Origin of the sequence: Fluviicola sp. (assembly GCF_029266855.1) — a bacterium.
In the GTDB taxonomy this organism is placed as follows: Bacteria; Bacteroidota; Bacteroidia; order Flavobacteriales_D; family Crocinitomicaceae; genus Fluviicola.
In genome coordinates this window covers 115,344-173,014 of record NZ_JAQSWB010000004.1, presented here as the reverse complement: position 1 = coordinate 173,014, position 57,671 = coordinate 115,344, and the positions used below count along the sequence as shown (strand labels likewise).

At 40.5% G+C, this 57,671-nt stretch carries 57 protein-coding genes (2 of these 57 cut by a window edge); 38 read left to right on the top strand and 19 right to left on the bottom strand.

Translation table 11 applies throughout. The features are described 5' to 3' along the window. From K0S23_RS11050 to K0S23_RS11040, 3 genes are all read left to right on the top strand, one after another. Positions 1 to 1,024, top strand: partial view of a rod shape-determining protein gene (locus K0S23_RS11050; RefSeq protein WP_300357169.1) — the 3' portion only. 2 nt of this gene lie to the left of the window's left edge; the window shows 1,024 of its 1,026 coding nt (coding positions 3–1,026); only part of the start codon is in view: it crosses the left edge, with 1 base visible at position 1; its stop codon occupies positions 1,022 to 1,024. Positions 1,025 to 1,222: 198 nt separating this feature from the next. Continuing rightward, positions 1,223 to 1,618, top strand: a complete 396-nt coding sequence (locus tag K0S23_RS11045) for a hypothetical protein (protein WP_300357167.1) — start codon at positions 1,223 to 1,225, stop codon at positions 1,616 to 1,618. Beyond that, the gene (locus tag K0S23_RS11040; protein WP_300357165.1) at positions 1,615 to 2,409 is read left to right on the top strand and encodes a sensor histidine kinase; all 795 of its coding nucleotides are present in this window, start codon (positions 1,615 to 1,617) and stop codon (positions 2,407 to 2,409) included. Before K0S23_RS11045 ends, K0S23_RS11040 begins: the two co-directional genes overlap by 4 nt. A 280-nt stretch (positions 2,410 to 2,689) precedes the next feature. On the opposite strand, the gene K0S23_RS11035 is transcribed toward K0S23_RS11040, so the two are convergent. Together K0S23_RS11035 and K0S23_RS11030 are read right to left on the bottom strand one after the other, a co-directional pair. Next, entirely contained in the window at positions 2,690 to 3,328 is a 639-nt protein-coding gene (locus K0S23_RS11035) for a MarC family protein (RefSeq protein ID WP_300357163.1), read from the bottom strand. A gap of 4 nt (positions 3,329 to 3,332) precedes the next feature. Then, on the bottom strand, positions 3,333 to 3,908 hold the full coding sequence (locus tag K0S23_RS11030) for a phosphoribosylglycinamide formyltransferase (RefSeq protein WP_300357161.1): 576 nt from the start codon (positions 3,906 to 3,908) through the stop codon (positions 3,333 to 3,335). Positions 3,909 to 4,068: 160 nt separating this feature from the next. On the opposite strand from K0S23_RS11030, the gene K0S23_RS11025 reads away from it, so the two are divergent. The 5 genes from K0S23_RS11025 (at position 4,069) to pyk (ending at position 8,287) form a co-directional block, all read left to right on the top strand. Continuing rightward, entirely contained in the window at positions 4,069 to 4,305 is a 237-nt protein-coding gene (locus K0S23_RS11025) for an acyl carrier protein (RefSeq protein WP_300357157.1), read from the top strand. Between the two features lie 42 nt (positions 4,306 to 4,347). Continuing rightward, positions 4,348 to 5,601 carry a beta-ketoacyl-ACP synthase II gene (fabF, locus tag K0S23_RS11020; protein WP_300357154.1) on the top strand — a complete coding sequence of 418 codons (1,254 nt, stop codon included), beginning with the start codon at positions 4,348 to 4,350 and terminating at the stop codon, positions 5,599 to 5,601. Positions 5,602 to 5,608: 7 nt separating this feature from the next. Continuing rightward, positions 5,609 to 6,331, top strand: a complete 723-nt coding sequence (gene rnc, locus K0S23_RS11015) for a ribonuclease III (protein ID WP_300357151.1) — start codon at positions 5,609 to 5,611, stop codon at positions 6,329 to 6,331. Positions 6,332 to 6,440: 109 nt separating this feature from the next. Next, positions 6,441 to 6,872 carry an IPExxxVDY family protein gene (locus K0S23_RS11010; protein WP_300357149.1) on the top strand — a complete coding sequence of 144 codons (432 nt, stop codon included), beginning with the start codon at positions 6,441 to 6,443 and terminating at the stop codon, positions 6,870 to 6,872. Next, positions 6,869 to 8,287: a pyruvate kinase gene (pyk, locus tag K0S23_RS11005; RefSeq protein WP_300357146.1), complete on the top strand. Its 1,419-nt coding sequence runs from the start codon at positions 6,869 to 6,871 to the stop codon at positions 8,285 to 8,287. The genes K0S23_RS11010 and pyk overlap by 4 nt, the downstream gene beginning before the upstream one ends. Positions 8,288 to 8,366: 79 nt before the next feature. Here pyk and K0S23_RS11000 read toward each other — a convergent pair whose 3' ends face one another. Both K0S23_RS11000 and K0S23_RS10995 read right to left on the bottom strand, forming a co-directional pair. Then, positions 8,367 to 10,928, bottom strand: coding sequence for a lamin tail domain-containing protein (locus tag K0S23_RS11000; protein ID WP_300357144.1), 2,562 nt, complete (start codon positions 10,926 to 10,928; stop codon positions 8,367 to 8,369). Positions 10,929 to 11,074: 146 nt separating this feature from the next. After that, positions 11,075 to 12,196, bottom strand: a complete 1,122-nt coding sequence (locus K0S23_RS10995) for a DEAD/DEAH box helicase (RefSeq protein WP_300357142.1) — start codon at positions 12,194 to 12,196, stop codon at positions 11,075 to 11,077. A gap of 252 nt (positions 12,197 to 12,448) precedes the next feature. Between K0S23_RS10995 and K0S23_RS10990 the strand changes: the two genes are divergently transcribed. Then, a complete protein-coding gene (locus tag K0S23_RS10990) occupies positions 12,449 to 13,462 on the top strand; it encodes an aspartate-semialdehyde dehydrogenase (protein WP_300357140.1) in 1,014 nt (337 codons plus the stop codon). 25 nt (positions 13,463 to 13,487) lie between these two features. Then, on the top strand, positions 13,488 to 14,318 hold the full coding sequence (locus K0S23_RS10985; RefSeq protein WP_300357137.1) for a DUF6089 family protein: 831 nt from the start codon (positions 13,488 to 13,490) through the stop codon (positions 14,316 to 14,318). A gap of 531 nt (positions 14,319 to 14,849) precedes the next feature. Here the strand turns inward: K0S23_RS10985 and K0S23_RS10980 are convergent. The 7 genes from K0S23_RS10980 to cyoE are packed head-to-tail and all read right to left on the bottom strand — an operon-like array spanning position 14,850 to position 20,213. Then, positions 14,850 to 15,425, bottom strand: a complete 576-nt coding sequence (locus K0S23_RS10980) for a DUF420 domain-containing protein (protein WP_300357134.1) — start codon at positions 15,423 to 15,425, stop codon at positions 14,850 to 14,852. Further along, the gene (locus K0S23_RS10975; protein ID WP_300357131.1) at positions 15,403 to 16,068 is read right to left on the bottom strand and encodes an SCO family protein; all 666 of its coding nucleotides are present in this window, start codon (positions 16,066 to 16,068) and stop codon (positions 15,403 to 15,405) included. The genes K0S23_RS10980 and K0S23_RS10975 overlap by 23 nt, the downstream gene beginning before the upstream one ends. After that, complete coding sequence (locus K0S23_RS10970) at positions 16,065 to 16,757, bottom strand: SCO family protein (protein WP_300357129.1); 693 nt, start codon at positions 16,755 to 16,757, stop codon at positions 16,065 to 16,067. Before K0S23_RS10970 ends, K0S23_RS10975 begins: the two co-directional genes overlap by 4 nt. Before the next feature lie 25 nt (positions 16,758 to 16,782). Then, positions 16,783 to 17,151 (bottom strand): cytochrome C oxidase subunit IV family protein, encoded by a 369-nt coding sequence (locus K0S23_RS10965; protein ID WP_300357127.1) that lies wholly within the window; start codon positions 17,149 to 17,151, stop codon positions 16,783 to 16,785. Positions 17,152 to 17,170: 19 nt separating this feature from the next. After that, positions 17,171 to 18,223 carry a cytochrome c oxidase subunit 3 gene (locus K0S23_RS10960; RefSeq protein ID WP_300357125.1) on the bottom strand — a complete coding sequence of 351 codons (1,053 nt, stop codon included), beginning with the start codon at positions 18,221 to 18,223 and terminating at the stop codon, positions 17,171 to 17,173. 21 nt (positions 18,224 to 18,244) lie between these two features. Then, positions 18,245 to 19,300 carry a hypothetical protein gene (locus tag K0S23_RS10955; protein ID WP_300357123.1) on the bottom strand — a complete coding sequence of 352 codons (1,056 nt, stop codon included), beginning with the start codon at positions 19,298 to 19,300 and terminating at the stop codon, positions 18,245 to 18,247. A gap of 1 nt (position 19,301) precedes the next feature. Continuing rightward, the gene (cyoE, locus tag K0S23_RS10950) at positions 19,302 to 20,213 is read right to left on the bottom strand and encodes a heme o synthase (RefSeq protein WP_300357121.1); all 912 of its coding nucleotides are present in this window, start codon (positions 20,211 to 20,213) and stop codon (positions 19,302 to 19,304) included. A 495-nt stretch (positions 20,214 to 20,708) separates the two neighbouring features. On the opposite strand from cyoE, the gene K0S23_RS10945 reads away from it, so the two are divergent. Next, positions 20,709 to 21,488 (top strand): DUF4382 domain-containing protein, encoded by a 780-nt coding sequence (locus K0S23_RS10945; RefSeq protein ID WP_300357119.1) that lies wholly within the window; start codon positions 20,709 to 20,711, stop codon positions 21,486 to 21,488. Between the two features lie 59 nt (positions 21,489 to 21,547). Here the strand turns inward: K0S23_RS10945 and K0S23_RS10940 are convergent, their stop codons facing one another. The 3 genes from K0S23_RS10940 to K0S23_RS10930 are packed head-to-tail and all read right to left on the bottom strand — an operon-like array spanning position 21,548 to position 25,397. Then, positions 21,548 to 23,041, bottom strand: coding sequence for a hypothetical protein (locus K0S23_RS10940; RefSeq protein ID WP_300357116.1), 1,494 nt, complete (start codon positions 23,039 to 23,041; stop codon positions 21,548 to 21,550). Continuing rightward, complete coding sequence (locus K0S23_RS10935) at positions 23,041 to 24,582, bottom strand: hypothetical protein (protein WP_300357114.1); 1,542 nt, start codon at positions 24,580 to 24,582, stop codon at positions 23,041 to 23,043. The genes K0S23_RS10940 and K0S23_RS10935 overlap by 1 nt, the downstream gene beginning before the upstream one ends. Next, positions 24,579 to 25,397 carry a 3'(2'),5'-bisphosphate nucleotidase CysQ gene (locus tag K0S23_RS10930; RefSeq protein ID WP_300357112.1) on the bottom strand — a complete coding sequence of 273 codons (819 nt, stop codon included), beginning with the start codon at positions 25,395 to 25,397 and terminating at the stop codon, positions 24,579 to 24,581. Before K0S23_RS10930 ends, K0S23_RS10935 begins: the two co-directional genes overlap by 4 nt. Before the next feature lie 349 nt (positions 25,398 to 25,746). Between K0S23_RS10930 and deoC the strand changes: the two genes are divergently transcribed. The 7 genes from deoC (at position 25,747) to K0S23_RS10895 (ending at position 33,054) form a co-directional block, all read left to right on the top strand. After that, positions 25,747 to 26,667, top strand: coding sequence for a deoxyribose-phosphate aldolase (gene deoC / locus K0S23_RS10925; protein ID WP_300357110.1), 921 nt, complete (start codon positions 25,747 to 25,749; stop codon positions 26,665 to 26,667). A gap of 38 nt (positions 26,668 to 26,705) precedes the next feature. Then, complete coding sequence (locus K0S23_RS10920; protein WP_300357108.1) at positions 26,706 to 28,190, top strand: aldehyde dehydrogenase family protein; 1,485 nt, start codon at positions 26,706 to 26,708, stop codon at positions 28,188 to 28,190. Positions 28,191 to 28,309: 119 nt separating this feature from the next. Further along, entirely contained in the window at positions 28,310 to 29,191 is an 882-nt protein-coding gene (locus tag K0S23_RS10915) for an aldehyde dehydrogenase family protein (RefSeq protein WP_300357106.1), read from the top strand. Between the two features lie 12 nt (positions 29,192 to 29,203). Beyond that, complete coding sequence (locus tag K0S23_RS10910) at positions 29,204 to 29,638, top strand: hypothetical protein (protein WP_300357103.1); 435 nt, start codon at positions 29,204 to 29,206, stop codon at positions 29,636 to 29,638. A 156-nt stretch (positions 29,639 to 29,794) separates the two neighbouring features. After that, positions 29,795 to 31,405, top strand: coding sequence for a hypothetical protein (locus K0S23_RS10905; RefSeq protein WP_300357101.1), 1,611 nt, complete (start codon positions 29,795 to 29,797; stop codon positions 31,403 to 31,405). 84 nt (positions 31,406 to 31,489) lie between these two features. Further along, the gene (locus tag K0S23_RS10900; RefSeq protein WP_300357098.1) at positions 31,490 to 32,239 is read left to right on the top strand and encodes a class I SAM-dependent methyltransferase; all 750 of its coding nucleotides are present in this window, start codon (positions 31,490 to 31,492) and stop codon (positions 32,237 to 32,239) included. A gap of 233 nt (positions 32,240 to 32,472) precedes the next feature. Then, positions 32,473 to 33,054, top strand: coding sequence for a hypothetical protein (locus tag K0S23_RS10895; protein WP_300357096.1), 582 nt, complete (start codon positions 32,473 to 32,475; stop codon positions 33,052 to 33,054). Between the two features lie 99 nt (positions 33,055 to 33,153). On the opposite strand, the gene K0S23_RS10890 is transcribed toward K0S23_RS10895, so the two are convergent. The 3 genes from K0S23_RS10890 to gcvH form a co-directional block, all read right to left on the bottom strand. After that, positions 33,154 to 33,840: an energy transducer TonB gene (locus K0S23_RS10890; RefSeq protein ID WP_300357095.1), complete on the bottom strand. Its 687-nt coding sequence runs from the start codon at positions 33,838 to 33,840 to the stop codon at positions 33,154 to 33,156. Next, the gene (locus K0S23_RS10885; protein WP_300357094.1) at positions 33,837 to 34,397 is read right to left on the bottom strand and encodes a hypothetical protein; all 561 of its coding nucleotides are present in this window, start codon (positions 34,395 to 34,397) and stop codon (positions 33,837 to 33,839) included. Before K0S23_RS10885 ends, K0S23_RS10890 begins: the two co-directional genes overlap by 4 nt. A 272-nt stretch (positions 34,398 to 34,669) precedes the next feature. Next, the gene (gene gcvH, locus K0S23_RS10880) at positions 34,670 to 35,047 is read right to left on the bottom strand and encodes a glycine cleavage system protein GcvH (protein WP_300357092.1); all 378 of its coding nucleotides are present in this window, start codon (positions 35,045 to 35,047) and stop codon (positions 34,670 to 34,672) included. Positions 35,048 to 35,295: 248 nt separating this feature from the next. Here gcvH and prfB point away from each other — a divergent pair, with 248 nt between their 5' ends. Beyond that, positions 35,296 to 36,378, top strand: coding sequence for a peptide chain release factor 2 (gene prfB / locus K0S23_RS10875; RefSeq protein ID WP_300357090.1), 1,083 nt, complete (start codon positions 35,296 to 35,298; stop codon positions 36,376 to 36,378). Between the two features lie 103 nt (positions 36,379 to 36,481). Beyond that, positions 36,482 to 36,829, top strand: a complete 348-nt coding sequence (locus K0S23_RS10870) for an ArsC/Spx/MgsR family protein (protein ID WP_300357088.1) — start codon at positions 36,482 to 36,484, stop codon at positions 36,827 to 36,829. 2 nt (positions 36,830 to 36,831) lie between these two features. On the opposite strand, the gene K0S23_RS10865 is transcribed toward K0S23_RS10870, so the two are convergent. Further along, entirely contained in the window at positions 36,832 to 37,707 is an 876-nt protein-coding gene (locus tag K0S23_RS10865; RefSeq protein ID WP_300357086.1) for a T9SS type A sorting domain-containing protein, read from the bottom strand. Positions 37,708 to 37,854: 147 nt separating this feature from the next. Here K0S23_RS10865 and K0S23_RS10860 point away from each other — a divergent pair, with 147 nt between their 5' ends. The 3 genes from K0S23_RS10860 (at position 37,855) to K0S23_RS10850 (ending at position 40,467) form a co-directional block, all read left to right on the top strand. Further along, on the top strand, positions 37,855 to 38,175 hold the full coding sequence (locus tag K0S23_RS10860) for a phosphoribosylpyrophosphate synthetase (protein ID WP_300357084.1): 321 nt from the start codon (positions 37,855 to 37,857) through the stop codon (positions 38,173 to 38,175). A 272-nt stretch (positions 38,176 to 38,447) separates the two neighbouring features. Continuing rightward, the gene (locus K0S23_RS10855; RefSeq protein WP_300357081.1) at positions 38,448 to 39,848 is read left to right on the top strand and encodes an arginine decarboxylase; all 1,401 of its coding nucleotides are present in this window, start codon (positions 38,448 to 38,450) and stop codon (positions 39,846 to 39,848) included. 241 nt (positions 39,849 to 40,089) lie between these two features. Then, entirely contained in the window at positions 40,090 to 40,467 is a 378-nt protein-coding gene (locus tag K0S23_RS10850) for a hypothetical protein (RefSeq protein ID WP_300357079.1), read from the top strand. Between the two features lie 68 nt (positions 40,468 to 40,535). On the opposite strand, the gene K0S23_RS10845 is transcribed toward K0S23_RS10850, so the two are convergent. Beyond that, positions 40,536 to 40,898, bottom strand: a complete 363-nt coding sequence (locus K0S23_RS10845; protein ID WP_300357077.1) for a hypothetical protein — start codon at positions 40,896 to 40,898, stop codon at positions 40,536 to 40,538. 125 nt (positions 40,899 to 41,023) lie between these two features. Here K0S23_RS10845 and K0S23_RS10840 point away from each other — a divergent pair, with 125 nt between their 5' ends. From K0S23_RS10840 to K0S23_RS10770, 15 genes are all read left to right on the top strand, one after another. Continuing rightward, on the top strand, positions 41,024 to 43,132 hold the full coding sequence (locus K0S23_RS10840; RefSeq protein ID WP_300357075.1) for an Ig-like domain-containing protein: 2,109 nt from the start codon (positions 41,024 to 41,026) through the stop codon (positions 43,130 to 43,132). After that, positions 43,122 to 43,688 (top strand): ankyrin repeat domain-containing protein, encoded by a 567-nt coding sequence (locus tag K0S23_RS10835; protein ID WP_300357073.1) that lies wholly within the window; start codon positions 43,122 to 43,124, stop codon positions 43,686 to 43,688. The genes K0S23_RS10840 and K0S23_RS10835 overlap by 11 nt, the downstream gene beginning before the upstream one ends. Positions 43,689 to 43,747: 59 nt before the next feature. Continuing rightward, on the top strand, positions 43,748 to 44,764 hold the full coding sequence (locus tag K0S23_RS10830; protein WP_300357070.1) for an AAA family ATPase: 1,017 nt from the start codon (positions 43,748 to 43,750) through the stop codon (positions 44,762 to 44,764). Between the two features lie 6 nt (positions 44,765 to 44,770). Continuing rightward, on the top strand, positions 44,771 to 45,640 hold the full coding sequence (locus tag K0S23_RS10825; protein WP_300357068.1) for a DUF58 domain-containing protein: 870 nt from the start codon (positions 44,771 to 44,773) through the stop codon (positions 45,638 to 45,640). Continuing rightward, on the top strand, positions 45,637 to 46,551 hold the full coding sequence (locus K0S23_RS10820) for a hypothetical protein (protein ID WP_300357066.1): 915 nt from the start codon (positions 45,637 to 45,639) through the stop codon (positions 46,549 to 46,551). Before K0S23_RS10825 ends, K0S23_RS10820 begins: the two co-directional genes overlap by 4 nt. Beyond that, positions 46,548 to 47,573 (top strand): VWA domain-containing protein, encoded by a 1,026-nt coding sequence (locus K0S23_RS10815; protein ID WP_300357064.1) that lies wholly within the window; start codon positions 46,548 to 46,550, stop codon positions 47,571 to 47,573. Before K0S23_RS10820 ends, K0S23_RS10815 begins: the two co-directional genes overlap by 4 nt. After that, complete coding sequence (locus K0S23_RS10810) at positions 47,566 to 48,693, top strand: VWA domain-containing protein (RefSeq protein WP_300357062.1); 1,128 nt, start codon at positions 47,566 to 47,568, stop codon at positions 48,691 to 48,693. The genes K0S23_RS10815 and K0S23_RS10810 overlap by 8 nt, the downstream gene beginning before the upstream one ends. After that, positions 48,690 to 49,421, top strand: a complete 732-nt coding sequence (locus K0S23_RS10805; protein ID WP_300357060.1) for a tetratricopeptide repeat protein — start codon at positions 48,690 to 48,692, stop codon at positions 49,419 to 49,421. The genes K0S23_RS10810 and K0S23_RS10805 overlap by 4 nt, the downstream gene beginning before the upstream one ends. Continuing rightward, on the top strand, positions 49,372 to 51,144 hold the full coding sequence (locus K0S23_RS10800) for a BatD family protein (RefSeq protein ID WP_300357058.1): 1,773 nt from the start codon (positions 49,372 to 49,374) through the stop codon (positions 51,142 to 51,144). The genes K0S23_RS10805 and K0S23_RS10800 overlap by 50 nt, the downstream gene beginning before the upstream one ends. Before the next feature lie 88 nt (positions 51,145 to 51,232). Further along, positions 51,233 to 51,400 (top strand): hypothetical protein, encoded by a 168-nt coding sequence (locus tag K0S23_RS10795; protein ID WP_300357056.1) that lies wholly within the window; start codon positions 51,233 to 51,235, stop codon positions 51,398 to 51,400. 230 nt (positions 51,401 to 51,630) lie between these two features. Then, on the top strand, positions 51,631 to 53,706 hold the full coding sequence (locus K0S23_RS10790; protein WP_300357054.1) for a M43 family zinc metalloprotease: 2,076 nt from the start codon (positions 51,631 to 51,633) through the stop codon (positions 53,704 to 53,706). A gap of 170 nt (positions 53,707 to 53,876) precedes the next feature. Beyond that, positions 53,877 to 54,188, top strand: a complete 312-nt coding sequence (rplU, locus tag K0S23_RS10785) for a 50S ribosomal protein L21 (protein WP_300357052.1) — start codon at positions 53,877 to 53,879, stop codon at positions 54,186 to 54,188. 35 nt (positions 54,189 to 54,223) lie between these two features. Further along, a complete protein-coding gene (gene rpmA, locus K0S23_RS10780; protein WP_300357050.1) occupies positions 54,224 to 54,493 on the top strand; it encodes a 50S ribosomal protein L27 in 270 nt (89 codons plus the stop codon). Positions 54,494 to 54,609: 116 nt separating this feature from the next. After that, complete coding sequence (gene serS, locus K0S23_RS10775; protein ID WP_300357048.1) at positions 54,610 to 55,881, top strand: serine--tRNA ligase; 1,272 nt, start codon at positions 54,610 to 54,612, stop codon at positions 55,879 to 55,881. Positions 55,882 to 56,202: 321 nt separating this feature from the next. Continuing rightward, a protein-coding gene (locus tag K0S23_RS10770; RefSeq protein ID WP_300357046.1) for a PKD domain-containing protein crosses the window boundary here: on the top strand, positions 56,203 to 57,671 show its beginning. It continues 1,675 nt past the right edge of the window; the window shows 1,469 of its 3,144 coding nt (coding positions 1–1,469); its start codon is at positions 56,203 to 56,205; the stop codon falls past the right edge of the window.

Sequence of the window (57,671 nt, the reverse complement as noted above, 5' to 3'; positions counted from 1 at the left end):
GGGATTGTTTAATTTTCTTACACAAGAAATTGCTATTGACTTAGGTACTGCAAACACACTGATCATTATGAATGACAAAGTGGTAGTTGATGAGCCGTCAATTGTAGCAAAAGATATTCAAACGGGTAAAGTTGTTGCCATCGGGAAGAAGGCACAACAAATGCACGGAAAAACACACAAATTAATTGAAACAGTCAGACCCTTGAAAGATGGTGTGATTGCAGACTTTCAAAGTGCTGAACAAATGATTCGCGGATTTATCAAAATGATTAATCCTGGGAAACGCTTATTTAATCCGACGCTTCGTATGGTTATCTGTATTCCTTCGGGAATTACAGAGGTAGAGAAACGTGCTGTGCGTGACTCTGCAGAACACGCAGGAGCGAAAGAAGTATATTTAATTCATGAGCCAATGGCTGCAGCAATCGGAATCGGGATTGATGTGGAAGAGCCAATGGGTAACATGATTATTGATATAGGTGGTGGTACCTCAGAGATTGCAGTTATTGCTTTGGGAGGTATTGTTTGTGACAAATCCATTCGTATTGCAGGTGATGATTTCACTTCCGATATCGAAGAATACATGCGTCGCCAACACAATATCCTGGTTGGAGAACGTACAGCTGAACAAATTAAAATCGAGGTTGGTGCAGCTTTGCCTGAATTGGAAAACCCACCGGCTGATTACGCTGTGCGTGGTCGTGATTTAATGACTGGTATTCCAAAAGAAATTATCATTACCTATTCTGAGGTTGCTCATGCTTTGGATAAAACGATTTCTAAAATCGAAGAAGCGATTTTAAGTGCCCTTGAGCAGACTCCGCCGGAACTTTCTGCGGATATCTACAAGACAGGGATTTATCTTGCTGGAGGTGGTTCTATGTTGCGTGGTTTGGATCGTAGGATCAATGAGAAAACAAAATTACCTGTTCACATTGCAGAAGATCCCTTGAGAGCTGTGGCACGTGGAACAAGTATCGCGTTGAAGAACCTGGATCGATTCCAGTTCCTGATCAAAGACTAAGACAATAAAATAATATAAAGAGAACCCTGACTCCATTTATCGGACGTCAGGGTTTTTTGTTATATTTCCTTGGTGAACCCCGGACTTCGGTATATTTTAGATTCGCTTTTTATCAATATACTTTCTTTACCATTTCCTGATATTCAAGAGATAGAAATCGCAAGCGTAATTATTTTAAATTTGTGTTAAATCAGACGAATGAACATTCCGGACACTGCTCATAATCTTACGTGTTATTTTACCTGGATGGGTGAAGATGGAATTGCCCGAACAAAAGTGAAAAAAGGTTCAGAGGTAAAATTGGAACACGCACAAGAAAATTCGGTAGTTGTGAATGGTTTTTATGTAGATACGAAGTTTCCATTGTTGATTGACGCAAGAGGGATCAAATCGATGGAACGGGAAGCACGCGCTTTTTTTACAGCTAATGGACGAAAAACAAATACGCTTGCATTTGCAATTATTATCGACTCTTCCGTGAGTAAAGCAGTTGGGAATTTTTTCCTGGGAATCAACAAACCTGCAGTACCCACAAAATTATTTTTGAATGAGTCCAGCGCACTTGAGTGGCTCGGTAAATTTAATGCAAAATGAATCCCAAAGAAGTCAAATACATCCAGGAACGCGCCAATGCGATAATGGATGTAATTGTGGCTTATGCACGTTTGGATTTCACCCAGAAAACTGAGATTACGGATCAAAATGATGTTTTTGATGCCATTGCTTCCGGGGTGAATATGCTTGGAGAAGAACTGGAAAACTCTGTAATTACTCTTCAGGAACGCGAAGCCCTCCTGCAGGAAGTTCATCACCGGGTAAAAAACAACCTTCAAATCATTTCCAGCCTGATGAATCTGCAGGCTTCATATACAAAGGATGAAAAATTCCTGGCCTTGATCAGGGAGTGCAGAAACCGGATCATTTCCATGTCGATGATCCATGAAATGCTTTACAGGACCAGGGATTTGAGCCGGATTCAGGTTTCAGACTATATTAAAACACTTACTCTGAGTATTAACAGTTCGTTTGCGGGAAGCAATTCGGATGTGGTTTTTGAATACGAGGTAGATAACGGAATTTGCCTGGAAGCCGAGCGGATGATTCCAATCGGATTAATTGTAAACGAAGCGGTAAGCAATAGTTTCAAGTATGCATTTCCGGAGGGGAAGGGAATAATCAGGATTGGTTTTTCGGCAGACGGAACTTATTTCTGCTTGAGAATTACGGATAATGGGATCGGTTTGCCGGCAGAAATTCATACAGAGGCATTTGAAAGTCTGGGAATTCAACTGATCAGTGCTCTTTCCGACCAGCTCTCCGCTGAATTGAAGATCCTGAGAGAAAATGGATTGGGATATGAACTCATTTTTAGAATTGAAAATTGATAATTTGAAATTGTAAAAAGATCAGCAATCTTTCATCCCGATACCCGGGATTTTCAATTAGAGATTCTTGTATAATAAAGTATGGATAGAGCTACTATATTCCGTAGTTAAAGCATAGGTAAAGCATGGATACCCCACCTTGAGACGTAGCGACTGTAAAGTCTGCTACTGTCTCCTTTTAACCTGCGAAGTCGACGACGAAGTAGGTTTCGCATTCGTAGCGACTGTAAAGTCTGCTACCGTCACCTTTAGTTTGAAAATTAAAATGCTACCTGACCGCTTATCGGGGATTCTCTATCTTTTGAACATGCTTTTCTGCTTCAACATTTAAGATGATCTTGGCAATATTCGTTGTAAACAGTTTTACGGCAATGGCCAGGAGAATAATTCCAAAAACTTTCTTCATAATAGCAATTCCTCCCGGGCCCAGTAAATTTTCGATCCGTTTTGTCAGGCGCAAAACAATGTAAACGATCAACACATTGATTAAGATAGCCACCACAATATTAATATTCTGGAATTCTGCCCGCAATGAAACCAAAGTGGTCATAGTACCTGCCCCGGCAATAATCGGGAAGGCCAGCGGAACCACACTTGCGGTTTTTCCGGAAACGGAATCGCGGAATAAACGCACTCCAAGGATCATCTCCAGGCTCATAGCGAATAAGATTAAAGAACCGGCAACGGCAAAAGATCCCACATCGACTCCAAATAGTTTCAGGATAGACTCCCCTAAGATCAGGAAACCGATCATAATCCCCAAAGAAACAAAACTCGTTCTTGCCGGGTGAATATCACCACTCTGCTCTTTAATTTTGATAATCAGCGGAACCGAACCGATCACATCAATCACAGCAAACAATACCATGGAGGCCTTAAAAAGCTCGCCCCAATTAAAAGCCCAGAAATAGTTTAGCATATCGTTAGTGATTTAAAACCGTTTGTTCTACAATGATAGGAAAATGTTTGTGTTCCAGGGCATGGATTTTTTCAGTAAGCGAATCACAGGTGTCGTTGCTTGTTAATTGTGTTTCAAACTGGGCAAGGATTTCTCCTTCGTCAAATTCTTCGTTTACCAGGTGGATCGAAATCCCGCTTTTCAATTCTTTTGCTTCAATGACCGCACTGTGCACGAATTTGCCGTACATTCCTTTCCCTCCGTATTTGGGAAGAAGGGAAGGGTGAATATTAATAATGCGGTTTTGATATCCGCGAATAATATTTACCGGGATTTTGCGTAAAAATCCTGCCAGTACGATCCAGTCGATTGCACGATAATCAAGTTCCTGTAAGACCGTAAGACCGCTTTCAAACTCCTCGTTGCTAAAGACCAAAACTTCCACACCCAGGGATTCGGCTTTTGCCACAACAGGTGCATCAGCTTTGTTACAGATCAAAGTTTTCACCTCAATTTTTGGGTGATTCTGAAAAAAATGAATCAAATTCACGGCATTTGAGCCATTACCCGATGCGAATAACGCTATGGATTTCTTATTCATGGCACAAAGTTACATAATCCAAATGACACAGCACAGGCGGATTTCAAGCTGAAAACAAGATTTTCCAAAGACTTAAAATGTAATTAAGTCACTTTATATTTTGTTTTTATCGCATTTCCTATTTTCTTTGCAAGCTGAAAAACCTTATAAAAGAATTGAGATGTCTGATATCAAATCAAGAGTAATATCTATTATCGTAGATAAGTTAGGAGTTGAAGAAAGCGAAGTAACAAACGAAGCAAGCTTCACAAATGATCTAGGTGCTGATTCACTAGATACTGTAGAATTGATCATGGAATTCGAGAAAGAATTCAACATCGCTATTCCGGATGATCAAGCTGAGAACATTCAAACAGTTGGTGACGCAGTTTCTTACATCGAGAAAAACGCTAACTAGGAGATCTTAGTTTTCCAAGCATTCAAAACGAATTAATTATTTATGGAGCTGAAGAGGGTTGTTGTAACTGGGTTGGGTGCTATTACACCTATTGGTAATACTGTTGCAGAATATTGGAATGCATTACTGGAAGGAAAAAGTGGTGCTGCTCCTATCAAACAATTCGACGCTTCGTTGTTTAAGACGCAGTTTGCTTGTGAGATTAAAAATTTTAACGTCGAAGATCATATCGACAAAAAAGAAGCACGGAAATTAGATCAATTTTCACAATACGCCATGGTCTCTGCTACAGAGGCCATGGTTGATTCTGAATTGATGGAGTCGAACCCGAATGTAGACCGCATTGGTGTTATTTGGGGATCCGGGATCGGTGGATTGAAAACCTTCCAGGATGAGTCTCAAAATTTCTTTGCAGGAGATGGAACTCCCAAGTTCAATCCCTTCTTTATCCCAAAAATGATTTCAGATATTGCTGCCGGTCATATTTCAATTAAATATGGTTTGAGAGGCCCGAATTACGTAACTGTTTCGGCTTGTGCTTCGGCAACAAATGCAATTATCGACGCCTTCAATTTAATTCGTTTAGGTAAAGCCGATGCTATCGTAACCGGTGGTTCTGAAGCTGCAGTAAATGAAATGGGAATGGGTGGATTTAATGCTTTAAGAGCTTTGTCTACCCGCAATGATTCTCCTGAAACCGCTTCCAGACCTTTTGATGCAGACCGTGATGGTTTTGTTCTGGGCGAAGGTGGCGGTGCACTTATTTTGGAAGAATACGAGCATGCAAAAAAGCGTGGAGCTAAAATTTATGCTGAAGTTCTTGGAGGTGGAATGTCGGGTGATGCATATCACATGACTGCCCCTCATCCGGATGGAATAGGTGCAAGAAACGTAATGATTGCAGCATTGGAAGATGCTGAATTGGACGCAACTGCGATTGATTACGTAAATGTTCATGGTACATCAACTCCCCTTGGAGATATTGCTGAAACAAAAGCAATCTTACAGGTTTTCGGAGAACATGCTTACAAGTTGAACATCAGCTCCACAAAATCAATGACAGGTCACTTATTAGGAGCTGCAGGAGCTATTGAAGCAATTGCATGTATCCTGGCAGTTAAAAATGATGTTGTTCCCCCAACAATTAATCATTTCACTGATGATCCTGAAATTGATAATCGATTGAACTTCACATTTAATAAAGCTCAGCACCGTACCGTGGATGTTGCCTTATCAAACACCTTCGGTTTCGGTGGTCACAACACTTCTGTGATCGTGCGAAAGTATAAAGGTTAATAGTTAGGTGAGGTTTAGACTACCATTCTTAAAGCAAACACGGTCTCAGGAAGACGTTGCATTCATTCGATTTTTTGTTAATCGTTTTGGATACAGACCAAAGAATATCGAACTGTTTTACCAGGCGGTAACCCATCGGTCCATTGCATACCACGGTCAGAAAGACTTTTCAAATGAACGCCTGGAGTTTTTAGGCGACGCAATCCTGGATTCCATTATCGCAGAGTTTTTATTCCAGCGCTTTCCCGAGGAAGACGAAGGGTATTTGACCAAAGTAAAATCAAAGGTTGTTTCCAGGAAAACACTTTCGGAAATCGGTGAAGAGCTCGAATTACGATCTATTCTGCGTTACAACAAAGGAAGATCCATCAACTTGTCTTCCCTGGAAGGAAATGCTTTCGAAGCGATCATCGGGGCAATTTATCTCGATAGTTCTTACGAGGTTACCAAAAAGATCATCTACAATCATATTTTCCGCAAATACGTTGATCTGAACAAGATCCTGGAAGAAGAAATCGACTTTAAATCCAAATTGTTTATCTGGAGCCAGAAAAGAAGATTGGCTTTGGAATTTGCCGTTTTGCGCGAAGAAAATAATCACGGAACCTGGTTTTACGAAGTAATCGTTCAGGTAAATAGTGTCAACTACGGTAAAGGAACCGGAAACTCCAAAAAACTAGCCGAACAGGCAGCCGCTAAAGAAACCCTGATCTTGATGGGGGAAATCTGAAAGAGTTCTTTTAGTAACATTACGGAATATTTCTTAATCAAATCCTAATGCTTAACTGATTGCCGTGTGCAAGATATTGCGTATCTTCACAAGAATAAATTTAAAGTGGATGAGCAAACAAAAGCGTCATGTACTTTCATTAGAAACTTCTGTAGACTTTGAACTAATCGGTATCTGTTCTCACCACAGTGATTACCGCTTGGCTTGGGGAATCAACAAAATTCTGGAACTTGAGCTGACAAAAAGTGAAGAACCCTTTGTTATTCAATCCCGAAAAGGCGCAATTGTTTCACAACACAGTTTTCATGTATTTATCGATGAGGTAGATCACATGGAATGGTATTTAATTAAGAATAAATCGGAAGGTAAATTCCTGATTCCGGAAAAGAACCAAATTGACTACTTTTTAATTCTAAGAGAGAATGTACTTCACGACTTAGATGATTTGGTAGAACGAATCCGCGAATCAAATAGTGTAATGGCTGCATATGTTTTCGAAGCCGGCGCAATTCCTTCTGCAGAACTAATAATTTTCGAATGAAAAAAACAAAAATTGTAGCAACCTTAGGTCCTGCCACTGCAGATAAAGAAGTATTAAAACAAATGATATTGGATGGTGTGAACGTTTGTCGTTTGAACTGTTCACACGGCTCTCATGAGGATCACAAAAAAAGTATTGACCTGATTCGCGAGATCAACAAGGAAACCGGTTTGAATGTGTCGATCCTGGCAGATTTACAAGGCCCTAAGATCAGAACCTACGAGATGGAAAACAATGGGGTAATGATGACAGAAGGTTCTATTGTTACCATTGTAACCGAGCGTGTTATGGGTACGGCAGAGAAATTCGGAATCAGTTATTCCTTCATGCCGCGCGATGTGCAACCTGGTGAAAGAATCCTCTTGGATGATGGAAAACTGCAAATGGAGATCGTATCAACTAACGGTGAATCAGAGATCAAGGCAAAAATCATTCATGGTGGAATTCTTTCCTCCAAAAAAGGAGTGAATCTTCCGAATACGAAAATATCCTTACCGTCTCTAACTGAAAAAGACAGAGAGGATTTGGAATTTGCGCTGAATAATGATGTGGATTGGATCGGATTGTCATTTGTGCGTTCTGCAAGAGATATTATTGAATTGAAACACATTATCTCCAATCGTCAGGCAAAAGCATTGGTGGTAGCTAAGATTGAGAAACCTGAGGCAATAGATGATATTGATGAAATTATCAAAGCAACGGATGCTTTAATGGTTGCTCGTGGTGACCTGGGTGTTGAAATTCCATACCAGAATGTTCCGCTGATCCAGAAAATGCTGATCCGTAAAGGACACCAGCATGCAAAACCGGTTATCGTAGCTACACAAATGATGGAAAGTATGATCACGAATGTTACACCAACCCGCGCAGAGGTAAATGACGTAGCCAATGCAGTTTTGGACGGGGCAGATGCTGTTATGCTTTCGGGAGAAACATCCGTTGGTAAGTTTCCGAATGAAGTCATCCGAACCATGGTGAACATCGTGAATGAAATGGAAAAATTCGATGGAATTTATCACAAGGATCAGCTTCCGGATAAGTCGCAATCCCGCTTTATTTCAGATTCGATCTGTTTTAATGCCTGCCGGTTAGCGCAGCGTGTTGAGGCCGATGCCATTATCACAATGTCTTATTCCGGGTATACCTCTTATAAAATTGCATCCCAGAGACCCAATGCCCCGATTTTTGTTTTCACAGGGAACAAACAAATCATTACGCAATTAAGTTTGGTTTGGGGAGTAAGAGCATTTTATTATGATAAGAAAGTAAGTACAGACCATACGATTGCGGATATCAAATACCTCCTGACAAAAGAAGGATTGTTGAAGCAGGGTGATTTGGTGATCAATATCGCTTCCATTCCGATTGAGGAAAATGGAAAATCGAATATGTTGAAGTTGAGTTACGTAGAGTAGCTTGGCTTGTAATGGGTGTATTATCAGTGCTGTCCCAATATTGGGACATTGGGATTTTGGAAAATTCCAAATTCGGATTTTAGTCTAACTTTCCGGCTAAAGTAAATCCAACGCGCTTAGCAAACTGCTTCCCCTTATCTTCTATAGAAAATGCTTCGATCACTGCAATATAAATTCCGATCGGGGCTTTTTGATTGTTTGACATTATTCCATCCCAGGTAAAGCTTCCCTGCTGACCTAGTAATTCGCTTGAGAATAAGGTGTGTACTTCGCGACCCTGATTGTCAAATATTTTGAGTGTGGCAGTCATTCCAACTTCAAAATTGTACTGGAACAAGATCACATCCTGGAAACCATCATTGTCCGGAGAAAAAATGGGTTCTGTAGTTCCGAAGGTGGAGGATACACTTCCCGACATGTACTGGGAGTTTATTCTGCCTGGTGTTCCAAATCCAACCGTCTCGGCAGCTGTATGCCAGTTGGAAGCACTTGATGAGGCTCCTTCCGGGTTGATCCGCTCCAATGTTTTGTTTTCGGTATTATCGATTAGAGATAAATGCCAGTCTTCATAATAAGTAACCTGATCGATAAGCAACGAATCATAAAGCAATTGAATGGTTGAAAAATCATTATCCAAAGATGGAAGACCGGTTAAGTAAAATCGTCCCGCAACGGACTGTGGAAAAGTGCTTTTTTGATAAGCGCTGTCGGGAGTTAATACTACGTATGAAGCAGGATTCAGGAAATAGTTTTCGGTTAATTCAACAGTATCTCCATCCAAATTCGCAATGATCAGATCATTCAGATTAATCACTTTGGAAGAACGGTTATAGATTTCTACAAAATCTGATCCACCGCTTGCCGGGTCAAATAAAATCTCATTGATAACCAAATCTCCCGCATGAGGAACATCAGCTAAAGCAAAATCTCCGGATAAAGTAGCGCTGTTTAACCAGCAATCGCTCACCGGCCCGTAGGATAGGGTATAATGTTGACTTAAAGCCAAAGTCTCATTAAATGTAATTACAGCCTGCTTACTAAAAGCAGATACAACAGAGATCGATTGAACACTTAAGCTGGGATTTGTAACCAGCGCAGCATTGACCAAACTTGCAGAATCCATTCCTTCTGAAAAGTGCACTTCCAGGTAATTCGGACTGAATGCGATCAAACTTGTTATATGCGGAGCTTGTGTGTCGGGAGTAATGTCGTAAACCGAGTTTTGAACACCGGGGGTTCCTCCTGTCACGCTATTGGAGGCAATCCAGTTCGAAGCATTAGAGCAGGGATCATTCGGATTAATTAATTCCAGAGTATATCCTCCGTCTTCTTTTACCGGATCCTGGTACCAGGAATCCGTAAACGAGATTTTATCAATGAGCATTCCACTATCATCTTTCAGAACCACGTCGTCACCGGAATTATTATAACTTGGAAAACTGCTTACTCCATATGAACCTGGAAAATCCGGTGTACTTGCACTTGCACAAAGGATTTTGTATTGACCTGGATTAATAAATCCGGATAAAATTGTTCCGTCACCGCTTTGGTCACCCAGTTTCCAGCCCGATAAGTCAATGTACTTGTTGCTTTTGTTATAAATTTCGATAAATTCCAGTTCAGGTAGACCGATTATTGGCGAGGGATCTACCATAATCTCGGAAATGATCACATCGCCTTTCACAGCATTTTCTCCTACCAGGTAAGTGAAACTTCCGGTCAGATTAGTAGCCGCATTCCCAAAAACATCTTCAATGCTTGAAATGCTTATCGCATAGCTTTGTCCGTTTGTAAGGGGTGTTCCCAAAATGAGATGAAGCAAAGCGTTGTTCGTTCCGTCAACCGAGACATTGGAAACCGGAACAACCGGATTTAATGAGTAATTGCTGTTTTGGAGATAAGCAGTTCCTCCAACCGTTTCGCTAAATAATAAGTCTATTTGAGTATTGGTAATAACTGTTGAACTGACCAAAGTTGGGGCCTGGGTATCTACGATTTCGTTTCCTATATAAATCTCATCGTAGTAAAACTTGCTGGCGTTTGAAGCAGTATAAGTTTGAGTCACTCCGAAATGTGTTCCAAGCAAAACAGTGACATCAGTTCCCGTATAAGGACTTCCATAATTTGTTCCTCCGCTTGCATCTACATACAAGTTCCAGAGCCCTGTATTGTCCCTTACCACCTTTACCCGTGTTGTAAACGAAGCGGCGATCTGACCGTCAGGTGATGCACAGATTTGGGTGGAAACTCCGGAAACGATTTTGTACAGTCTTACGGCATCTGTCGCTCCGGCTTCTCCGAACTGAAGGTAAAAACCATCAGGGTTTGTACTGAGATCAGCGGCCGTCGAAGTAAGATATACTCTTCCGAAATTACTTGAACTTGGTGCAAAGGTCTGACGAACCAATAATTCCCATTGTTTATTATCCAGGGAAGATAAATTGTGCGGAATTGACAGATAAGAACTTGCAGCTACGGTATTGCTTAGTTGTAATTCCTGGCTTGGGTTTACAATATAGGTCGAATTAGTACCGCTCCAAACAGGATTTGCTGTGAAATCTCCGTCGGAGAAATCATCCGTTACCTGGTTCCAGCCCAATAGAGGAAAAAGTAGTGTAAGAACAATGAAAAGTGTTTTCATATCATTAAGTCGGACTAAATATACAAAAGTCCGACTTTATGAAGAAGTAAAATTCAATAGTTTGGATAGAAATTTTTGACTACACTTTTATTGAACATGGCAATATTGCAATGTTTAAATTTTGCAATATTGAAATTTTGCAAAGATTATTTCAGTGTTCGCTCCGGAATTTGCTGATTGATCAACTTTTGAATAGCCTTCAAAGAAGCTTTTTCCTCGCTTGAACACATAGTGTATGCAACTCCGCTTGAACCTGCACGACCTGTTCTACCGATGCGGTGTACATACGTTTCTGCTACTTCCGGAATTTCAAAATTGATTACGTATTCCAATTGGTCAATATCAATCCCGCGGGATGCAATATCGGTTGCAATTAAAAAACTGACAGTACGATTCTTAAATCCTGCTAAAGCTCTTTCACGTGCATTCTGAGATTTATCGCCATGAATTGCTTCAGCGCGGAGTCCTGATTTTGTTAACTCACGGGCAACACGGTCTGCACCATGTTTTGTACGTGTAAAAACAATCGCATGAGAAATGTTTTCTGTTTTGATCAGTTGTTTCAGGAAATTGCGTTTATCAGCCTTTTCAACATAGTATACAAACTGATCAACAATTTCTGCTGTAGAAGAAACCGGGGTAACTCGTACGTTTACCGGATCAAATAAGATGGTTCCTGCAAGCTCCATAATAGTTGGAGAAATAGTTGCAGAGAAAAAGATGTTTTGTTTGTTTTTAGGCAAACGCGGAAGGATTTTTTTGATATCATGGATAAATCCCATGTCCAGCATACGGTCTGCTTCGTCCAACACAAAATGTGTGATCTTGGACAAATGAATATGACCCTGGTTCATCAAATCCAGCAATCTTCCGGGAGTTGCAACCAGAATATCGACTCCGGCATTTAACTGATTGACTTGCTTGTTTTGATTGACACCACCAAAAATTACCATTGATCTTAGCTTGGAAAATTTCCCGTAAGTTTTGAAACTATCATTGATTTGGTTCGCTAATTCTCTTGTAGGAGCTAGTACCAAACAGCGGATAGGTCTTTTTCCTTTTACCTGGCCATCCGGATCCAGATGTTGTAAGATAGGCAATGCAAAAGCTGCAGTTTTTCCCGTACCTGTTTGAGCACAACCAAAAAGGTCTTTACCTTCTAATAAACTGGGAATGGATTGTTCTTGAATAGGTGTTGGTGTAGTGTATTCTAATTCTTTTAGTGCATCCAATAAATGTGGAAGCAGGTTTAATTCATCAAATTGCATGAAATTGTTCTGTAAAATTGTCCGAACTGATTGTCACGTGTGGTGAACTTTTCCTCACTTCAAATCGGCAGAAAATGATTTTTCCAGTGCAAAGGTACGATATTCAAGTGAGAATGGATAATTGAAAATTGAAAAGGGGAATTTCCTCGTAGGTAGGAATGCTATTTCTTCTAAGTTTTACATTTTCAATTTTCAATTACTTTCACCTCAAAACAGTGAAATAAACTTATTTTTGTCAAAAATAGTTTGGTTATGAGAGTAGCAGTTGTCGGAGCAACAGGAATGGTAGGAAATGTAATGCTGGAAGTATTAAGAGAGCGGTCATTTCCCATTACAGAATTAATACCTGTTGCGTCTGAAAAGTCGGTTGGTAAGATGATCGAATTCGGAGGTTTGGAATTCCCGGTTGTGGATTTGGCTACTGCTGTAAACATGAAACCCGACGTGGCTATTTTTTCCGCGGGTGGTGAAACTTCACTGGAATGGGCTCCGAAGTTTGAGGCTGTCGGTACAACGGTGATCGATAACAGTTCGGCATGGAGAATGCATCCGGATAAAAAATTGATCGTTCCTGAAATCAACGGAGAGAGCTTAACAGCTTCTGACAAGATTATTGCGAATCCAAATTGCAGTACCATCCAGCTGTTAATGGCGCTCGCTCCTTTACATAAAGCTTATGGCGTGAAACGAGTAGTTGTTTCGACATATCAGTCAATCACCGGAACGGGTGTGAAGGCTGTTCAGCAATTGGAGAACGAACGCGCCGGTATTTCCGGGGAAATGGCTTACAATTACCCGATTGATAAAAATTGCATCCCTCATTGTGATTCCTTCCTGGATAACGGCTATACCAAAGAGGAAATGAAATTGACAAATGAGACGAAGAAAATACTGGATCCTGCAATTTCAGTTACGGCAACCGCTGTACGTGTTCCTGTTGTTGGTGGGCATTCTGAAGCTGTGAATGTAGAATTCGAAAAGGAATTCGATTTGGCGGATGTTCGAAAACTGCTTCATGAAACTCCGGGAATCACTTTAAAAGATGATCCGACTACCAATTCCTACCCGATGCCTCGTTTTGCCCAGTCTAAAGACGATGTGTTTGTAGGAAGGATCCGAAGAGATGAAAGCCAGGAAAAAACATTGAATATGTGGGTCGTAGCAGATAATTTGAGAAAAGGTGCTGCTACAAATGCGGTTCAAATTGCTGAACTTCTGATAAAGAAAGGGATTTTAGTGCCAATGACTGCGGGAACACACAATTAATCACTTCCATTTTCGTTATAGGCGTATGCAGAACAAAATTCTGGTTTTATTGATTTGTATTTTAACTTCGTATTCATGGAGTCAAAAGGCGCACAGACATAACGGCTGGTCGCGTTCTGAAATTGGCTTCATGGTTGGGGGAAGTTATTATATTGGGGATTTGAACCAGGCACATTTCAAGCGTACGAATATCGCAGGTCAATTGCTTTACCGTTATAATATCAATGCACGTTTGGCCTATCGCTTGAATTTCACATACGGGAAAATTGAAGCATATGACAGTGAACAGAAATTGGATTTCTATAAAAACAGGAATCTGTCTTTTCAATCTGATTTATTTGAATTCGGATCCGGAATCGAAGTCACCTATTTTCCATTTGAGATTGGAAACAGGCGGTATAAAGGAACCGCTTACTTGTTAGCTGAATTATCGTTAACAAAGATTAATCCGATGACAGATTATAACGGGACCATGACTGAACTGCAGCCATTAGGAACCGAAGGTCAGGGAACCGAATTATCTGATAGAGGAAAGTATTCAAGAATTCAATTGGGGGTTCCGCTTGCAGTGGGAGCCCGTATTTCTCTTACTCCGAATATCGGTTTAAATATCGAGTACGGGATCCGTTTTCTGTTTACGGATTATCTGGATGATGTAGGCGGATACCGCTATGCAGACCCTTTGCTTTTGGCTGCTCAAAACGGACCAACCTCTGCGGCATTAAGCAACAGAAGTTTGGATGGTAATCGTTTCGGACAAAGAGGAAACCGCGCTTCCAGGGATTGGTACACTTTCTTCGGAATTGGTCTGATGATCCGTATGGGCGGGAAACAAAGCTGTCCACAACCCAAATAGAAAAATCCAAATTATAACTTGCTTCGGTCTTAAATTCCAAAGTCTAGTTTAGAATCAAGAATCTAACTAACGTCAAAGCAAAGCCTTCATTCGGCATTCGTAATTAGTTCGGATAATAAGGCGAAATCATCAAATAAACCACACATTTAGGTTTCCTGACAACCACAACTCAGTCTGTATTTTTCTAATAGTTATATGCTGAGTATGAGGGCGACTGGTAAGGGGATTTATGTACTTAAAACAGGTAACACCAAAAGTTACATAAGAAAGTAACGAAAAATGAAATTTAGGAAATTGATTTTTAATAAGACAGCTATTCAAACCTTTGCGTTCTTTCACTCTTTGCGGTTAAATAAGGTAGGATTTATAAACCGCAGAGAAACAGAGAGCGCAAAGATTTAGAACTTACCTGTGTTAAATACATAATTCCCACTGGTAAGCGCCCTTAGAATCTGTGCATCTGCGGTAAAAAATGAGGAATGTTTTTCTTACATAACCTGCTCTTTTAATCAGCTTAGTCCAATTTAGGAATCAATTCGGATAGTAAGGCGAAATCATCAAATAAACCACCACTCCGCTTGCAGCAACATAGAACCACAAAGGCCAGGTAATTTTCGTCCATTTACGGTGCTTATCGTATTTTCCTTCCCAGGCATACAAATAAGAGAAAAGAACCATAGGAATCACAGCCACACTTAAGATAATGTGCGTGATCAATATTAAATAGTAAGCGATTTTGCTTGCAGATGACAGGGTCTTCAGCTCGTATTGTTCCAATTCACCGCTTCCGTTTAAATCACCATAAACCGTTGGATCGGAGGTCATATGATAAGCAATGTAACACAAAAGAAATAAAACTGATAGTACCATGCAAACTTTAATGATTGCTTCGTGCAGGCTGATTTTCTTTTGTTTGATGGCAACTAAGGCGACAACTAAAAGAATGGCTGTCAGACCATTGATACAGGCATAAATTGACGGCAGGAAATGCCAGTCATATCCTTCGATTTTTACTTTAAACAATGCTGCGACTACAAGTGGTATAACGATAGAAAGTGCAATAATCAGTTTGCGAATCCCATGTTTAGTGCTTTGAGTTGATTCCATATTCAATTTCTAATAATTTGCGTAGGTCTTTATTTAATTTATCGACCTCCCGTGTTTGAGTACCACGATAAACTCCTCTGACATATCCTTCACGGTCAACTAAAACCATCCCGTCACTGTGTGCAAAACCACCGGCTGCCATAGGGTCTTTATCCGCATGTACCATGAAATGCATAACTCCAAGACGGTGTGTTTTTGCTTCGTCACCGGTGAAAAAATGCCAATTGCTTGCCTGAATCCCGTTGTTTCGGATATAATTCTTTAAAACGTGTGGTTGATCGGTTTTCGGATCAATGCTGAATGACATAAACTGAACCTCCGAAGCAAGATCTTTAGTCAGTATGTTCAAGCGCTTCATTTGCGAGATCATTGGCGGACAAATACTCGGACAGCTGGTAAAGAAAAAATTGGCAATCCATACCTTTCCTTTCATAGACTTCGAGGTAATTACCACGGAATCCTGGTTCAGGTAGGAGAATGCCGGTATTTTCGGGAAAACTGTATCGATTGACTGCACACCATCCGTTTCGGAATAAACGATGTCGTAGTTCCCGAAATAGGGAAGGGCTTGCGGTTTCTTCTCTTCTGTTTTACAAGCGGAGAAAAGGATTAGAGCCAACGCGACATAGATTACTTGTTTCATTGTTCTTTCGCTTTCTTGAGTTTGAATGCTTTGATATCGTATTCTTTTTCCAAAAGTGCCATGTGATCACGCATCGTACGAATTGTACCTTCTGTTTTTCCAGGCAAGACCATTCTCAAGTGATTGCTTTTATCCGAAAGGAGCATCAATTCCTGGAAACCGAAACCGCCGAAGTATTTTTTATCTTCCTGAAGCAGGGTTTGACCATTGTGTTTGATGTTGTAAAGAGATTTTGCATCTCCTGAAAGTACCAGCCAGATAGAAGGATCAAATCCCTCTACGCGATCTCTTAACATGAATTCCACGTCCTTGATGTGTTTGTCGGGATTACCCGCCCCGTCTGTAAGAATAGAGATCAGTTTGACATGATGCAGTTTCTTTTTGTTTTCACGAAGCGTCTGGTAAATTAATTGATCCAGGTGCCAGATTGTTACACCGCAGGAATCCGGGCAAGAGGGTTGAATGGTAGTATAAAGTACAATCTGATTCTTAAAAGAGTCGTTGGTATATACCTTTCCATTCGCATCCGTTAAGGAGAATTTTGGAATTGCTCCGTAGTCATCCAGCTCTTTGAATTTGTGTTCGCAGCCCCGAGTGGAAATGAATATTAAAATAAGAGCCGGTCCGAATAAAAGCAGTAGTGCGAACACTGATTTTAACGAACCGGCCTTAGAATTTGACTTAGCCATTGGCTATAAATCGTTTAAGTGAAAACTATCCTCCGTATGTTTCCCAAGCTTGATGAACTGCATTAGCTTCAGTCAGAGCAATGAAAATAAGGTATATAACAAATATAAAATACGGAACTAAAATGCAATACTTCAATACTTTTCTTTCATCACCTAAGTGCATGAATACAAGTACAATGTAACCTGCTTTCAACAAAGTCAAACCGATGAACAGCAATTTAACTACCCACCAATACGGGTTGTCCTGGTGAACCATTGCACCTACGGCAACTTCAAATGCTGTAATTACAGTAAGGATCGCTGTTACTAACCAAATTTTACGACGAATCTTCTTACCAGCCTCTTCGCTATGGTGAGCATCTAATGAATATTCAATAATATCGTCTCTTTCCATGATATATCGTTCTAAAAAATTAAACTAAGTAGAAGAATGTAAATACAAACACCCATACTAAATCGACAAAGTGCCAGTACAATCCTGTTTTCTCAACCATTTCGTAATGTCCGCGTTTGTGATATGTTCCTCGGGAAACACCCAAGAAGATCAAAATATTGATCATTACTCCGGAGAATACGTGGAATCCGTGGAATCCGGTAATGAAGAAGAAGAATTGACCGTATTGAGAAGGACCGTATTCGTTGCTTTGAAGATCTGCTCCGTAAATGATAGCTCCTTTTTTACCTGAATTAACAGACTCCCAATATTTCACTTCAGCATCTTTTCCGTGGATCTTAGTTACTTTAGGTAATGAGTGCTCATTTCCGTCAGTTTTGATGATCAATTCCATATGCTCATCGTGGTGTTTTTTCCATGTAGCAACAGAACCGTCGTGAAGTGTAATTTTCCCGTCCTTCACTTGTCCGTTCATTACCGCTGTGCGGAAGTGGTGGAACAATTCGTCAGGAGTTTCTTTGATCACATCTCCAACTTTGTGGTGTTTTCCTGCCTGAACTACTGTAAAGCTTTCCAGATCTCCGAAATGACCTTTAACAATAGCACGGGATCCTGTATGTTCTCCGGATAGAATTTCAACGCTTCCGAAATGAGAACCGTGGATAAAGTGAGACCACTCCCATGCCTGGGAACCCAGGAAGAAGAAACCACCGATGATCGTAGCGATCATCCACTTCATAACACCTTTCTTATCCATTCGGTGACCTGCCTCAACTGCCAATACCATCGTAACCGAAGATACGATCAAAATAAAGGTCATTAATGCAACATACATCAAAGGATAACCGTGACCTAAGAAAGGTAAGGAGTCAAAAGTCTCTTCACCGATCGGCCAGGCAGCCTGTGTTGTGTGGCGCGTATAACCATAAGCAACTAACAATCCACCGAATGTCAATGCATCCGATACCAAGAAAAACCACATCATAAGCTTTCCGTAACTTACGTTAAACGGAGAAACCTTCCCGCTCCAAGCGGTTGCAGCGTCGACATGTGTTGTAGCGTGTCCAGCCATTTTATAATTTTTTGTGCAAGTTTAATGAATAAAAAGCAAAAAAAGCAACAAATAGATCCATAATACGCCTAAAAAATGCCAGAAAATAGCAAGAGTGCGCACAGGAAGAAAATTATCAGCAGCTAATTTACCTGAGAATGAACGAATTGAAGCTCTGAATACAAATATCAGCGTAACTAAAATATGTAATAAGTGCAAAAAGGTCAATATGTATAGATAGGAAGTGGCTGTATCGGAAGACGAATCCATCTTAAGCTGAAGTGGCGCGCTTAAAGGAATTCCTTTATAATAAAGGGTTCTGTCTTTGTAGTCCAGTTCCTGTTTCTTATAATAGATTTTAAAATCTTTTCCATATTTTCCAGCGTGGTAAAAATCGCCTCTCCCGTCACGAATATGCCAGGAAAATTCTTCCAGTCGAATCAGATCAACGCGTTTCAATTCAACAGTATCCTGGACAAAGAACTTTCCGTTCTTTAGGCTTACCGGTTGACTCTTATATAGAATAGTGTATTTGTCCAGACCACTAATCTTAGGATCTTTGACTTTTGTAATTCGCTCAAATTGTTTTGCAAAAGCGCCGATTTCTTTTTTCTGCTCTTCAGAAATAATTTTTCCGGCAATCAGGTAATCGTTTCCGTCGACTTCCATGTATTTCCCATCCACCTGAAGCTCGTAATACGTGCCGTAGCGCCCTTCGGAAACCGTGATTTTGGAAGACAGGAATGCCCCGTTCTGATAAAGCTCTTTATATCCTTTAAACTGGAAATATGCAAATCCAACTCCCAGGATAAAAGTTAGCGGAACAATCGTTTTCAAAATCCCTGCATTCCCTTTCTGAGCAGCTTTAATCCCAAAGAACAGGACGATACTGCTTAAAATGATTAATGCTGTGGAAATATAAAATGCCGGTGGGAAATTGTATTTGACCCAAAAAGTATCTCCTGCACTTACAATGTAACCTGAAGATAAACCTGCAAATAGCATCACGATGCTGAAAATCCCTACGTAAATGAGGTTTTTTCGCATTTTCTCCCGAACCTCGGGAGTTAATTCTTGATTATAATCGTTTTGTGACATATTATTTTAAAAAAAGTGTAACGTGTTCCCCAAGAGCAGCTTTAATTGCCGGAAGATTTCTGTCGAACACATATAAAAATTGAACAACTGGTAACCAGATAAAGGAGGCAAACATCAGTTTTCTGGCATCTGCAATGGTAAGGCTCAAGAAAAGTTTGTAGGCTTGAAGAAAAAATAAGATTGAACAAGTTCCTGCTACAATTAAGGTAATGTCACTAGTCCAGCCCATTAACCATGGTAATAAGGAAAAAGGGATCAATGCCAGCGAGTAAATAACTATCTGAAAAGCAGATCCTTTTGTGCGCCCATCCTTTGATGGTAGTAATGAAAATCCTGCTTGCTGATAATCATCGTAAACAACCCACGCAATTGCCCAAAAATGCGGAAACTGCCATACGAATTGCACAAAGAACAGAACTCCTGCAACCAAGCCTAGCTCTCCCGATTCCGTTCCTGCAACAACACCGATCATGGGTGGAAGTGCCCCAGGAAATGCCCCCACAAAAACCGCCCAGGTGGAAATGCGTTTCATTGGAGTGTAGATGAAAACATAGGAAACAAAGGCAGCCAAACCAAGAAGCATGGATGCCAGGTTCAACTCATGAAGCATCCAAAGACCCGGCAGTAAGCAAGCGGCTACCACGATCAGGCCTTCATTTACTGACATTTCTCCCATGGGAAGTGGTCTCTTTCCTGTACGGTTCATCAAAACATCCAGTTCCCGTTCCCAGATTTGATTGGAACCGTTGGAAGCAGCTGTTACCAGCAAACCACCAAGCATTAAGTAAGTCATTTCCAGTCCGTCATGACCTCCTACAAATAAATATCCGGAAAGGGCAGATAGAATAACAAGGGCTGAGAGTCTGAATTTGGTGAAATTCATGTACATCTTCACTTTTTTTCCGATACCCATAATTACTCTTTTTAAAGATTGTGCAAATGTACGCATCAAGTTGTGAAGTTGTACCCAACTCCAATCCAAAATTTCAATTCGGGTTTAAATTAGATTGATTTTAGATAAAGATTATTTCAAGTATTCTTAAAAATGAACCAAATGTTACTTCGTTCCCACCTCTTATTAATTTATATGTGTTTGATTTAACTTTAAAGATACCTTTGTTCTGTATCAGGTTATGAGTTTCTTTTTGAATACTCAAAAATCGGGTCATAGGTGTGTTAGTTTGAGGGAGGAAGTGGTAAGCCTCCCTCTTTTTTTTGTCAAAAATCCTTCATATTGAAAATCATCTTTTCATTTTGATAAGATTAACATACCAAGCCTAAGACATTACCGCTTCATACATTTCCTGAACATTCCTTTATTTATAAGTGGTTTCGGCTTCATTTCAGATCTCCCGGTTTCTTTTGGCATAAACTTCGTTAAACCCCCGACGGAATTAAATGCACGATTATGAAAAGGATACTGGTATTAACGTTGTTGGTTGTTTGTGCAGGGTTCACTATTCAATCATGTAAGAAAGACAATAAGGTCTCTCAGGGACAAATGGAAGTTAGAATGACGGATTCACCCGGGGATTTTGTAGCCCTGAATGTTGAAATCATGAAGGTGGAAGCGTATTTGGAGAATTCGGGCTGGGTTACTATCAATGAAAGCACTCAGGAGATTAATATTCTCGACCTGACCAATGGTGCAGAAGTTACCATTGCAAGCGCTACAACTGTTCAGCCGGGTACATACACCAAACTTCGGTTGACGTTTAGCGGCGAAAACAGTCTGTCTTTCAATGGTACAAATGGCCTCAACACGGTGAATTTATCATTTAGCTCAAATGTTTCTCACCAGGTTGAAGTCCCAATTCATTGCCAGGTAAACAGCGGAGTAACATCAAGTGTTTTGCTGGACTTCAATGTGGGCTCATCTGTTATTCAAGCAGGCGGAGGGTATATATTGAATCCTGTTCTGACTGAAATCTCCGATCCGGACACCGGGGTTCAGGGACATGTAAGCGGTACAACAAAAGCAGCAATCAGTTTAAGTAACGCATCGCACAATGCAAGCACTTACACAAACGCGAATGGATATTTTTTAATTAAAGGAGTTCCGGATGGAACCTATCTTTTGAAGATTGAGGCGAAAGGACTTGGTGAAGTGGTAGCATCTCAAAAGAGCATACAAAACGTAACGGTTTCTAAAGGCCAGATCAAAAGTCTAGGCTCGATTCAAATCTAAAGTTTTGTGTAGATGAAGGTTAACGAAAAAAGGATTTCAGCAATGGGATCCTTTTTTTATTACCTGATTTTTCGCTCGTTAAACAGGCGGCTCCGGATACCTAAACAAATCAGCGGATCGGTGTTTGATCCCATTTCTCCCCAGCTGTATTGCAACCCGGCCTGAAGATAGAGTTCCAATTGCAGTTTGTCCAAAGTCGTAGAGGCATTTGCCTGAAGTGAGACAGCACGTTGGGTAAGACCCTGACCTATTGTGTTTTCGAATTCTTTTGGATGTGAAGTGTAGCTTTTATAAATATCACCTCCGTAACTGACAGCAGAATCATCATATCCTTTCAGGTAGAAAGAGGAGAAAAGTGTTAATTGAAAGTTCCTGAATGGAATCCGGGCTGTTGCAATCAGTTCGGCAAAGTTGCTTCCCAGGTAATGACCAAGCGGCAGGCCGAGAGAACCGTTGTTTTGCCCTGAAGAAATATGCGAGAAAGTGTACGGCCGGACTAAATTTCCTTCGAAATGATAGGACCAGCGCTTAAACTGACCCTTGACTCCCAATTGCAGCCCGTATTTATTTGCCCACCATTTGGAACGTTTGGTAATTTCTCCCAATACAAACTCGTCCAATGGTAATTGAAAGTAAATACAATGCTTTTTGTTTGAAAAATAATAAGATGACTGCAGGGCGAGTAATACGTTGTCTGTAGAGCCCAAACTGTATTCCTGCGGACGGAAGAAAACAAAGGGGTTTAGGTATTCTACTTCATATCCGCGCTTGTAAGTGCTGTCTTTAGACTGGAAGATGACGGATTCCAAAAGCATAATATTGAAATTGGATCCGATATTCATGCTCAGGTAATGAGTGGTGTTGTATTTCCAGTCGCGGGTTTTGTTTGCCAGGTTATTTTCATGTAAAAACTGGTAGAGTAATCCGTATTCGAGGTTCCAGAAATTCACTCGGAACTGGACAAAAGGATTTGGAGCAACCTGGTCTCCCTGGATTAATGAACGGTAACCTTCACCAAAAAACTGGTTGTCAATTCCTGTACTGATGTGAAGCATGTCGTTCGGCGTATAGCCAATGCGCGTGCGGATATCTGTGAACCAAAAGGAATTCCGATTGTGTAAAGGAGAAAATGCCACGTGGGTTTGGGTGTAATCTTCTCTTAAGCTCCAGCCGGATGTAAGCTGAGTGCGGTTATACCACTTGCCCCATGTTTTTTCGAAATTGAAACCGATTGCGGCTCGGTAACTCACTGCGGTATCGTATTGAAAATAACTGTCACTTGCAGGTAAAATGGCAAAACTGCGATGCGAATTTTTCGCACTGAACGGAGCCTTAAAAATGTTGGTTTCGCTGGAAAGTGTGAGCGAGTCTGTCAGTGAAGGTGGTTGTGGTTTTCCGATAACAAACCGAATCGCTGGCTGAATGGAATGATGGATTGTACGTGAAGGTGCAATGTCAGACTTCAGGTTGAAGTGACGAATGCGATCAATCGTTCCTTGCGAATAACTTAGGAAAGCGCAAATGAATGCTGCTATGAGAAGTTGGATCCGCATCAGAAGTCGAAATAATGATTATTAAGTGCTGTTCGAATTCCTACATTGAACCAATAAGATTGTCCGTTTTGCAGCGGATGATTAACCAGGCGTAGTTTTGCAGCGCCGAAGATTTCTAATCCGTAAATGTGATTGAAGTTATATCCGAATTCCAGGTTTTCATAAAATACTTGCTGAATCGTACCTGAATGCAGTTCATATACTGGCAACAACTGTCTGTAATTATCGGACTGACTGAGGTAGAAGTTGGTGGATGAACTGATAAATAAATGATTCCATTCTGCACGAAGTCTCAGGATCACTTCATCTACCCCGGCTCCCATCGGGTGTCCGATCGGAAGATTGAAATTGCTGTAGTTGATCCGTGGATTGGAAGATCTGTAGGCGTTTGAAGAGGTGTGGTTGTACTCCAGGTGGACCAGGTAGTTGGGAGATTTGAATGGCCAGTAACGAATCCCGATCTGACCGACATCACTGGATTTGGAATACAGGTTTCTTCCGTATTGTCCGTATAAAAGGATTTTCCAGATTCTCCAGTTCAGATCCAGGCCTAAATAAGCATAGCTTTTTCCATTGATTCCTTCCTGGATTGTTGCAGCCCCCGGAATCGGAATATAAAATCCACCTTCAACCGCTTGTTTCTGGATAGAATCTCCTCGGGTCCAGGTTCCTCCCTCAATCAACCCTATTCGAAGATGTTCGGTCGGCTGGAAATAGATGGATCCGATACTTAAGGCTTTTCGTTCATACAATGCTTCACCGTTTGTTGCATATGGAATTCGGAGCATGTTTAGCCCTTGCATGCGGATCAGTTGGAAGTTCCATTTTTTACCTAATGTATAATTCACCCGGAAGTTCATTGTTGGAAGCGAATTATCGGAATAAATTACCGAACGGTAACCACTACCGACAAAAATCGGATTATTCCCCGCTGAAACGGATAAATTTTTTAAAACTTGCCATTGTAACATTCCTGTCGCATAAGCGTAATCAAATCCATTGGTCTTAAATGGTTTTGTACGTGCACCTCCGGGAATCACTGCATTGACCTGGTAGTAGCCGGAATCTGAACTATTCGGATAAAATTCCCCCCTGTTTGTAGCATATTGCTGAACGTAATACGGAAGAATCGCTTGATTTTCATAAAAAGACCCGGAGAAAAACACTTTGTCTTTCATGCTGCCTTCTATCCGGAGTCCACGGACATTCAAATATTGCCGCATACTTGTGTCTCCGCGTTCTGCACCCATTTGAATATCTAAGATCGGACTTACCCAAATGGCACCTTCTTTTTTAATGAGCTGAATGATTTCGCGTTGATAGATATAGTGTCCGACGCTTGAATAACGCAGCTTTTGTTCTTTTGTCGTATTGTAATAATTGACCTGCTTGTCGCTTACCGGAAAAATCGGTGCAAAAGATGAGTCAGTGAAGAAAGAAATATCTTTGAAGTAAGATTCGATGGGTAAAACACGGTATTGCTGTCCATAAATTATGGAAACCAGAAAGAATGAAAAATAGATATTTAAAAGTAGTTTCATTTATTCAATCGGTCAATGACAGCTTTTGTTTTCACTATGAAATAAGGATTGTATAAGTTTTCTTTATTGTAAACAAGCGCCTGCCCCGTTTCGGCATGTACGACCGTTCCGCCCAGAGCTTCTATGATTGCTTGTCCGGCGGCAATATCCCATTCCATTGTCGGTGCAAATCTCGGATAAACATCTGCTTTTCCCAAAGCTAAGTCGAAAAATTTTAAAGCACTTCCTTTTTTGATGAATTCCACTTCTCCGAAAAGTTCCTGCATGGATTGGTTGAATTGGAGATCATTTCCTGAATAATGTGATCTGCTTCCGGCAATCTTGAAGGGTTTGTTGATTTCTGTTTTAGGAGAAATTACTTTCCAGTTTTCAGTTTTTTCAAGATCATTAAAACCCAGTAAATTAACAGGGATATCTTTTCCGCCAAAGATAATTTCCTGTGTTGCCGGGGAAACAATGAATCCCAATACGGCTTGATTCTGATGAACAAGTGCAATGCAAATGGCAAATTCCCCGTTTTTTCGGATAAATTCTTTTGTCCCGTCCAGTGGATCAACAATCCAAACGGTATCCCACGATTTTCTAATTTCAAAGGGAGAGTTAATACTTTCCTCCATGATCGTAGGAATCCCTGTTTTTTCAAGCGTACTTTTGATAATTGAATTGGACAGAAGATCGGCTTGGGTGACAGGGCTTCCGTCTGCTTTCATCGAAGGATCAAAACCTGTTTTATAAATATGCATAATAGCTTCTGAGGCTTCAATACAAGCTTTAAGAACAAGAGGTATAAAAGTCCGGATCTCTGAGATAATCATCGGTTAAAAGTAGTGAGAAAAGGGAAACATTGAAGCTAAATTTAGTTGAAAGTGAAAATTAACTACATTACATAACCAGCACCATTTTTTCACCACAAATGCGCAGATATTTGAGGCGCTTACCAGTCGCCTCTGCCCATGTGAATAGAGATTAACCATTTACTTTTGCATAAAAAGCGAGTGCGGTAGCCGAGCTAATAATTTGTGCATTTGTGGTGAAACAGAAAAGCAGTATGATTCAAAATATGTTTAGTAGGTAGGCTAATTCCTTTTAGTACCATTTCTTGCTCAAATTTAATCGCCAGTTAATTTCCTATCTGTATCTTTGAATAAATCACATTCATATTACATGAATAGAAACAAAACATTCAAGAATATACCTGATTTCAAACTTTCTCCGACAGTTGATAAAGTTGGAGTGGAAGAACGGGTAGCCAGGTTTCAAACAAGAAGTATCAAGAACGAATCAAAAGTTCAGGGCTTGAAACTTGTATTGAATATGATTGACTTAACCACCCTGGAAGGGAAAGATACACCCGGAAAAGTACGCCAACTCTGCTATAAAGCTCAGCACTTACATGATCTTCAGGAAGGATTACCGACAGTGGCTGCAATTTGTGTTTATCCGACGATGGTTGCGGAAGCCAAAAAGGCACTGGGTAATTCGGGCATTAAAGTGGCATCGGTTTCTACGGCTTTTCCCAGCGGACAGTCGACAATGGAGATCAAGCTGCTTGACACTAAATTTGCAGTAGATAATGGTGCTGATGAAATAGATATGGTCATTTCCCGCGGTAAATTTTTATCCGGGGATTACAATTTTGTCTTTGATGAAATTGCAGCTATCAAAGAGGCTTGCGGCAAAGCACGGTTGAAAGTGATCTTTGAAACCGGTGAATTGGCATCTTTGGACCAGGTGCGCAGGGCAAGTGATATTGCCATGTATGCAGGTGCGGATTTCATTAAAACATCAACCGGTAAAATTCAGCCCGCTGCAACCATGCAGGTAACTTATACCATGTTGTGCGCGATCAAGGATTTTTACCGTAAAACGGGAGTGAAGGTGGGAATGAAACCTGCCGGTGGAATTTCATCTTCAAAATTGGCACTGCATAATTTGGTGATGGTGAAAGAAACCCTTGGGAACGAGTGGTTGAACAACGAATGGTTCCGCTTCGGAGCAAGTTCCCTGGCAAACGATGTGCTGATGCAATTGGTGAAACAGGAAACAGGGCATTATCAAAGTGCTGATTATTTTTCTATTGATTAATTTATTTCCCCCTTCGGAGGGGGACTAAGGGGGAGGATATGTCAAAACATAAACATAAAAAAACCGAAGCTTTCGACTTCAATGGTGGATGGGATTACAGCCCAAGTCCGGAAAGTACTGGTCATGTGAAACTGAAGGAACGTTACGATTTGTACATCGACGGGGAGTTTGTTGCACCGAATTCCGGGAAGTATTTTCAAACGACAAACCCGGCTACGGAAAAAGTGCTTGCGGAAGTAGCACATGCTGATGAAAGCGATGTGGATAAGGCTGTGAAAGCTGCCCGCAAAGCATACGAAAACGTTTGGTCCAAATTATCGGCGAAAGAACGAGGGAAATACATTTACCGCATCGCCCGCCTCATGCAGGAAAAAGCCCGTGAATTGGCTGTGGTAGAAACCTTGGACGCAGGGAAAACCATCCGTGAGTCCCGCGATGTGGATGTGCCGCTGGCTTGCAATCATTTTTTCTATTATGCAGGTTGGGCGGATAAACTTGAATACGCATTTCCAAACAGAAATGTAAGTGCTTTGGGTGTTACCGGACAAATTATTCCATGGAATTTCCCGCTCCTGATGGCTGCCTGGAAAATTGCCCCGGCTTTGGCAGCAGGAAATACGGTCGTTTTAAAACCGGCAGAAACAACACCGCTCACAGCCATGCTCTTGGCCGAGATCATTCACGAATCAGGTTTGCCGGCTGGGGTAGTGAATATCCTCACAGGTTACGGAGATACGGGTGCGGCAATTGTCAATCATCCGGACATCAATAAAATTGCTTTCACAGGTTCTACCAACGTCGGAAAGATTATCCAAAAAGCGGTTGCCGGAACCGGAAAGAAATTAACCTTGGAATTAGGTGGTAAATCGGCAAATATCATTTTTGAAGATGCACCGATTGACCAGGCAGTAGAAGGAATCGTAAATGGGATTTTCTTTAACCAGGGTCACGTTTGTTGCGCAGGTTCGCGTTTGTTCGTACAGGAATCTGTTGCAGATGAGGTGATTCAGAAATTGAAGGACCGTTTGGATACTTTGTATGTCGGCGACCCGCTTGATAAGAATACGGATATTGGGGCAATCAATTCCAAAGAACAACTGGAGACAATCCGGAAATATATTAAAATTGGTAAAGACGAAGGAGCAAGTATGTACGAAAGTTCGTGTGAGCTTCCAAAAAAAGGATATTTTGTTCGACCGACATTATTTACAGATGTGGCACAATCAAGCAGAATTGCCCAGGAGGAAATCTTCGGCCCGGTTCTTACGATTCAAACATTCCGTACAATCGATGAGGTGATTCAAAAAGCAAATAATTCACCTTATGGACTGGCAGCCGGTGTTTGGACAGACAAAGGATCCCGCATCTTCAATATGACCTCGAAATTGCGTGCCGGAGTTATTTGGGCGAATACCTACAATAAATTCGACCCGACTTCACCTTTTGGCGGTTACAAAGAAAGCGGATTTGGTCGTGAAGGAGGTTTACAGGGATTGGGAGCTTATTTGAAAATAGAACGATAATTATTGCATATAAATTGGGGAAATCCTCCCCCTCAGTCCCCCTCCAAAGGGGGAAGCGGATTGGATCTCTCCCTTCGGAGGGAGATAAAAGAGGGAGGAAAAACGAGATTCTATAAATTATGTCAAGATTGGAAATACTAAAAACATACAAGATCTTCATCGGCGGACAATTCCCAAGAACGGAATCCGGAAGGTATTACACTCCCTTGGATAAGAAAGGTCAGCCTTTGGCGAATATGTGTTTGTCATCGCGGAAAGATTTTAGAAATGCAGTAGTAGCAGCGCGAAAGGCTTTTGGATCCTGGTCCGAGAAAACAGCATTTAACCGCGGACAGATCTTATACCGAATTGCAGAAATGCTGGAAGGCCGTAAGACCCAGTTTGTGGAAGAATTGGTAAAACAAGGAAGTACAGAAGCAAAAGCGAAGCAGGAAGTGGAATTGGCGATTGATCGATGCGTTTATTATGCAGGATGGTGCGACAAATACCAGCAGGTTTTCAGTTCGGTGAATCCGGTGGCAAGCAGTCATTTCAATTTCTCGGCTTTGGAACCAATGGGAGTTGTGGGAATTATCGCTCCACAAACAAACGGCTTGATTGGCTTGGTGTCAACTATTTTACCTGTAATTGCGGGAGGAAATACCTGCATTGTTTTGGCTTCGGAGAATTTGCCTTTGTGTGCTATTACCTTTGCTGAAGTGCTTGCAACTTCGGATTTAACAGCCGGGGTAGTCAATATCCTGACGGGAACTGAAAAGGAACTGGTGGAACAATTCCACAGCCACATGGATGTGAATGCGGTAATTTACGCCGGTGGAAATAAAGAACATGCTTTGGCCATTGAAACAGGGGCAGACTGCAACGTGAAGCGTGTATTTGTTTATGCGAATGATTTTACCAAAGCAACAGATGAAAATCCGTATTACATAACTGACTTGCAGGAGCTAAAAACAACCTGGCACCCGATTGAGAATGTGGGTGGGGCGACAAGCAATTACTAAACCCGGGATAAAATGATCATTACTCAGCAGATAGAAGATGCTGTTTTGGGTTTCAATGCTATTTGGGTAGTAATTCATTTTAGCTATTTCAGCTTTTATTACAGCCGATACAGTGCCTGTTTCCATAAATTGAGGTCCATGGACCTACTCGAAAAGGCAAATTTATACGAACAGGAATTAATTGACATTACCAGGGAGAATACCTGGAAGAAAATCAAAAAACTGCAGCGAATATCTTATTTTCCAACCTTAGGAATTGCCGTTTTGCACCTTGTTGTTTTCTATTTCTATTGGGAACGGGAAATTTTTGGAGCGTACTACACCAGCGCATTTTATATTTTGATTGGTGGATTGGTCTTCATGTTTTTAGCAAATAAAACTCAGGGTGCACGAGTGCTTAGAGGGGGAAGAGGAGGAAGAGGATCATTCTTTAGGGGACCTTTTTGAAAAACAGACATATAAGGAAAATATCAACTTATGAATAAGCTCACGCTACTTCTTTTCATGTTCTCGGTTACCTTGACTTATGGGCAACAAAAAAAACTCCTAAAGTTGTTGGGATCAGATTTTCAACCTGTTCCTACAAGAACCAAGAGCCAGTATATGGAAACAAATACAGCTTGTCAAGCAGTATCAAGTACCACTGTATTTGGAGATACTTCCGGTATTGTTTATCAGAACGAATACATGCTCTTTCGGAATTATCCCAACCCTGCTCAATCATTATCGAATGCTGCACTGAGTTGTGTAAAATCCACATACGTAAGCAACGCGGAATACCTGGAATTTCAAAATTGGGTACGGGATTCAATAGCGAGAGAACACATTTACAATGATGTAGAATCCGATGCTATAGCATTGAAGTTCATTAATGTTAGCAAATCTGAATTGAAAAGTTTCAAATTTAATCTGGATGATAGGAATGAAAACAGATCAAGATATAATCTTAACTGGAAAACTAAATTCAGTTATGCAGATCCTGAATTCTTGCCATTTCTCTATTTCTTGTATTTACCCCCAAATGAACGTTTCTGTCACCGTAAAGATATTGATGAACGACATTTAAGATATATCTATATTCAATCTGTTCAAAAAAGTAAAGGGGAGTTGAAAAATTTTCATTCCAATATTCCAGTTATCCTATTCCAAGATTTTTGGGCAGCACAATCGGCTTCTATTAATGATGAATATTCGGTCTTAGGTCAGGTTTATGATCAGCTGCTTCCCACTCAACCGGCAGTTGGATTAACTGGGATGCAAGCCAACGCATTTTGTCATTGGAAAGAACTTCAACTGCAACAAGAATTGAATAAAAAACATTTGCCTTATCTTGTCCAGGTTACTTTGCCACTAGTAAGTGAATTAACTGCAAAATCTCCTGGTGCTCTCAGTGTTCCCCCAAAGGACTACACTCCAAACTGGAAGATCACAGTGCACGACTATCAACTATTTATGCATGCAGTTCGGGATTCTTTTATTACTGAAGTGCTATATGCTGAACTACCTGATTCAAAAGAGGCAACAAAATTGATTCAGTCAAAACCACTTTATTTTGATGAGGGTTGCTTGAAGTTTGTTAAATTCAATTCGGATAAAAGAGCTTCAAATCGAGAAGTGTTCGCACTGACCGAAAATGGTTCGATTCTAAAAAAACACAAAGAGGAGATTAAGAAAATTGAAGTTCGTAACAGCGACCGATTAGATATTTACAAGTATTATCGAATGGATATCAAATCAAAAACCATTGTTGGGAAGTTGGAGAATAGAGAGAGATATAACTTGGACGGACTTAACTTTGAGTTCTTACATACATCAGAGAAAGATAGTGTTACCAAGGAACCCATTGGAATGGATTTGAATCTTGATTATGTCAATATGTTAAGCCAAGGATCAGGTGTTCGGGGTCACGAAAAATACAGACGTTTCATTGTGCCTGAATTAGTTCAACTTACTCCGGGCATTCCAATAGAAAATCAGAAATCAGAAGATTTTATCCGGGGAATTAGCTACGAACAGGCGCTCGCATATTATCATTGGAAATATCCCATTTGGAAAGTCAGAGCAACTGATGACTGGCAGAAGTATGTTTATCCGGATGAAGAGCAATTCAAGAGAATTCAAAAAGGAGAGCAGGTGTTCTCTCAGCAGCACGAACTCAATTATCCGACGCCGGTATTTCGGTTTGTAGTAACTTTTACAGCAATGGAAAATTAAAAATTAGTTAAACACTGTTTTTTTAAAAGCCTCTTCTTTGGGGAAAATTGAAAAATTGCCTACTTTCCAAAGTAAAATGCAGGCATGAAAGACAACTTCTCACATAATTCCGGCGAGTATGCCCGATTCCGTCCTTCTTATCCGGAGGAGGTCTTCAATTTCCTGGAAACAATTTTAACCGGAAGAGAACGTGTTTGGGATTGTGCAACCGGAACCGGACAGGTTGCTGGAAAATTAGTAATGCTGTTTAATGAAGTGCAGGCAACCGATTTGAGTGAAAATCAATTGAAAAATGCGGTTTCTCATCCTAAAATCCAATATTCTCAGCAGCTTGCGGAAGGAACCAACTTCCCGGATCATTATGTCGATTGTATTACGGTCGGACAAGCCATTCATTGGTTCGACTTTGAGAAATTCTATGCTGAAGCGAATCGGGTCTTAAAACCAAATGGAATAATGGTGGTTTTGGGTTATGGAAATATCCAAACAGGTAATAAGGAAGTTCAGCATGTAATCGAAAAATTATACTCGGAAACGTTGGAAGGGTATTGGGATCCCGAACGTCGTTATGTGGATGAAGATTATAAGACCATTCCTTTCCCGTTCACAGAAATCGATCATCCCGGATTTAAGATCAGTCATTCGTGGAATCGGGAACAGTTGCTGGGCTATTTGAAAACCTGGTCCGCAGTAAAGAATTATGTTGATAAACACCAGATCAATCCGATTGATTTAATTCTCCCCATACTTCCTGCCTTTGATACAGTGGATATCACATTTCCCGTATTGATGCGTATTGGAAAAAAACCTGAAAACCAAACCAACGACTTATAAGCTTATAAAGCGAGGTTAAGCACTCACATATTTTTTCATCATCGGCGGAAAACCTTCAGGTCCTTTGTCGTTCTTCATTTCGAAGCCTGTTTTTTCATTTTGAAAAAATTTCACATATTTTTTCATTTTGAATAAAACGCACCAATCGCTTGGTATACCTGCATTCCAGCGATTTTTTTTATTCGTGGCACATCCATTGCCTTGGATTATGCGAACCAGAAAAATAATTAGTTATGGAAAAGATGAAATTAAAAAACCTGTTTATGATCGGGATGATGGTAGCAGGGTTATTAGCGACAACGCCTTCTTTTGCCGCAAATGAAAAAGGTTCAATCGAAGGAAACCGGTACTTGAATCGTAAAGAGTATAAAGACATGAAAGCTACCATGTCACGTATTGAAAAAGATCGGGAACGTATTGCGTTTCACAAATCTGAATTCAAAAAAAATAAAGAGGCAGGTTTAAAGATCGAATCACACATGAGTAAAAAAGAGCTCCGAAAAGCGAAAGCAGATTTAAAGAGAGACAAAAAATACTTGCGTATTGATAAGTGTGATTTGCACGCGGACCAGTCGGTAGCGATTCATGAAGCTAATTCGGAACGAAATGCGGTGAAAAAAGAATTGCGTTTAGCTAAAAAAGAGTTGCGTAAAGACATTCGACAAGAAAACACTGCCGATTTGAAAGCAGACGTTGCCTTGGTAGAAACTTTAACGCTTAAAGAACAGCAAAAGAAACAACAGGCTGAGGCATTAAAGGATGAGGTATATGCATTCTTTATTTACCTCGATGACGAAATTGATGAAGTTGTTTAATTCGTAGCAGATTAAACACATAAATCGGGGCTGTAAGATAGGGACAGCCCCTTTTTTATATTCTATATTTCGTGTTCTCAAATATATTTTAGAATGATCTCAATTTAAATTAAATGTAATTGGCAAAGAGAAAGTACATGGAGCAGGAACTCCTTTTCGGTATGCAGGCTTAAATTTTGGCATTTTTTTAACGCATCTGAAGGCTTCACGGTCCAACAGATAATCAACTCCCTTTACAACTTTGATACAAGTAATACTTCCGTCAGCCTCCACAATAAATTGAATATAAACTTTACCAACTATTCCTCTTTCAACAGCAGCTTGGGGATAGATAGCATGATCACTTAAAAACCGCGACAAGGCATTATTTCCACCTGGAAATTCAGGAACTGAATCTAAAGCGAATACATCAATATCTTTTTTGTCTGAACCGGTACATGTGATCGATTGTTCAGCTTTGAATTTGTCAAGAATTATTTGTTCTGCTTCCGGTGTAATGGTTATAAAGACGGATTGAGCGGAATTTTTTTTTGAAATGTTCAAGTCTTCGACATGAAGTGGAAGGAAATCTGGATGTTTGATCGTTAAAGGCCCTTTCTGCTCAGACGAATACTCAAAAAATCCTTCTTTGTCAAAATTGCCTAGAATTTGTTCATTATAATAGACAGCAAATTCAGTTTTATCATACCCATAATAGTCAGGATCTCCTCCCGACAGAACTAACTTGCCGGTTTTTTGAAGAAAAGCAGTAAAAGGAATAAATAAAAGGATAAAGGCAATTCTCATTTTACTCGTTTCAGCGTAAACGGTTCTCTATGAATAATATCACTCTTGTAATAGCTGTCAATTTTTTTGTCATCGATCGTTACTACATAGGTTTCAGTGAGTTCACCGGTTTCTTCGTCAAGCGTTGAGCTGGTATTTACTTCCGAAAAGTAGGGCTTTAATTGTTCAACGGTAACCTCCGCTTTTGCATTCATGGAATGAAGTTCGAGGTCTTTCCCTTTTTTAATGATCTTGAATACATTCAATACGGGAGCTTTACCCATACATAAATAATAGTTCTTTTTATGCTTTGTGATTGAAATAGAATCATTGATTTTCATGTGTGAATCTCCTTGACCGCTATTCAGAATTAATTCATCCGACTTGATCTCAACCATAGTTTTCATCTCTGCACCTTCCATCATTCCCTGGAAACTTTCAGGATAGATTAATTCATAAGTCCCCTGCATTGATTTTGGGAAAGTCCTTTCCAGTGTTCCTGGGGCGTTGGTAGAGGTAATAATGGTACAGGAGTTTAGAAAAATCAAAAATCCCGCAATGTATAAGGCAAATTTCATCGGATAATATTTTTGTTAAAGTATATAAATTAGTTGAATTAGCAGAGTCAAAAACCATACCCTAAAAATCACCTTCATGGTCACAGACGGGTTAAGTATGGATCAAGTATAGGTCAAGTATGGATATAGTATGAAGCATGTATGAAAGTGTTAAGCATTTAACAGTGTCCCGACCGCTTCAGATCAGGTTGTCTGCTCTTTGCTTTTGAAAATAAAAAACCCTGATCAATTATATCAGATCAGGGCTCTTATTTAATACTATTTGGAAATGATTATCCCACCAAAGCCTGGTATCCAGCTGCATCTAACAAACTGTCTACTTCACTTGGGTTGCTCAGTTTTACTTTGATCATCCATCCGTCTCCGTAAGGATCTTTGTTTACAGCTTCCGGGTTTGACTCCAATCCTGCATTAAACTCAATGATTTCTCCTGAAACCGGCATGAATAGATCAGAAACTGTTTTAACTGCTTCAACCGAACCGAAAACTTCTTCCTGGTCCATGGTTTCACCCACTGTTTCAATTTCAACATAAACGATATCTCCTAGTTCACCTTGAGCGAAATCAGTAATACCGATTGTTGCAACATCACCTTCAACACTTACCCACTCGTGGTCTTTTGTGTATTTTAAATTTGCTGGAATATTCATCTTGTTATTCGTTTAAAGTCTTTTTCTCGGTGCAAATGTAATTTATTTCAATTAAGAATACAGAATTCGGAATGAAGAGACGAAAAAAATCTTGGAATAGCTTCTTTACATTCTTCATCGCCTTTATCCTTGCAAGTATGATTCTTTACGCTTAGTAAACAACATCTTCTCTTCGAGACCAATTCTCACTTTCAACATTTTCAATTCTCCTCTCTATATTCTTCATTCAGAATTCTTAATTTTGAAACATGGTAAACAATGACCAACTCAAGGAAATTAATCAGCGCATTACTGCGATTGCAAACTATTTGAAAATTCCTGAAAAGGAAATGCAATTGCGTGAAAGTGAATTGAAAACACAAGACCCTGGTTTTTGGGACGATCCGAAAAAGGCTGAAGCTCAAATGAAAGAAATCCGTGGACTGAAGTTTTGGATCGAATCATATACACGACTGAAATCTCAGGCGGATGATCTGGAAGTATTGATTGAGTTTGTGAAAGAAGGCGCAGCTGAAGAATCCGAATGCGATGATGCGTACCAGTCCTTACTCACTACCATCGAGGAAGTGGAGTTGAAAAACATGCTTTCCGGAGAAGAAGATGCCCTGAGTGCTGTAATCCAGATCACTGCTGGTGCAGGTGGTACCGAGGCTTGCGACTGGGCAGGAATGCTGATGCGCATGTACATCATGTGGGCTGAGAAAAGTGGGTACAAAGTAAAGGAACTCAACTTCCAGGAAGGTGATGTGGCAGGTATTAAAACAGTAACCCTGGAAATTGAAGGTGAATTTGCTTTTGGTTACCTGAAAGGTGAAAATGGGATTCACCGCCTGGTGCGTGTAAGCCCTTACAATTCACAGGGAAAACGCATGACTTCATTTGCTTCGGTATATGTCTATCCTTCTGTGGATGATACGATTGAAATATATGTCAATCCTGCGGATATTACATTTGAAACTTTCCGTTCGGGAGGTGCAGGTGGACAAAACGTAAATAAAGTGGAAACAGCTGTCCGCTTGCGACATGCTCCTTCCGGGATCATTATTGAGAACTCCGAATCGCGTTCGCAGTTGGCCAACAAGGAAAAAGCCATGCAATTGCTTCGTTCCCAACTATACGAAATAGAATTGCGTAAACGTGCCGAATCAAGAGAACAGATCGAAGCAGGCAAGAAAAAGATCGAATGGGGATCACAGATCAGAAGTTATGTTTTGGACGACCGCCGAGTGAAAGATCACCGGACTGATTATACCGTAAATGATCCGGATAAAGTATTGGACGGGGATTTACTGCCTTTCCTGAAATCTTATTTGATGATGTACGGTAACTAGACTTCAAGACTTCAGGATATTAAAATTTTAGGACTTGATTTTTTCTCTTCCTACAAATTCAAGTCCTAACATCCTGATGTCTTAATATCTTAAAATCCTCTTTATGAAAACAATCATATACCACAATACCCGTTGCTCCAAAAGCAGGGAAGGTCTTTGTCTCCTGGAGGAGATGGGCGCAGATATTGAAATCCGCGATTATTTGATGGTTCCTCCAACATATGAAGAATTAGATGAATTATTAAAATTGCTGAAGGCAAAACCCCTGGATATAATTCGTCAGAAAGAAGAACTGTTTTTGGAAAAATATGCCGGAAAGAAGCGTACCAGGAAACAATGGATCCAAACGATGATGAAATATCCGATCCTTATTGAACGGCCGATAGTGGTAAGAGGAAACCAGGCAATAGTTGGCAGGCCTCCGATTCTCATCAAAGACCTGCTTCCTTAAATTTAATCTTTTATCATTCGTTCTTTGAACGTTCCTGATTGAGTAGTTACCTCCACAAGGTAAATCCCTTTTGGTAAGTCATTAACACTTAGCCAGGCTGAATTATTTTCCAATAAATAGCTTGCTTTAATGAATTGTCCGACGGAATTGTACAATTGGATTGTTTCAATTGTTGAGGAACTTTCGATCCTTGTTACAAATGCAGCCGGATTCGGAGCGATGTGAAGTCTTTTGTTTTCCAAATCATCAATACCTAATGCTGAGTTTGTATACTGAATGGAATCACACGAAAGACAACCACCGTTTATAGTTGTTGTCATAACGCAGCAGAAAAATTTATTGGAAGGATTGGACGCTCCGGGTGTATAATTAACAATTGTTCCCGGTCCCATATAAGGCATTCCCTGTCCTTGTCCGTTTCCGTCTGTCCAGTAGACAAATTGGTTCGTGATCAGAAATGGAGGCAATGATGAACTCAAAGTAATGGAAACCTGGTTTGAACCAACGATCGATGAGGTAAATTGTGAATAGCATGGAAACGGTACTTGAAGTGCTGCAGTGTCAGAAGAGCAGGTGGTACATCCGAGCATATCCGTCATGCACAATTGATAAATGACACAGCCGTAGTTGTTCTGAAGAGTTGCGGCATCTATCGTAATACTATCTCCTCCCGGACTGCTTGTGTAAGAAACCGGAATACCGTTTCCATCCGTTACAGTCCAGGAATAGCTAAAAGGTCCCGTACCGGTTTCATTGTCAGCATTCAGAATGTAATCGTAGGTGCTCAATAAGCTGTCATTTACTTCCACACTGCACTGCGCATACGAAAGAGAGAGGAATCCCAAAGTAAGGGAAACGCTAAGTAGTAGTTTTTTCATGTTTTATTCTTTAGTTGTTGTCTAGACGCTTTATAACGGGTTTCAGTTGCTTTCGCAGAATACAGGGAGTGCGGCATCTTTAAGCTCGCTAACCGGCATGTCAAGGAATCTTTTTCATTATCTTTAAAAAAATCAAATGATAAGGTTATGACACAACGGAATTATGAAACAGTGACTGAAGCAGTTAACGATTTAAAAAAACGCGGATATTCAGCCGATTTGTCTATAGAAGCGGATAAAGATTGCCTGGTATGCAAATCTACTGCCACACAATTATCACCGGAAGATTTTACAATTGATGAAGTGTATCGCTTTGAAGGGATGACAGATCCGGGAGACGAAATGATTGTCTATGCTATTTCCGCGAATGACAAGAATATAAAAGGAATTGTGGTGAATGCCTTTGGAATGTATTCCAGTTACAGGGCCTCAAAATTAGTTGAGCATCTTACAAAGCATCACGACTAGAAATTCTCAAAGAATTCCTGAAAAATTTGAATGTTAAAATTAATTCCTGATTGAGCAAAACCGCCTGATAATCGGCTTTAAAAGTGAGTGCACGAAACACTTATTGGAAAAGCAACGCTATTTTTGATTTTTTACAGGCCACATCCCAATCTTTACCCTAAATTTGCACCGAATTATTTCTGGAATAATTTAGTTGGTTTAAAAACTTTTAAGAAAGATTTCCGTAACGCTTACGCTGAAGCGAAGGCGCGGAGGAGTGCAACGTGTAGCGAATGAGAACAAAGTACATTGACCTTATCGATCAGACATTTGATTTCCCACAAGATGAGTTTCACTTGAGAGAAGACCGTTTGATGTTTCATGGTATCGATTTGATGCGATTAATTGAAGAATATGGCACGCCATTGAAATTCAATTATTTACCTCAGATTTCTCATAATATTCAGCGGGCCAAGGGTTGGTTTCGGGAGGCAATGAATAACCTGGGGTATTCCGGTAACTATTATTATTCTTATTGCACGAAAAGTTCTCATTTCTCTTTTGTTTTGGATGAGGTTTTAAAGAACGACGTTCATATTGAAACTTCTTCTGCATTCGATATTGATATTGTTAAAAATGTTCTGAATGCGGGAAAACTAAAAGAAGGAAGCTATGTGATCTGTAACGGATTCAAACCTCCCAAGTACATCCAGAACATAGCAGATCTGATCGAAGATAAACGCCTGAATATTATTCCTGTAGTTGATAATACTGCTGAAATACATGATTTGATTGCAGCAACCGGTGAAAACGAATTAAAGATCGGGATCCGGATTGCATCTGAAGAAGAACCGAAATTTGAGTTTTATACCTCCCGTTTAGGAATCAGATACCGGGAGATCGTGCCGTTTTACAAAGCATTTATCCAGGATAATCCGCGGGTACAAATCAAAATGCTTCACTTTTTCATCAATACGGGTATCAACGATACTTCCTATTACTGGAATGAGCTGACGAAATGTTTGAGAATTTACTCTGATTTGAAAAAAGTGTGTCCTACTCTGGATTCATTGAATATCGGCGGTGGCTTCCCGATCAAAAAGTCCCTGGCTTTTGATTTCGATTATGCATACATGGTACGTGAGATCCTGATGCAGGTAAAACGTGTTTGTTCGGATAACGACATTCCGGAACCGAATATCTATACTGAATTCGGATCGTTTACCGTTGGAGAAAGCGGTGGTGCAATTTTCAATGTACTGCACCAAAAACAGCAAAATGACCGCGAAAAGTGGAATATGATCGACAGTTCTTTCATGACCAATCTTCCGGATACCTGGGCAATCAACCAACGCTTCATTATGCTGGCAATCAATCGCTGGAATGACGATTATGAACGCGTACTTCTTGGTGGTCTGACCTGCGACTCAGATGACTATTATAATTCGGAACAACACTCGAATGCCATCTATCTTCCGAAGTTCGACAAAAATAAACCGCTCTATATTGGATTCTTTAATACTGGCGCATATCAGGAAACGATCGGTGGCTACGGAGGCCTGAAACACTGCCTGATTCCGGAACCGAAACACGTGCTTATTCAGCGTGACGAACATGGTAAAATCGTATCGGAACTGTTCTCTGAAGAACAAACGGCTGATGACTTTATGCGGATTTTAGGTTATCGTCCATAAAGCCTGCTAAATCGAATTAGTTATTTTAGTTCTAGGATTTTAGTTCAAAATGTTGTAATTTCCTAGTTGACTGGGGTTTAAAGGTAATTATTTCAGTATCAAACGCTTTAGTAATTATTGAATTGCTAATTCGAACAAAAAGAGGAATTAATTCAATTTAAAACAGGGTTTACTAAAAGTTTACAGTATTTTTGCACTCTCTTTTAAGAAACGTAAACGAAAAATAACAAACAAGGTAAGAATGACGACACATATTCAGACCATTTACACCGAAGACAAGACACCGTTTGCTGAAACAGTCAACTCCTGGTTAGAAGGATTGGGCTTCCATGTTTTGCCATTTCAGGAGAATGATGAATTGACCGAAAAAATCGATGCTGTTGTTATTTTCCATGATAATCACAACTTCGATAAACGAACTGCCGAATTGCGCGATTTGTTTGAAGTTCATCAGGCACCGATTCACAAAATCGATTTGAGCGGAACAATGAACGTTGCTTTATCTCATTTGTCTTTGTTCTTCGACCGTACAAAATGCAAGGATGTTTTGTTTATCGGTAGTGAAGGAATCAAGGATCATCCGAAAATGGAGATTTTCAAAGAGAAGTGGAACCTTTGATGAATTATCAATGATGTAATTATCAAGCACTTGATTCCTTGATAATTGACTAATTATGGAATTGATAATTACTTCACGTAATCCTGTTTCAATACCAAAACGTACTGATCGCCATCCAACTTTGAGTATCCTTGTTCGTAACAGAAAAAATAAGTATTCCCTTTCTGAGTTTGGTAGGTATTGGTAAAGTAGTGGAAATTGAACCCTTCTTCAGCCAGAGTGATGGCATCTACCGTTCTTTTTCCCGTAGGATTTAAACCTGCCAGGATCCGCCGGTTCTTGCGTAAAATATTGTTAATACGCCTTACATATTTAGTGGCATCTTCATTCAACCTGTTATTATAGGTGTTTCTGCAATAATCGGAACAAAACTTTTGATCCTTCCGTCCACTCAATTTCTGTTCACATTCCAGGCATTTACGTTCTAACATCTTATCCAGTGATTTCGTTAATTGAAACGGAAAAATAGTCGATTTATACAAAAGAGAAATAATAATCCCAAAAATTATTGATTACTAACTCTTTATAGGATAAGTTTGTGTTATAAACACTACTTATGATGAGAATTTACTTTTTACTGTTTTTGATTTGCCCTTTTCTGTCTTTTGGTCAGACAAAAGAAATTGCATTCTCCGAACTTACTGTCGGTAGCGGAATGTATTTTGGAGCTGTGATGACCACTACAGATATCACTGTAACCGTTCAGGGTCCGTCGGATCGCTTTTTGGCGTTTGGATTTGGAACCGGCATGGCTAATGGAAATGATGCAATTATTTGGTCGACTCTGGGTACTGGGGCCGCACCGCTTCAACTGCGTGATCATCGCATGATTGGGCAGGGAAATGAACCTACGGTTGATGCGCAACAAGACTGGACGATTATTTCCAATAATGTTTCCGGTGGAAACAGAACGATTGTAGCGAGTAGAGCTTTAAATACAGGTGACGCAAATGATGTCGTATTCAATTTTGCAGCAACTACTCAAAATTTATTTTGGTCAAAAGGCCCGGGTGCAACAACTCAATTACAGTACCACGGAGCAAGTAATCGTGCAAGCGGGATCGTGCGAAATTGGGTCGTTCCGGATGTCACACCTCCTGCGATTTCAACAACAACTCCTGCAGACAATACAATCGGAGCAAATGTTTCGACAAACCTGACGATTAACTTCTCGGAAAATATCTCATGGGGAACAGGATCACTTATTCTTTATGATGGAAGCAACAATGTTATCCAGACAGTTTCCAATGGGAATCCCAATGCAACTGTTTTCGGATCAACATTTTCTTACAATCCGCCAAGTAATTTGCTTCTTAATACATCGTATTATATTCAGATCGATGCAACGGCTTTTAAAGATGCAGCCAATAATTTCTTTGCAGGAATTTCTGACAATACAACCTGGAATTTCAACACGAATGATGTAACTCCACCGGCCCTGACCGTGGCCCCGTTTGTCCCGGCAGATAATTCCGTTGAGGTTGCGCTTACAACTCCATTGTCACTTACTTTCAATGAAGCTGTTCAGGCAGGCTCAGGTGAGATTCAACTTTATAATGCGGCAGGAACTTTAATTGAAGCTTATGATGTGCTGACCAGCCCGTTAATTTCATTTTCAGGATCGGTGGTGAGCATCAATCCAACGGATTTGATCCTGAACACAAGCTACTATATACATGTTCAAACCGGGGCAATTAAGGATATGTCAAATAATAATTATGCCGGATTTGCGAATAATACGACCTGGAATTTCAATACAAATGATCTGACTGCTCCCCTAGCCGTTGCACCGTTTTCACCTGCAGATGAAGCAGTAAATGTTCCCGTTGCCGGAAACTTCAGCATTTCTTTTACAGAAGATGTACAGTTTTCTTCCGTGGGTGTGATCGAAGTGTATACTTCTGCGGGAACCTTTGTTCAATCTTTTGATATCCTTTCTCCTTTGCTTACCGTAAGTGGGTCTACAGTTCAGTTTTCCACTACAAATCCCTTAAATGAGAGCACATCCTATTATGTTTACATTGAACCGGGATTCATCGAAGACCTAAGTGGAAATGACTTCGCAGGAATTACAACGAATACTTTGTGGAATTTTACCGTAGGGGATTTCACCGCACCGACCATTGCAAGTTTGAATCCGACAGATAACAGCACAAATGTGGCTTTAAATACAACACCGATTATCTTTTTCAGTGAGTTTGTAGTACTCGGTTCGGGAAGTTATTTCCTGGTAAATGAAGACAATGCTAGCGTTGTTGAGTTTAGTAGCGTTTTAGGTAATATTAGTGCAACTGCTAATTCAGTAGAATTGAATCAACCGGGTTTGACTTTAGGTACTCACTACCATGTTTTAATTGATGGTGATGCAGTGGAAGATTTGGCGGGGAATGCTTTTGCGGGGATTTCAGATACAACCGCATGGTCATTTACTGCGACAATGGTTAACGGATTGCAGGAGTTAGCTATGAATAAGTATTCCTGGACCGGAAAAGAACTGATTATTCATTCTCCATATTCCGAAGGACAGATAACAGATGCAAGCGGAAAGTTGATTCGCAGGATCAATTCTAAGAAAACGGTATTGGATAATCTTCCGGCTGGAATCTATATCGTACAGATTCAGCAGGATAACGAAACGTTATTCTTTAGGATATATGTGGATTAAATCGCTGGTTTTTCTTGGCTCCTCCCTGGTGGTTGGAGCAAATGCACAGGCCCAGGATGTTTTTGAATCTGCCCGGAAAGGAGACATTAAACAGCTCAAAAAACTGATTGAGCTGAACAGAGATACCATTAATAAAGTAAATCAAATGGGCTTCGATCCTTTAATGATTGCTTGTTATCGCGGACAAACAAAATGTGCACTTTTTTTGATTAAACAGGGAGCAAATGTAAACCGTCCTTCAGAAGAGGGAAGTGCTTTGCAGGCTGCTTGTTACCAAAACAACACAAAGCTCGCAAAAATGTTAGTGGATAAGCATGCAGCCTTGAATACCCAGGGGCCGGACGGAAATACGGCATTGATGTATGCTGTTTTGAATCAAAATCTGAAACTGGTAAAGATTCTGGTTGAAGCAGGTTCCGATCTGACCAAAACAAATAAGGACAATCAAACTGCTTACTCCCTGGCAATGTCCCTGGCAAATACCGAAATTCAGAAACTGGTGAAAAGCCATCGGGAATTGGGGTATCTTGACCAGGGTGTGCTTAACATAAATTAACAGCATTTGTAAAGCCCAAAGAACATTCTTTCACATATTTGCGACCTTAGGCTAAAACTATGACGAACATACCTGATTTATCTCCTTCGGAGCAGTTGCAAGTGATTGCAAATGAAATCAAAACAGAAGGACTGAAATACGATTTATTGCGTCGTGAGATCGGAAAAGTAATTGTGGGACAAGAGAACATGGTTCGAAGTCTTTTAATTGCATTACTTGCGGACGGACATGTATTATTGGAAGGTGTTCCTGGATTAGCAAAGACTCTTGCAATCCGCACACTTTCAAGTGCCGTTTCCGGAGAGTTTTCACGGATCCAGTTTACCCCTGATTTGCTTCCCGCTGACGTTACGGGAACTTTGATCTATCAACAGAAATCGGAACAATTTGCCGTTAAAAAAGGACCGATTTTCGCCAATTTCGTCTTGGCAGATGAGATCAACCGCGCCCCGGCAAAAGTTCAGGCAGCTTTGTTGGAAGCAATGCAGGAACGCCAGGTAACAATCGGAGATTCAACATACCAGTTGCCGAAACCATTCCTGGTACTGGCAACTCAGAACCCGATCGAACAGGAAGGAACTTATCCCTTGCCTGAAGCCCAGGTAGACCGTTTCATGCTTAAAGTATTTATGGGTTATCCTTCCAAGCAGGAAGAACAGTTAATATTGCGCTCCAATGTAAGACCTGAAGGATTGGAAAAAATCTCGCATGTCATGCATCCGGAAGACCTCTTAAAAGGAAAACATTTAACCCGTTCCATTTATCTGGACGAAAAGGTGGAACGTTATATTGTAGATATTGTGGACGCAACACGTAATCCTGCAAACGCCGGAGTTTCCGAAATTTCAAAATACCTTCTTTACGGAGCATCTCCCAGAGCATCTATTAATTTGGCTTTGGCTGCAAAAGCAAATGCTTTTCTTGAACAGCGTGGTTTTGTAATCCCGGACGATGTTAGAACTGTCGCAATGGACGTACTTCGCCACCGGGTAGGTTTGAATTATGAAGCAGAAGCTGACGGAGTTAAACCGGAACAAATCATAGAACGTTTATTGCAGCGCGTAGAAGTTCCATAAGCGATCATGGATAAAGAAGCCTTACTGAAGCGCATTCGTACCATCGAGCTTCAAACTCGCGGTATGACCGAACAAGTATTCGCCGGACAGTATCAGTCTGCGTTTAAAGGACGTGGTATGTCTTTCAGTGAGGTCAGATCTTACCAGGTAGGAGATGATGTAAGAACAATCGATTGGAATGTTACTGCCCGTTTCAGGGAACCCTTCGTGAAAATCTTTGAAGAGGAAAGAGAATTGACAGTTCTTCTGATTATCGATGTTTCAGGTTCTATGTATTTCGGACAGGGGAAGGACTCGAAGATTTCATTAGCTGTTGAACTGGCTGCAACTTTAGCCTTCTCTGCGGCTAAAAAAAACGATAAAGTCGGTGCTATTTTTATTTCGGATGAAGTTGAATATTACGTTCCACCTCAAAAAGGTTTCGGACACGTTCATTTCATCCTGCGGAAACTCATCAATCTCAAACCGAAGTCCGGAGGAACAAGTTTGGATATGGGCTTGAAATATGCGCGCAATATTTTCAAACAGCGAAGCATTTGTTTCGTGATCAGTGATTTTTCTCAGCTGGAATTAAGTAAGGAAGGATTTGCAAATACAGCAAGGAAACACGACTTGGTTGCTCTTGGTGTAAGTGATCCCGGAGAAGCAAATTTGCCGGATGTTGGATTTGTACGCTGGGTAAATGCTGAAACAAAAACTACCAATTGGATCGACAGTTCTTCTGCTCAGGTAAGAAGAGATTATCAAAAGAATTTTATCCTCCGGAAAGAAAAGAACGAAACGTTTTTCCTGCAGTTAGGGATCGATGCCGCATTTTTTGAAGTGGGAGATCATGTTTATTTGCCTTTACTTCAATTATTTAAACGCCGAAAATGAGAATACTTTTGTTCATAATAGCATGTTGGTGTTTTGGAGCAGGATTTGCACAAACAAAACATGTGTATTGGGCGGAAGACTCAGTCCGTATCGGAGATAAAGCGCGATTAACCATTTTGATTAAAAATAAACCTGCCGGATTCGATTATAACCCGATTTCAGACATCTTTATTTGCGAAGTTATTCACAAGGGAGAAACACTCTGGAAGCCAGGTGGCGAACTGGAGATCGAATCGTTTAGAGACACAAACTATACGCAAAAAGGGGTCAAATACTGGAAAGGGGTTTATACATTAATTGCTTGGGATTCTGCTAAATACCGGCTGCCGGATTTGTGGATGACTTGGAAAGATTCCGCTTTTTCATTCCGCGCACCCAATTTATACGTGGGTTTTGTAAAGAAAAAAGTAAAAGAAGGAATTGATGAGATCCCGATTGAACCGGAAAATGATTATTGGATCTTACTTAAAAAATATTGGTGGGTTCTAGTACTTTTAGTTGCTGCAGTTGTAATCGCCATTCTTTGGAATAAACGCCGAAAAATTCAGAAAACGGAAGAATTGAGTTTAAGGGAACGAACCTTACTTGCAATTCAGCAGCTTCGGAAGAAGGAAGATTGGCTCCATGGTAAAACAAAATCACATTACGTCGGTTTTTCTGCAATATTGAAAATGTATTTAAGTTCAAGATACGAACTGAACCTGATGGAACGAACAACCCATGAAACAATCTCTTTATTAAAATTAAAAGGTCTTGATTTTAATATGATCAAAAGAATTGAAACTCTATTGAGAGAGGCAGATATGGTAAAGTTTGCCAAAATGGAATTAGATGACATGCACATTCGATCCAGTATGTTTCGTTTGGAAGAAATAGTAACAGAATTAAGCCCCTTGGAAATTCCGGAATGAGTCGCTACTTCAATATATGCTTTTGGGAATATGACTTCTACAATCCACACATGCTTTGGTTCTTGTTTGCTATTCCTGTCATGTTGTTTTTCTGGGAATATTTACAAAAAAACCGTGTTGGCCAACTGAAATATGCCAGTTCCGAAGCGGAACAATTGTCCTATTCGCTTGGCTGGATACGTTACATCAGGTGGGGAATAAATACCTGTTATGCACTGTCAATGGCCTGCCTGGTTTTGACATTGGCCGAACCTTACAATACATCCATTGATCCGCCGAAAATTGATTATAAAAATGGGATCGACATCATTTTATCTATCGACGCTTCCGGGTCCATGTTGGCGCAGGATTTCGAGCCAAACCGTCTGGAAGTGGCAAAACGGGTCGCAAAAAAATTCGTGGATTCGAGAAAAGGAGACCGTGTAGGTTTGGTGGTTTACGAAGGTGAGGCCTATACTGCTTGTCCCGCAACATTGGATTACAAGTTATTAAAAGAACAGATTACGGCAATCGAACCTGGGTATCTGGAGCCCGGCACAGCAATCGGAAGCGGTTTGGGAGTTGCGGTAACAAGACTGAGAAGCGACAGTTTACCATCCAAAGTAATTATTCTTTTGACCGATGGAAGCAGCAATACCGGCCCGGATCCTATGGAGGCAGCGGAATTAGCGAAGCAAAAAAAATGTAAAGTGTATACGATAGGTGTGGGGGCAAATGGAATGGCGCCAACACCTGTCTCAACCCCTTTCGGAGTAATTTATCAGAATCTTCCGGTAGAAATCGACGAAGGTATTTTGAAAGATATTGCCGAACTAACGAACGGAAAATATTTTCGCGCCCAGGATGAAAAATCACTTGAAAAAATTTATGCCGAAATTGATAAATTGGAAAAACGTAAAATGGAAGACCAGCACTTAGGTATAGAGCCCCCGCTGACCTTGTTTCCATTCTTTATTTGGAGTATGTTGTTCTCCGGAATAGCCTGGGGAGTTCAACGTTTGAAATTCAAACTGGATGATTGAAGAAACGAACACATATAATCGCCTGGTGAAGCTTTTACTTCTTTCGGAGGGAATTTGGTGGACGCTTGTACTAATAGCCTATGCCTTCGTTCCTTTGGATCGTTTGGGTATTAAGCTGCTTCACACTGAAATGCTTGGTTTGTGGATTGTAATTCCGGTTTTAGCATTGTTATCCTGGATTCATTGGAATTGGAAAGCGAAGATATACAAGGAATATTCCGGGTACGGTCATACACGGATGTTGTGGGTGAAATTTGAGCCTGCAAAGGCTTTTCTTCATTATTTTTTATTGAGAAGCACTTATTTCTTCATTGTTTTGGCTATGGCACAACCCGTTGCCGGATCCAGGAAAGTGAACGGTTCCAAGCGTGTGCTTGATTTGGTGATTTGCCTGGACATCTCAAATTCTATGAACACCAAAGACATGGGCGGTGGTGAAGTAAGCCGGTTGACGGCTGCGAAACAAGCTATCGGAGAGTTATTGAACCAGTTAAAAGGCGAACGAATTGCAGTTGTGGTTTTTGCCAATGATGCATACACACAGCTCCCGCTTACAATGGATTACGGAGCGGCAAAATTGTTTGTTCCGGATATTGAAACTTCCATGATCTCGGACCAGGGGACAAACATCGGAAGGGCTTTGGAAGTCGCCCGGGAACAATTTAAAGATACCGAATCCGGAAAGGCAATCTTAGTAATAACAGATGGGGAGGATCACGAAGCGCTTTGGAGAAAACAATTGGAAGAGCTGAAAAAGCAGCAGGTCGAACTGGCTTATCTGGGACTGGGTTCAGGCAAAGGTGGTCTCATTCCAAATAATCCTTACGATCCATCGGAAGGTTACAAACGGGAAAACGGTCAGGCAGTTGTGTCAAAAATTGATAAAAAAGGATTGACTAAAATGGCTTCTGAATCCGGAAGTATTTTAGTAACTTCCGATAGTCCTTTCCCCAATATCTATGATATCGCAACGAATTATAAGAATACGAAAAATAAGCAGCTGATGAAAATAGAATTTAAAGTAGATAAAAACTATTTTTATATCCCTGCAATATTGGCATTATTGTGTATGATTTGCTACTTCTTTTTACCGATCATTATTAATCCGAATAAGTCATGAAAACTACGTTAATAATCATTTCGTGTGTTCTGACTTTCACCTCTTTCGGACAGGAATGGAAAGATACACTCAACGAAGCCAGGAGGTTGTACAAAAAAGGAAACTACAAAGAAGCGTTAAAGTATTATAAAAGAGCCGAAAGATTAGCGCCAAATGATGTAGATTTGTCACAGGAGATTGGTCAAACTGCATACCGTGCAAATGATTTTGGTACAGCTGCAGAAAACTTTGAACGTCAGGCAAATAATGCTCAGAACAAAGAAAAAGAGATCAGTGCCAGAACAAGTTTGGGAGAATCCCGTATGAAACAACAGGATTTCCAGGCAGCGATCGACGCGTATAAAGATGTTTTACGCTTGGATCAGGATAATGAGAAAGCAAGACAACGATTAGTTGAGGCAAAAAGATTATTGGAACAGCAAAAAAAGGAACAGCAAAACAAAGAAGACAAAGCGAATAAAGAACAGAACAAGGACAACCAAAATCAACAGCAAAATAATAATCAACAGAATCAGAATCAGAATCAACAGAATTCAAAAGATAAACAGCAGAATCAAAACCAGCAAAATCAACAGTCGCAACAACAAAAAAGCGAACAGAAAAAACTACAAGACAAAGAAACCGAGCGCAAACTCGATGAGTTTAGCAAGCAGGAACTGAATACAAAGAAAAGATTGGATGGTTCAAAAGGTACTACAGGTGGTAAAAGAGCAAGAAAGGATTGGTAATCAATGGCAATTGTTATTGTTTTTGTTCACGTTTGTGAGCCAGGTTTCTATTGCTCAAAAACCAGTAGTTGCACTTACTTCCGATAAGAAAGAAATCGGGACCAATGAACACCTGAATTTTACCGTAACCGCGAATGTGGAAGGTTCAATGAAAATTGATTTTCCTGTTGAGTTTGAAGTGGATTTTGGTGTAATGCACGGGATGGAACAGAAAATGGATCCGAGCGGAAAGATCAAAACATACTATTACATGCAGCAAACGGGAACCTTCAAAAAAGAAGGAACCTATTCATTTTACGCTTATACAACTTATAGAAATAAAGTTTACCGGTCAAATAAGATCACTATTAAGGTCAATGAAGCTTCGGTTGAAGACAATAAAGTAAATTCAAACGACCCGGTTTTTGGTTTCATTCAATGCAAAAAGACAAGTGTATATGAAGGAGAGCCGATCTTAGTTAAGGCGAAAGTCTTCTCGTACATAAATATTGAATACCTTGAAGGGTACTCTGACTTTAAAGCAGATCTTTCAATGGAGGAACACGCATTCCCCAACGGGCGTGTGGAAGTAGAACAGACACGGGTGAACGGGAAAGATGCCCTGGCATTTGAATACGGAAAACAATTACTCATACCGATTGGAACAGGCAAATGCCACATTAAACCTTTTGAAATGGCTTTGCGTTGTCACGGTTCCCTTTTCTCAAAAACCATGCGTGTACGCTCTTCGGGATTGTGTATCAATATTAAACCTCTGCCCGCCAATGCCCCGAAAGATTTCATCGGCGCGGTGGGTGAATACAGGCTGACTCAAAAAAACCCGGTTAAAGAGGTGAAAGAAGGGGATGTCTTCACACTGGAACTGATTGTTTCCGGAATCGGGAATCTTCATAATTCCAATACTCCGAAATTGAAACTTCCGAAAGGTTGTTCTATTTATGGCGATCCGGAACGAATAGAAGATATCGAATTTACAGAAAGTGGTGCAGAGGGAATGATTACCTACCGGTTCAATATCCAGGTATTGGAAGGTCACAGTCTGGCATTTACAGCGCCATCGATCAGTTATTTTGATCCGGAAAAGGAAAAATATATAACGATCAGGGGAAATGCCTTCAAGGTAAATGTTACTCCTGATAAAAGCTTTAATCCAATAGTACTTTCAAGCCCTGATCCCGGAACTCATACGGACATGCTGGACTTGAAAACTCAGCAGACAGTAAAGAAGGAAACAAAAAAGGAATCAACATCCAAATCGAAATTATGGGTTGGTATTGTCGCTCCGACAAGCTTGTTGGGAATTTTATTTGTGTTCCTGGCAGTGAAAAAACGCAAGAAAAAAGAAACGGAAAAAACAGAAGCTTCCGTGGTCGGCGAACTGCCAAAAGCACCGATCTTTTTAAATGAGACAAAAGAAACAACCCTGGCAGAAGAAATTGATTACTGGAAAGATGCTGAAAGGCATGTGGAAGATCCAAGTGTGTTCGCAATCCTTATGCCGAAAGCAATCATCCAGCGGATTGAGCAATGTGAAAAATGTAATTTCCAATCTAGAGAGAAAGCTTTTGACCGCTTAGTAGATACTAATCCGGAAATTGCCAAAGGATTGCGTGAAATCATTGAGATGTGCGACCAATACCGTTATGGATTCGGTGCCGAGCATTTGGAGACAAAAGAGATTTTGACAAACGCCGAAAGCTTGTTCCGTCAATTGCCTTCTTAAGTCTTTTTTTGTCAGAATATTTGTTTCAAAAAGATCCGCTTTTGATTTTTTTACTACTTTTACCCCACAAAACACAAATTAGTACATCATGAGCGTTTTCGGTATCGTATTGTTTCTTTTGATTGGAGGTATGGCATTTTGGATGTTGTTATTCTTAATGGGATTTGTTCTTCCTTTTTGGATTTCATTGGGAATCAGCCAACAAATGCGTCCGAAACGTGTGTTTGAAAAAGAAGAAGATTCAGAAGCAAAGTAATTTGCAAAGTATATTTTAATAGAAACCCTGATGATTATCGTCAGGGTTTTTTGTTTTTGGATTATTCGCTCAATACGTTCCTCAGTATTAAAATGATAAATGGGTATCTGATTTTAAGTTGAAGTGTCCCAAATCACTTTCGCGCTAACGTTTGTCATGATTTGCTCTTTCCGCCGCGGCGGACTATCGCTTTTTCTTATCTTTGGTCAACTTACTACTAGATAACAATCATGAAAGGAATTCTTTTGTTTGTTGCGGCCTTCGTTCTATCGAATGCATATGCACAGGAAATACTCCATTGCGGAAGTGACGAAATGGAACAAAAACTGTTTCAGGAACATCCGGAATACAAACAGGCATTTTTGCGCTCCAAAAAGAAGCTGGAATCATTCACCAAACAATTCCAGGATAATCCCGTGAAATCAGGTGCTGCTTATATTATTCCGGTAGTGTTTCACATTATTCATAACAATGGTCCGGAAAACATCAATGATTCGCAAATTTATGATGCGGTTGAACAAGTGAATTTACAGTATCGGAAATTGAATCCGGACACCAATCAAATTGTCTCCGCTTTTCAATTCATAGCAGCAGACGCACAAATCGAAATTCGCCTGGCTCAGATCGATCCCGATGGAAATTGTACTTCCGGGATTACAAGAACAGTGTCTCCACTGACTTATCCCGGTGATCACCAGGTAAAAAGCCTAATCCATTGGCCACCTGAAAAATATCTGAATATCTACGTGTGTTTTGATGCCGCCGGATTAGCCGGTCATGCTTTAATGCCACCGGCCGCAGATACGATTCCGGAATGGGACGGAATTGTGATCCGGCATGATTATGTCGGAACGATCGGAACCTCTGATTACTTCCGGAGAACAGTTCTTTCACACGAAATTGGTCACTATCTGAACCTGTATCATATTTGGGGCGGAAATAACGTTCCTGATTTCTATTATTTACCGGTTGGAAATGCCGGCAATTGCGCATATGATGATGAGGTAATGGATACACCAAACACAATTGGCTGGTCTTCCTGTAACCTGAATGCAACTTCCTGCAGCAGTTTGGATAATGTTCAGAATTACATGGATTATGCCTATTGTGCATTGATGTTTACGGAAGGACAAAAAGTAAGAATGCATGCTGCCCTAAATTCCCCGGTTGCACAAAGAAACAACTTATGGACTCCGGCGAATCTTGCTGCCACCGGAACAGATGGTTTGACGAATCAGCTCTGTGAAGCGAAATTTGAATCCGATAAACGGGTTGTTTGCCAGGGAGATTCGGTTTTGTTCAGGGATGTTTCATCACATGGTGTGGTCAGCAGGTTGTGGAGTTTTGAAGCAGGAGTTGTAATGGGTTCTGTTACGAATGATACGGCGATTGTGTCCTATAACCAGCCGGGAACTTTTGATGTAACGATCAAGGTCAGTAATGGAACGGATACATTAGAGCTCACATTGACAGATTATATCACCGTACTTCCTGCTCAGGGATCAGCTCATGGAATTACAGAAGGATTCGAAGATAATCTGTCCGGATTTTCAAACAGGTGGCATGTGAGAGATGTGGGACAAATGTATAATTGGGAAATTACCAACCCAGGCTTTCAAAGTAATCAGGCGATCCGGATTAATAATTTTGAAGGAGGTTCAAACCAGGTGTACGAATTCTTTTCTGACCCCCTGGATTTATCCGGATTTTCAAGTTTGGCAGTTGCATTTGACTGGGCCTATGCGCAAAAAACGGCAAGTGATGCAGACTTGTTCCGGATCTTTATCTCGAATGACTGTGGATCAACCTGGCAGGTTAAGAAGAGTTACTCAGGCATGAATTTCTTGAAGTCGGTAAGTCAGTTATGGTCAACTCCGTTTTCTCCCGCTTCATTGAGCGAATGGGCAAGTGATACAGCAATAATAAACGGAGCAATCAATTTCACAGATCACACACAATTAAAATTCCGTTTTGAGTCAAAGGGAGGGAACAATTTCTTTTTGGATAATATACGAATTGGTAAATTGAATGAATTGGGCTTGCATGATGTGGCTTCGGGAAACATGTTTGAGATCTGTCCGAATCCGGCAGAGAAAGAAAGCTCTGTGATTTTGAAATGGGAAGCAGGTTTAAATCCGAACGAAATACAATTACTGGATGCTCAGGGAAGAGTTGTTTTTGAAACAAGCGATCTCACAGGTTTACATTCGTTTCAGCTTCATTTGAAAGGGTTAGATCCAGGATGTTATTTTGTCCGCTTGAACAGCGGGAAAGGTTCTTATTCCTCACCTTTGATATTGAATTAAAGTGCATCTGGAGCCCTCCAAAATTAATTGCCTGGGTAGAGGGAGGATAAGCATACACTTATCCAAAATGATATTTTTTTTCTTTTGGAGCAAGAAAATCAATTGCACAGATGAATTGTTGAAAAACTTTACTATCTTTGCCCTCCAAATTAAATTTTAAAACATCTGTTATGTACGCAATAGTAGAAATAGCAGGGCAGCAATTTAAAGTGCAAAAAGACCAAAAAATCTTTGTACACCGTTTAGACGCTGAAGCAGGATCAAAAGTAGAATTTGATCGTGTTTTATTGGTTGACAACGGAGGAAAAGTGAATATTGGCGCCCCAGCTATCGCAGGAGCAATCGTTACTGCTCAAGTGAATGATCACGTTAAAGGTGATACAGTTATCATTTTCCGTAAGAAACGTAGAAAAGGATATGTGAAAAGAAACGGTCACCGTCAATCTTTTACACAAATTACAATTACAGATATTAAAGGGTAATTCTTCGTCGGCAGACGAATAAAAAATTAGAAAAGATGGCACATAAAAAAGGAGTCGGTAGTTCCAAAAACGGTCGCGAATCACATAGCAAGCGTCTAGGAGTGAAAATTTTCGGTGGACAAGCTGCAATCGCTGGGAACATTATTGTTCGTCAACGCGGTACTGCACACCACCCGGGAGAGCATGTTGGGATCGGTAAAGATCACACATTATATGCTTTAACTGACGGAACTGTTGAGTTCCGCAAGAAAAGAGATAATCGTTCGTTTGTATCGGTAGTTCCATTTGAAACTGCGGAAGCTTAATCGAATAATATAACATTTTTGAGAAAGGCGAGTTCCGACAGTTTCGGAATTCGCCTTTTTACGTTTTTTAATTTACCGTTTGATCCCGGTACTCGGGACATAAATACCATTTATTTATGTTAGAAATGACCAAAATCCGCGCTGAGCGTGATGAAATCATCACTGCATTAAAAAAGCGCAACATCGATGTTACGGAAACAATTGATGCAATTATTGAAAAAGATCAGCAATGGCGTGCAGCAAAAACGTCCATGGAATCTATTGCGTCGGAATTGAATAAGATTGCAAAAGAAATTGGTGAATTCTTCAAAAGTGGTAAAACTTCAGAAGCGGAAGCTGCAAAAGCAAAAACCGCAGATCTAAAACTGGAAGAGAGCCAGCTGAAAGTGCAGGTGGATGCCCTGGAAGATGAAATTACAAACCTCTTGTATCAGATTCCAAACGTTCCGAATAGCCTGGTAGTTGCAGGTAAAAATGAAGAGGATAATGAAACGGTTGAAGTAGTTGGTGAACCGGCAGTATTGCATAATAATGCACTTCCTCACTGGGAACTGACCAAGAAATTTGATCTGATTGATTTCGAGTTGGGTGTTAAGATCACAGGAGCCGGTTTCCCGGTTTACAGAGGTAAAGGAGCTAAATTACAACGGGCTTTAATCCAATTCTTTTTGGAAGAAGCAGAAAAAGCCGGTTACGAAGAATTTATTGTTCCTCACGTAGTAAATGAAGCGAGTGCATATGGTACAGGACAGCTTCCGGATAAAGAAGGTCAGATGTATTACATGCCTGTGGATGATTTATATATGATTCCTACAGCAGAAGTTCCTCTGACAAATATTTACCGTGATGTAGTCTTGCCTGACGAGAATTTCTCCATCAAAATGACGGGTTATACACCTTGCTTTCGCCGTGAAGCAGGAAGTTATGGTGCCCATGTGCGTGGTTTGAACCGTTTGCATCAATTTGATAAAGTAGAAATTGTTCGTATTGAGCACCCGAAAAATACGGATCGTGCATTAACTGAAATGGTTGATCACGTAAAGGGATTGCTTGAAAAATTAGGATTGCATTACCGTATTCTACGGTTGTGTGGTGGTGATACAGGTTTTGCATCTGCGATGACCTATGATTTTGAAGTGTTTTCTGCAGCACAGGAGAAGTGGTTGGAGGTGAGTTCTTGCTCCCGTTTTGATACCTTCCAGGCAAATCGTCTGAAACTGCGTTTCAAAGGAAGTGATAAGAAGAATCACCTTGCACACACATTGAACGGCTCTGCTTTGGCTCTTCCGCGAATCATGGCATCTATCATGGAGAATTATCAAACCTTAGATGGAATTGAGATCCCGGAAGTACTTCACAAGTATACCGGTTTCACAAGAATTGATTAATAATAAAAAGAGATATAAAGAAGCACGATGGATTTTCCTCGTGCTTTTTTCAATTTTACCCGAAACGAAACCATTCATTGTCCAATAATATTTTTGAATATTCATTTATATAGCCGGAATATTCATGCATATAATTAATTGATACAACAATTGTCCTGGTTCTGACAAGAGGTTTTTCCCTATTTTATAGGTTAAACGGTGGTTGTAAAAAGACCAGCCCCCATTTTCTGTAGACTAATTCCTATGAACACGGTATTTTGGTTTTGCTAGACGATTCACTTTTTTTTGCGTCATTGAGGTGTTGTGTTTAATACTTGAGTTATGAAGACTAGAATGCCAATCTTTGGTGTACTGAACATATTGTTTGGTGCACTTATGTTCACCTCGACTATTGCGAACGCGCAATATTGTGATTCAATAACACCTTCCTTTGATGTCGATTTGTCGGCAAGTCCTTATATGAATTGGGTAAGTCCGGGTACCGACAGAGATGGGTTTTGCTGTGGGGCATCCGCTCCGGATGAATGTTTGGAGTTTATAATTACACTCAATCCAAATGCTGCTGCTGTAGTTTTTAATATTGCATCCGGTGCAGTGCCTCCCGGTGCATTGTTCTATCAAATTGATTGTGGTACACCTACTGCGGTTGGAACCCCGATTTGTTTGTATGGAACCGGTCCTTTTCATCTCACATTTTGTAAGCCCGGAAATAATATTAATACCTTCTCCATTGAAACAATTCCCAACCCGATCTTCGGTCCGAATCTGACCTTGGGAGATGGTTGTTCCGATGAATTATGGGTACAATTCTACGATGAGAGCACAATTACCTGGAATAGTATTAATCCCGGAGTATTAGGTTCGCAAAACGGGTTGCTTTCCTGTACAATGGCTTGTGATACGGTGTTGGCATTAAACAATTCTCTAGCACCGCCGGTTGTTGAATACCTGGTTTGTGGTATGGCCGCAAATGGATGTACTACTGAACCGATCTGTGATACACTAAGCGTTAATTTTGCACCTGCGTTAACGGCTGCAATCTTAGCTCCTGATACTGTACTTTGTCCGTCGGAACTTACTGTTCCTGCAACAGCCCAGGCTCAGGGCGGAACACCTCCATATACTTATCTGTGGTCTAACGGGGCCAATACATCTGCAACTGGCTTGGGTGTTGGAACACATACCGTCAGTATTACAGATGCAAGCAATTGTATTATTCGTCAGGCTTCGGTGACTGTAACCCAGTTACCGGTACCAATAATTGATGCAGGAGCCGAAATAGATGTTTGTTTAAATTACATTGGAGCTATTACACTTAGCGCCACCGCATCAAATACACAAGGTGTATTGTGGTCGGGTGGATCAGGAACGTTTTCACCCAGTGATACATCATTAGTGGTCGATTACTATCCCGGAGCCGGCGAATTCAGCACAGGAATCGTTCAGATCCAGGTAGAAACAGTTAATAATACCGGTTGTCCCGAGGTTTCGGATAGTACCCAAATAGTTTTTAATCCGGTACTGGAATCAGTTGTGATAGAAACACAGGATGTTTCCTGTTTTGGAATGACTAATGGTACGGCTTTGGTTACAATGACCGGATTTACAGGTCCGTATACATTTGCATTTGACGGAGGCGCTTATAATTCTTCGAATGCAACTTCAAACCTTGCTCCGGGAACGCATACAGTGAGTGTATTGAATTCCATTGGTTGCGATACACTTCTTTCGTTTGAAATTTACGAGCCTGCACTTCTTCAAATTGGGGAATTAAACAGAACCAATGTAAC

Coding starts and splice junctions, on each gene's coding strand:
- deoC (WP_300357110.1), top strand. CDS start 25,747: ATGAATAGAAACAAAACATTCAAGAATATACCTGATTTCAAACTTTCT.
- fabF (WP_300357154.1), top strand. CDS start 4,348: ATGGAGCTGAAGAGGGTTGTTGTAACTGGGTTGGGTGCTATTACACCT.
- K0S23_RS10930 (WP_300357112.1), bottom strand. CDS start 25,397: ATGATTATCTCAGAGATCCGGACTTTTATACCTCTTGTTCTTAAAGCT.
- K0S23_RS11000 (WP_300357144.1), bottom strand. CDS start 10,928: ATGAAAACACTTTTCATTGTTCTTACACTACTTTTTCCTCTATTGGGC.
- K0S23_RS10800 (WP_300357058.1), top strand. CDS start 49,372: ATGGTTCAAAAGGTACTACAGGTGGTAAAAGAGCAAGAAAGGATTGGT.
- K0S23_RS11040 (WP_300357165.1), top strand. CDS start 1,615: ATGAATCCCAAAGAAGTCAAATACATCCAGGAACGCGCCAATGCGATA.
- K0S23_RS10810 (WP_300357062.1), top strand. CDS start 47,566: ATGATTGAAGAAACGAACACATATAATCGCCTGGTGAAGCTTTTACTT.
- K0S23_RS10805 (WP_300357060.1), top strand. CDS start 48,690: ATGAAAACTACGTTAATAATCATTTCGTGTGTTCTGACTTTCACCTCT.
- K0S23_RS10905 (WP_300357101.1), top strand. CDS start 29,795: ATGGAAACAAATACAGCTTGTCAAGCAGTATCAAGTACCACTGTATTT.
- K0S23_RS10965 (WP_300357127.1), bottom strand. CDS start 17,151: ATGGAAAGAGACGATATTATTGAATATTCATTAGATGCTCACCATAGC.
- K0S23_RS10960 (WP_300357125.1), bottom strand. CDS start 18,223: ATGGCTGGACACGCTACAACACATGTCGACGCTGCAACCGCTTGGAGC.
- K0S23_RS11025 (WP_300357157.1), top strand. CDS start 4,069: ATGTCTGATATCAAATCAAGAGTAATATCTATTATCGTAGATAAGTTA.
- K0S23_RS10860 (WP_300357084.1), top strand. CDS start 37,855: ATGACACAACGGAATTATGAAACAGTGACTGAAGCAGTTAACGATTTA.
- K0S23_RS10970 (WP_300357129.1), bottom strand. CDS start 16,757: ATGGCTAAGTCAAATTCTAAGGCCGGTTCGTTAAAATCAGTGTTCGCA.
- cyoE (WP_300357121.1), bottom strand. CDS start 20,213: ATGGGTATCGGAAAAAAAGTGAAGATGTACATGAATTTCACCAAATTC.
- K0S23_RS11030 (WP_300357161.1), bottom strand. CDS start 3,908: ATGAATAAGAAATCCATAGCGTTATTCGCATCGGGTAATGGCTCAAAT.
- K0S23_RS10840 (WP_300357075.1), top strand. CDS start 41,024: ATGATGAGAATTTACTTTTTACTGTTTTTGATTTGCCCTTTTCTGTCT.
- K0S23_RS10980 (WP_300357134.1), bottom strand. CDS start 15,425: ATGGAATCAACTCAAAGCACTAAACATGGGATTCGCAAACTGATTATT.
- K0S23_RS10825 (WP_300357068.1), top strand. CDS start 44,771: ATGGATAAAGAAGCCTTACTGAAGCGCATTCGTACCATCGAGCTTCAA.
- K0S23_RS10915 (WP_300357106.1), top strand. CDS start 28,310: ATGTCAAGATTGGAAATACTAAAAACATACAAGATCTTCATCGGCGGA.
- K0S23_RS10890 (WP_300357095.1), bottom strand. CDS start 33,840: ATGAGAATTGCCTTTATCCTTTTATTTATTCCTTTTACTGCTTTTCTT.
- K0S23_RS10945 (WP_300357119.1), top strand. CDS start 20,709: ATGAAAAGGATACTGGTATTAACGTTGTTGGTTGTTTGTGCAGGGTTC.
- K0S23_RS10870 (WP_300357088.1), top strand. CDS start 36,482: ATGAAAACAATCATATACCACAATACCCGTTGCTCCAAAAGCAGGGAA.
- K0S23_RS10895 (WP_300357096.1), top strand. CDS start 32,473: ATGGAAAAGATGAAATTAAAAAACCTGTTTATGATCGGGATGATGGTA.
- K0S23_RS10845 (WP_300357077.1), bottom strand. CDS start 40,898: ATGTTAGAACGTAAATGCCTGGAATGTGAACAGAAATTGAGTGGACGG.
- K0S23_RS10850 (WP_300357079.1), top strand. CDS start 40,090: ATGACGACACATATTCAGACCATTTACACCGAAGACAAGACACCGTTT.
- rpmA (WP_300357050.1), top strand. CDS start 54,224: ATGGCACATAAAAAAGGAGTCGGTAGTTCCAAAAACGGTCGCGAATCA.
- K0S23_RS10920 (WP_300357108.1), top strand. CDS start 26,706: ATGTCAAAACATAAACATAAAAAAACCGAAGCTTTCGACTTCAATGGT.
- K0S23_RS10795 (WP_300357056.1), top strand. CDS start 51,233: ATGAGCGTTTTCGGTATCGTATTGTTTCTTTTGATTGGAGGTATGGCA.
- K0S23_RS10910 (WP_300357103.1), top strand. CDS start 29,204: ATGATCATTACTCAGCAGATAGAAGATGCTGTTTTGGGTTTCAATGCT.
- K0S23_RS10830 (WP_300357070.1), top strand. CDS start 43,748: ATGACGAACATACCTGATTTATCTCCTTCGGAGCAGTTGCAAGTGATT.
- prfB (WP_300357090.1), top strand. CDS start 35,296: ATGGTAAACAATGACCAACTCAAGGAAATTAATCAGCGCATTACTGCG.
- K0S23_RS10995 (WP_300357142.1), bottom strand. CDS start 12,196: ATGCAATTTGATGAATTAAACCTGCTTCCACATTTATTGGATGCACTA.
- serS (WP_300357048.1), top strand. CDS start 54,610: ATGTTAGAAATGACCAAAATCCGCGCTGAGCGTGATGAAATCATCACT.
- rplU (WP_300357052.1), top strand. CDS start 53,877: ATGTACGCAATAGTAGAAATAGCAGGGCAGCAATTTAAAGTGCAAAAA.
- K0S23_RS10855 (WP_300357081.1), top strand. CDS start 38,448: ATGAGAACAAAGTACATTGACCTTATCGATCAGACATTTGATTTCCCA.
- K0S23_RS11035 (WP_300357163.1), bottom strand. CDS start 3,328: ATGCTAAACTATTTCTGGGCTTTTAATTGGGGCGAGCTTTTTAAGGCC.
- K0S23_RS11010 (WP_300357149.1), top strand. CDS start 6,441: ATGAGCAAACAAAAGCGTCATGTACTTTCATTAGAAACTTCTGTAGAC.
- K0S23_RS10815 (WP_300357064.1), top strand. CDS start 46,548: ATGAGTCGCTACTTCAATATATGCTTTTGGGAATATGACTTCTACAAT.
- K0S23_RS10820 (WP_300357066.1), top strand. CDS start 45,637: ATGAGAATACTTTTGTTCATAATAGCATGTTGGTGTTTTGGAGCAGGA.
- pyk (WP_300357146.1), top strand. CDS start 6,869: ATGAAAAAAACAAAAATTGTAGCAACCTTAGGTCCTGCCACTGCAGAT.
- K0S23_RS11045 (WP_300357167.1), top strand. CDS start 1,223: ATGAACATTCCGGACACTGCTCATAATCTTACGTGTTATTTTACCTGG.
- K0S23_RS10865 (WP_300357086.1), bottom strand. CDS start 37,707: ATGAAAAAACTACTACTTAGCGTTTCCCTTACTTTGGGATTCCTCTCT.
- gcvH (WP_300357092.1), bottom strand. CDS start 35,047: ATGAATATTCCAGCAAATTTAAAATACACAAAAGACCACGAGTGGGTA.
- K0S23_RS10935 (WP_300357114.1), bottom strand. CDS start 24,582: ATGAAACTACTTTTAAATATCTATTTTTCATTCTTTCTGGTTTCCATA.
- K0S23_RS10940 (WP_300357116.1), bottom strand. CDS start 23,041: ATGCGGATCCAACTTCTCATAGCAGCATTCATTTGCGCTTTCCTAAGT.
- K0S23_RS10790 (WP_300357054.1), top strand. CDS start 51,631: ATGAAAGGAATTCTTTTGTTTGTTGCGGCCTTCGTTCTATCGAATGCA.
- K0S23_RS10990 (WP_300357140.1), top strand. CDS start 12,449: ATGAGAGTAGCAGTTGTCGGAGCAACAGGAATGGTAGGAAATGTAATG.
- K0S23_RS10835 (WP_300357073.1), top strand. CDS start 43,122: ATGTGGATTAAATCGCTGGTTTTTCTTGGCTCCTCCCTGGTGGTTGGA.
- K0S23_RS10955 (WP_300357123.1), bottom strand. CDS start 19,300: ATGTCACAAAACGATTATAATCAAGAATTAACTCCCGAGGTTCGGGAG.
- K0S23_RS10985 (WP_300357137.1), top strand. CDS start 13,488: ATGCAGAACAAAATTCTGGTTTTATTGATTTGTATTTTAACTTCGTAT.
- K0S23_RS10975 (WP_300357131.1), bottom strand. CDS start 16,068: ATGAAACAAGTAATCTATGTCGCGTTGGCTCTAATCCTTTTCTCCGCT.
- K0S23_RS10885 (WP_300357094.1), bottom strand. CDS start 34,397: ATGAAATTTGCCTTATACATTGCGGGATTTTTGATTTTTCTAAACTCC.
- K0S23_RS10900 (WP_300357098.1), top strand. CDS start 31,490: ATGAAAGACAACTTCTCACATAATTCCGGCGAGTATGCCCGATTCCGT.